Here is a 54,968-nt window from a genome sequence, read left to right on the forward strand (position 1 = left end):
AGCCGACGATGCTGCTGTCGTCGTAGCGGTAGCCGGCTGCCCAGCCATAGGCCTTTTCGCGTGGCTGGATGCGTGTGTCCGGGCTGAGCTGGACCATGCCGAACGGCACCGTGGCACCCGGGTAAGTGTGGCCTTCACCACCCGTACCAATGAACGGGTCGACCGAGGCATAGGCCTTGTCGGCGGCGGTTCTGGCAGGCGCGGCCGACGCCAGGCCGGAAGCGAACATCGCCGTGGCGGCGACAGCGATCAGGAGACGACGGTCCAGCGTGGGCATCGGCATTTGGATCGATTCAGGTGATAGCGGGATCCTAGCACCGGGCCTGTCACGCCGCATGCTGCAGTGCGACTGCCCGGTGTCCCGCACCGGGTTCGCTCTTCAACCGGGAAGTGCGCTCTGCAACGACATGAGATCCGCGCTGTCCAGCGGCCTTACCACCCGCGCGACCTCTTCTCCATCGCGCAGCAGCACCACCGTCGGCCACAGCTTCACCTTGAACGCTCGCCCCAATGGTCTTCCCTTGCCATCCTCGATCTTCCAATGCGGCAGATCGTTCGCTTCGACAAAGGCCTGCAACGCGGGCTGCGCGGCCTGGCAATGACCACACCAGGGCGCACCGAACTCCAGCACCTGCCAGCCAGGCTGCGCCGCCACCTCCGCAGAGGTGGGCTCGTTCGCAAGGTGATCACGCATGAACGGCATGAGCGCTACGCCGCCAGTGCCTTCTGGATGTCTTCCAGCGGCGCGTTGGTCAGATCCTTGGCAATATCCCCGAGCAATCGCGCCTGGACCTCTTTATGCAGCAGCGGACGAATGCGGCCCAGCGTGGTCGGGTCGGCGATCAATACCAGGTGCGCATAGCGGTTCTTCAAGGCATCTTCGTTGAGCTGTTCGGCCACCTGCTTGGCGAACGTGGCCTCATTGAGTTGCGAGACCGACATGTCCTTCGGCACGGCACCCGCAGGCCCCTGCCCGGATACACCCTGCTCGCTGATGTCCTGCAGGCGCAGTTCGCCTTCCTGCTTCAGGGTCAACTGGTGGTTGCTGCCCACGTTGGTGAACACCCGCGCCGAACCACCGTCGGCTACCACGATCAGGGTTCCTTCGGGAATCGTCCGCGCCATTGCATCCTCCATCAATCCGAAAAGTGGGTGTGCGCTCCACCTTATGCACGCCGATGTCACCAGAGCGGGTACAGGATGTGATCCCGTCATCGCAATCTGCAATCAGCGCTAAATTTGTCCGCCTGCCTGCCGCTATGGCCTCCATCATCGCGAGGAACCTCTGTGTACGCTGGCTCACTGTTCCACGTCTGCTTTGCCACCAGCCTGGCCATTGCCGGCTGTGCCGGTTGCATCCACCAGTTCCTGCAGGGCCAACCGTTCTTCGCCCTGGCCATCATGCTCTCGGTGCTCACCATGATCGGCGCCGCACTGGTCACGCGGAAACTGGCACTGCCGGGCGCCTTGGCGATGGCCTGCACGGTGTTCGGTTTGGTGGCGAAGTCGGCCTGAGCCTTCTGAACAGGCGAGGTGGAACACAGCGTGCAGATCAGCCTGCTTCGCTGCATGCTCACGCCGAAGCCGTTATGATGAACGGATGATCGACACGACCCACTACGTGACGGGCGCACCTGTTACGTGGGAAGCACTGCCGACCGGCCCTTCGCTTGCCACGAATGCTCCCGCCCTGCATTTCCATCGCCTCGCGCTGGATCCCGGCGGATGACGCCCGCAGGCGCTCTGCCTGCACCCCTACGCTGATGTGATACCTGGCCGCTGACTGCTCGGCCGCTGTGATCCCGTTTTCGCGTCTCCGCCCCTGCGGCGGTGCTTTGCCGTGCGCGTGGCGTTGCGCCTGTACACATTCCCCGGCCCCCACGCCGCCTTCCGATGCCCTGCGCCACTTGCGCCTGCATCGCCGTTTCCGATTTCCGGGACACACCACAGCACCCATTCCCCTATTCCATACCTACAAGGGAGCCCCTATGCAGGACACGCCCGATTCCCATGCCCACTTCGGCTGGTTCAAACGCCGCCGCCACCTGAAGGTCGATGAGATCACCGTCGTCGACAAGCCCATGCTCAAGCGCGCCGTGGGCGCCGCCGCACTTGGCAATGCCATGGAGTGGTTCGACTTCGGTGTCTACGGCTATCTGGCCGTCACCATCGGCCAGGTGTTCTTCCCGTCCAGCAACCCCACGGCACAGGTGATCGCCGCCTTCGCCACCTTCACCGTGGCATTCCTGGTGCGTCCACTCGGCGGCCTGGTGTTCGGCCCGCTCGGCGACCGTTATGGGCGCCAGAAAGTGCTGGCGTTCACCATGATCCTGATGGCGCTGGGCACGTTCTCGATCGGCTTGATTCCCTCCTACGAGCGCATCGGCATCTGGGCACCGGTGCTGTTGCTGCTGGCACGTGTGGTGCAGGGGTTCTCCACCGGCGGCGAGTACGGCGGTGCGGCCACCTTCATCGCCGAGTATTCCACCGACCGCAACCGCGGCCTGATGGGCAGCTGGCTGGAGTTCGGCACGCTGGGCGGCTACATCGCCGGCGCCGGAACCGTGACCGCGCTGCACATGCTGTTGAGCAGCGGACAGATGCTGGACTGGGGCTGGCGCATTCCATTCCTGGTGGCCGGCCCGCTGGGCCTGCTCGGCCTGTACATGCGCATGAAACTGGAGGAAACGCCGGCCTTCCGCGCCTTCGCCGAGGAAGCCGAGAAGCGCGAGCACGACCGGCCCGGGCTCGCCGCGCTGTTCCAGGTACATGGCCGCCAGTTGCTGGTCTGCATGGGCCTGGTGCTGGTGTTCAACGTGACCGACTACATGCTACTGACCTACATGCCCAGCTACCTCAGCGTCACCATGGGCTATGCCGAGAGCAAGGGCCTGCTGCTGATCATCATCGTGATGCTGGTGATGATGCCGCTGAACATCGTCGGCGGATTGTTCAGTGACAAGCTTGGCCGTCGCCCGATGATCATCGGTGCCTGCATCGCGCTGCTGGTGCTGGCCGTACCCTGCCTGCTGCTGATCGGTAGCGGCAACGACTGGCTGATCTTCCTCGGCCTGATGCTGCTGGGCCTGGCACTGGTGTGCTTCACCAGCTCGATGCCGTCCACGCTGCCGGCGCTGTTCTATACCCCGGTGCGCTACAGCGCACTGTCGATCGCCTTCAATGTGTCGGTGTCGCTGTTCGGTGGCACCACGCCACTGGTGACCGCATGGCTGGTGGAACGTACCGGCGATCCGCTGGTGCCGGCCTACTACCTGATGGGCGCGGCGGTGATCGGCTTGGTCACCATGCTGTTCGTGAAGGAGACCGCGGGCCTGCCGCTGCGCGGTTCACCGCCGGCGGTGGGCAGCGACAAGGAAGCCGCCGCACTGCTGAAGAGCGATGTGCCGGTGACGGTGGACCCGAGCCTGCCGCCACTACCGGAGACTGCGGAGCCTGAGCAGGTAAAGCCGGCCTGAGGCTCGGCGAAGCCGGCGTTGTTGTACGGCCAAGCCCGCGCGCGGCTGCCTTTCGAGAGATCAGCCGAGCGTGGGCTCGGCTCTACAACGTACGCGCCCTCAATCGCGCGCAGCGTTCAACTCCATCGCACGCATCACGATGGGTTTGGCCCAGTCCGGCGTGTGCAGCAGCTCGGCCACCGAGACCGGGTACTGCAGCTGGCCGTGCGCCATCGCCAGCACCGGCAGCGGCTCGACGCAGCCGTCGGCGCCGGCGGGAGCGCTGTTGTCGTAGACATGCAGCTCGGCCAGGTGTGGCAGCAGTTCCAGCAGGTTCTCGCGTGCCGAATCGAAGCGGGCGTGGATCTTCTCCACCGGAATGTCATGGCCGCCGGCGGCCACCCGCGCTGCAACACGGGCAATGTGCAGATCCACCGTGGCCAGGCCACAGAACCAGATCGCGACGTGATGGTGCTCGCAGGCCTCGCGCAGCAGGCGCGGAATGGTGTTGCCGCCCAGCGTGGTCTCGAAGGCGAAGTCCGTGCCATCGGCCATGGCCTGGCGCAGGCGGCGGGTGCCTTCCTGCCAGGCCTCGGCATTGGCGTCGGGCAGCGGCCAGCCCGCCTCTACCAGGCGGCGGGTGAACGAATCGGGGTTGAACCAGCCCAGCCCTTCGGCTTCCAGCCAGGTTCCCAGCAGCGAACTCTTGCCGGCGCCGTTGACGCCGGCCAGCACCAGGATCCGCCCCATCGGTCAGAGCGGACGGCCGAGGGTGACCTTGCGGCCGCGGCGGATCGGCTGGCCCAGCACCTTGCCCAGCCCCTCACCGCGCTGCAGGCCAGCCAGAGTCTGGTCGAATTCGCTGCGCAGGCGCAGCAGTTCTTCACTGCGCTCACCGGCATCGCTGCCGGCAGCCTTGGCCAACAGCTCCTGGTAGGTGCGGATGTCCACGATCACCGCTTCGGGGTGGTTGTGGTTGGTGATGACCAGCGCCTGCTTCTCACGCACGGTACGCATCAGGCTCGGCCAGCCCCGGGTCTTCACAGACGAGGCCGGGGCCTTCTCAAGTCCAGGCAGATCCAGTGGCAGGGTCATGGCACGGCTCCAGGCAGAAGTGGATAATGGCCACTATACCCAATTTGGCCAAATTGGATATAAATGCCGTTTCACGCGCCGGAGCCGGTCTGTGGCGCATCGGTCTGCAGCAGGCTGTCACGCTCGCGCAGTGGGAAGCGGATCCAGGCATCCAGCCCCTGCGGATCGAAGTGCAGTTCACCACTGCCGGCCAGCTCATAGGGCACGCGCTGCTCGATCAGCGCACGGCCCAGGCCGCGCTGGCGCGGCAGCTCCCAGTCTTCCACGGCGGCATGGCGTTCACACCAGTGCAGGCCCAGCCATGGCTGTCCGTCCTGCACCTGCAGGTGCCAGGACACGTCGATCCGGCCATCCTCATGGGTCAGCGCACCATGCCGCAGGGCGTTGGTCGCCAATTCGTGGATCGCCAGGGACAGCACTTCGGCCGCCTTCGGTGGCAGCAGTACATCCTCGCCCTGCAGGCGATAGGCGGCGGTGACCGGCGTCTGCGCTGCGATCTCCTCATCGAGCATGCCACGCAGGCAGACCCCGGCATTGGCGCCACGGGTAAGCAGGCTCTGCGTGCGCGCCAGCGACATCAATCGTCCGCACAACCGTTCAGCGTAATCATCCACACTGCTGACCGACTCACGGGTCCGCCAGGCAATGGCATGGATGGTCGACATGATGTTGCGCACCCGGTGCTGCAGTTCGGCCAGCAGTACCGATTGGCGCTCGGTGGCACGCTTGAGATCGTCGATGTCCACAGCGATGGCGAATACGCCCGTCACCTCGCCGTCTGCATCGCGCAGCGGCGCGGCGGCCACACGGGTCCAGCGCGCGCGCCCGTCGTCATGCTTGAACTGGAACTCCAGCCCGGGCACTACCGTCTCACCGCGCAAGGCCCTGGCTATGGCGAAATCCCTGGGTTCGATGCGCGAGCCGTCGGGGTGCCATCCCTGCCAGCGGTGGTGGTTGGGCAGATCCGTGGAGGGCACCTTGCCGGTGGGAAGGTAGGTGCGCATCTGGTCGTTGGAGAGCTGCAGGCACCCCTCGGCATCGACGATGCAGACGCCCACCGGCAGTACCTTGAAGGCCAATGCCAGGCGGCGGTCCGCCTCCCTCCGCTTCTGCTCTTCGCGTTCGCGGGCCGACTGGGCCACATGCGCCGCCGTCGTCTCGAACATGGTGACCAGCACGCCGCTGACGCGCCCCTCTTCGCCACGGATGGGGCTGTAGGTAATGGTGAACCACACATCCTCCAACCGCCCGCGGCGCGCGAGGGGATAGAGTTTGTCCTCGTAAGTGATGGTTTCGCCCTGCCAGACGCGCTGGTAGATCGGCCCGTTGATATGCCACACCTCGGGCCAGCATTCACGGGTCGGCTGGCCGAGTCCGCCGGGATGCTTGTCGGCCAGGATCTCGGCATAGCCATCGTTGTAGAGCTGCACCAGCTGCTCGCCCCACAGCACGATCATCGGGAAACCATGCGCCAGCATCAGGTCGACGGTGGCGCGCAGGTGTGGCGGCCACCGCTCATACGCTCCCAGCGGCGTGGATGACCAGTCATGGCGGGCGATGCGCGCAGCCATGCCATCGTGGCGCCCGTGCGGGTGCGCTGCAGGTGGCATGCCGCCACACAGCTCGGTGGCGCGGATGCCTTCAGGACGGCGCGACATGCCGCGCGATCAGGCGATGCCCGCAGAGACCTGCGGCGTCGCCACCAGCCCGGCCAGCTGCTGCACCAGGGCTTCAATGTGATACGGCTTGGTACAGCGCGGCGCGCTGGCGAAGCGGCTTGGCAGGTTGTCGTCGTAGCCGGAGGTCAGCAGGAACGGGGTGCCGGCCTCGGCCAGCCGGTCGGCCAACGGATAGACCTGTTCGCCGCCCAGATTGATGTCCAGCAGCGCCACATCGATGGGATGGGTATCGACCAGCTGCCCCAACGCCTGCAGGTCACCGGCAGGTCCCACCACCTGTGCGCCTTTCAGCTCCAGATAGTCGACCAGGAACATCGCGATGGCGAATTCATCCTCCGCCACCAGTACACGCAGCCCTTTCAGGCCCTCTGGTTTGTTGCCCGCTTCCAGCACGACCGGCGCTCCTCGATACACGCGGCCCACCTCTGCCGCAACGCCCGCAGGATGCGCGAACCGGGCTACAAGAGCGCGTGATGATGGATGAAGGTCGCGGCCACGGCGCGTTCACCGCGGCATTGCAACGCCGCGTTCAGAAGGCCCGTTCCCACTTCAGGCTGAGCAGGCTGCGGTCGTGGCTGTACAGCCAGCCGACGTTGCTGTCGATGCGCGCGTAGCGCAGGCTCAGGCTGGGTACCAGCCCGGCCACGGCCAAGCGCTCGCTGCGCACGATGGCGATCAGGTTCTGTTCGTCGTCCTGCCTGCGCGCCTCCAGCAACGGACTCCAGGTGTCGTAGTCGCGCTGGCGCAGCGACACGAATACGGTGGCCGTGGTGCCACTCCACTGCCGCGCCGCGCCCAGCCGCAGGCCGCGCTGGCGGTAGCCGTTGGCCGGGTCGGCTGCGCTGCTGTCGGTGACATCCAGCCCCGCGAAGACCGTCCAGCGTGGATTGAGCGCGCGGAACCAGGTGGCGTACAGCGATGCCAGCTCGCCGTCGTAGTTGCTGGCAAGGCCCTGCTGGCGATAGCGCTGGCGCTTCCAGTCAGCCTCCAGCTTGAGCAGGCTGCGTGCATCCAGGGCGTACTGCCATTCCGCGTGCACGCCGCTGCCGCCCTGCAGCGCATGGTTGCCCAGGGCCTGGTAGTCATGGCTGGGGGCGAGCATCACGGTCTGCCGTGCACTACGCCAGCTGTAACCCGCCTGCACGTTGGCATTGAGCTCGTTGTACGCACTGTGCCCGCGCCATGCCTGGCCGAAGGCGAGACCGCGCACGTACAGCCCATGATGCCCGCCGAGCACCCAGCGCCGTTCCAGGCTGGCGTCGTAGTCGAGGCCCGCCGCGCGCTGGGCGTCCGGCAGTTTCCGTTCGATGATGCAGGCGTCGCCCACGCCGAACAGGCAGGTGCGACTGGCCGAACTGCGGTTGATGTTGTCACTCCATGCCGGGCCGGCGGACAACGCGCCTTTCCAACGCTGGCGCGCCTGCAGGGCACTCAGGTAACCGTCCACGCGCGCGCGGACGCCGGCCGTGGCCGGATCATCGGCATTGATGCCTGCAGCGATGGCTGTGAACAGCGCGGCCGCATCGCGATCGCGCTGGTCTTCCGCATAGACACGTGCCAGCTCGAGGCGGGCCGGCAGGAAATCCGGCTGCGCCGCCAGCAGCGCTTCGTACTCCATCGCCGCGCGACGATGGTTGCCGGCCACCCGTGCCAGCGCTCCCTGCGCATGGTGGCGCAGCAGGGGGTCATGCCCAGGCAGTTCGATGTACTCGTCGAGAAACGCAGCGGCGGCCTGCCATTGCTGATGCTGCAGAGACAGGTAGAGAGCCTGGCCCAGATCATCGACGGTGCGCTCCACGCGCAGCGTCTGGCCGTCGATGGTGATGGTTGGCCGCTCCGACTCGGCCTGCTGCAGGCGCTGCTGGTCCTGCTGCTGGTGGCGCAGCTCAGTGCCCTGTTCAAGCACACGACGAAGATCGTCCTGCTGGGCGCGCACCTCGGTGGCAGCCAACAGCAGTACGACAAGGAAGATGGAATGGCGCATGGTCGATCCGTGGTGGTGCATGCAGCGGGCCGAAGCAGGGACTGGCGGATCGCGGCTTGTCCCTGCCCTGCCCCATCAGGGGCGTGGCGATCAGTTCTTGCTGCCGCCGAAGGCGGTGTCGTACTGGCTGTTGCCGCTGAAGGTGGCGATACCGGCCAGGGTGGCCGCGTTGGCGCCGAAGAACTGGCCCTGGGTGCTGCCGGCAACGCTGCCGTTGGCGGTGGCGGTGCCGGCGAACGAGGCGTTGGCGCTGTTGATGTTGGCGTTGACGTTGATCGACAGGCCGCCACCGCTCAGGCCACCGAGCAGGGTGCCATTGCCGAAGTTGGCGCGGAACGTACCCGACAGCAGGTTGCTGCCATTGAACTTGTTCAGGCCTGCCACGCTGTAGGTGGCCACGCCGGCCGGCAGCGTGGTGCCGGCACGGTCACCGACGAAATAGACCTGGCGGTTGTTGAAGCCACCAGCGGCGCCATCCTTGGACCACTCGCCGAACCACACATCGCCGCTGCCGACCTTGACGAAGTTGAAGTGGCCCATGCCGGAATGGCTGCCCGGGGTACCGGTGATCGGCATGGCCAGTGTGCGTACGGTGACACCATTGACGGTGGTCGGGGCCGAGTAGGCCGCCAGGCCCTGGAAATCGACCGGCTTGGCATTGGACACGGTGCCAACGCCGATACCGGCCTTGCCGGCCGAGTGCGGGCCGCCGTTGACTTCCGACGCACCCACCTTGACGTACAACTGCGCATCGGTCGCCGGGCTGGCAGCGCCGACGATGTCGGCCGCCTGCGCAGTGCCGGCCAGGGCCAGTGCAGCGGCGACGGCCAACAGGGAACGGTTGATCATTTTCATGGTATTGCTCCTTGGGTTGAGGGAACTACGGGTACAACACAAAAAGGAACGGCGGCGGATCAGTTGCGCTGACCGCCGAAGGACGTATCGAACTGGCTGTTGCCGGCAAAGGTTGCGATGCCGGTCACCGCACTGGCACCGGCGCCGAAGAACTGGCCGCTGCTGGTACCGATGATCGAACCATTGGCGATGGCCGAACCGCTGAACGCACCGGTGGCGCGATCCAGCGTGCCGCTCGCGGCGAGCCTGTATCCGGTCCCGACCAGGCCGGCGGTGACGGTGCCGGTATCGAAATTCGCCCGCAGTGCGCCTTCCAGCACGCCGCTGCCATCAAAGCGGTTGATGCCAGCCAAGGTGTAGGTCACGATGCCTGCTGGCAGCGAAGTACCGGCACGGTCACCGACGAAGAACACCTGGCGGTGATTGAAGCCCGCCTGCGCGCCGCTGGATGACCATTCACCGAACCAGACATCTGCATTGCCCACCTGCACGAAGCTGAAGTGGCCCACGCCAGCGGTGGCGAACGGCAGGCCTGCGTCCGGGCCCAGCGTGCGGACCGTGGTTGCGCCACGCACCACCGTGGTGGCGTAGGGCGCCAGGCTGGCCACGTCCACTCGCGCCGCGTTGGCATACGGCCCCAACGAAATGCCTGCGCGACCGGAACGGTGCGGACCGGCATTGAGTGTCGATTCGCCTGCGTTGATGTAATGGACGCCGTCCTGGGCCGGGCTCTGCCCGCCAGCGATGTCGGCAGCCATGACCGGCATGGAAGCCAGCAGGCCGATCGAAAGTACAAGGGTGCGGGGCTGTTTCACGGTTGATTCTCCCTGTCGAATACGGACTCAGAAGCGTGCGGTGATGCCAAGCTTGATCGTGCGGCCCGGTGCTGGAAGCGTTGAGCGTGTTGCCGGGTCGACGTAATAGCGGTTGCCGAGATTGCTGCCGACCAGCTCGACGCTGGCGTGCTGGTTGAAACGCCAGCGGGCGTAGGCATCCACCGTGGTGATGTTTCCCCAGGTGAAGGGCACGTTCTGCCAGAGCAGGCTGCTGCCCCCGGCGATCAGGCGGTCGCGGTAGGCCTGCAGGTCCGGATTGTCGTGCCGCTGGTAGTGCACGATGCGGCTGCCCAGCTCCAGGCGCTCATCGAACAGGCGGGTGCCGAGTGACCAGTTCACCGACAGCTTCGGCGTGGCCTGGGTCAGCAGATAGCCGCTGACGAAGCCATCCTGGACGCAGTTGGGCACCCGCCCCTGGTCCGCATCCAGCCGTACCGCCGAGCTTTCATCGCAGACTTCGTTTTCAAGGATGCGGCTGATGCCCAGATCGGTGAAGAAGCGCCGGTTGTCGAAGCGCGCCTGCAGCTCGATGCCGCGGATGGTCTGCTTGTCGATGTTGTCGAACATGAAGTACGCATCACGCTCGATGACATTGCGGGTCTTGTGCACGTAGTAGGCCAGCTTGACGTCGGCATCGGCGGTGTTGCCGAACAGCCCGGAAAGGTTGTGCACGTACCCCAGCTCGTAGTTGTAGGCATGCTCCGGCTTGAGTGGATACAGCGGATTGAGGCTGCTGGAGAACGCAATGGTGCTTTCGAACATGCTGGGGAAGCGCACCGCCTCGCTGTAGCGCAGATAGGCACGAGCGGCCGGCGAGAAACGCACCGTCGCCGAGAACGTCGGCAACCAGGCGTGATCGCGGTGCCGTTCGTTGCGCCCGGCCACCGACTGCATCGCCCCGCCCCCGATCCTGCAGCGGATGTCGGTGCCGAGGACCATCGGCAGCAGCCCGGGGATGGCGGCGACCTGGCCGTTGAGGCAGGGATTGGTGGCTCGGCTGTAGTTACCGTTTGCATCGGGCAACCAGGGAATGCCGTGCTGGACCTCCCTGGGTGTCTCGTACTTGCGCAGCAGGTCGGCCAGCGACTGATCGACGATCCAGCCCATGCCGATGCTGTCCCAGAATTCCCGCTCACTCTCGAGTGCGTCGATCTCGCCCTGCAGGCTGTCCGGCCGCGGCGGCAGTTCATTCACCCGGTACTGCGCTTCGCGCGGCACGATCGAGGTCGTCTGCAGTTCCGGGTGGGCCTGCAGGAAGTCGTCGAACGCCCAGTAACGGCTGTAACGCACGCCGGCATTGAGGGTCAGAAAGTCGACCGGACGCCATTCCAGAGTGAGGTAGCCCTCGCCCTCCTGGCGACGGCCGGCACGCGGGTACATGCGCCAGCCGTCGGACGGGCCGAAATACGGGTCGCGCGAGCCGAGCTTTTCGTATTGCCAGTTGCCACCCACGGTCAGGTCGAGGGTGGAATGCAGCGCGAAGCGGTTGCTCAGGGTCAGACCGGTGCGGTCGTTGCGCGCATTGGCCAACGCGGTGTTGCGCAGGATCGGGCTGGCGTCCGGGTTCCATGCCGGGTTGCCTGGCGCGAAGTTCGGGAAGCCGCCTGCAGTGTAGGTATCGCTGTCTGTCTCCGTGCGCCACAGGTTGACGTAGAGGTCCAGCCAGCGGCTGCCGGCCGGCTGGAAGCGGTACTCCAGGTTCCAGGCATCGGACGCAACCCGGCTGAGCGGCCACTGGATGCGCCCATAGTCCGGTGCCGACAGGATGCGCGACGGCATGATCTCGCCATAGTGCGACAGCGTTCGCCGCCAGGTCGCCTTCAACCGCTGGTCATCGTTGATCTGCCAGCTGCCCTTGACCAGCCAGGACTCCTGTTCGCTGGAAGTATTGGGCACTTCATCGCCGGGCTTGAAGTAGCGCGCCAGCGTGGTGATGTAGTCGATGCCCTGGTACTCGAACTGCTCGCGCCGGTCCTGGTCGTAGTAGGCGCTACCGTTGGACCCGGAGAAGTAGTTGCCGCGCTTGCGCCAGGCATAGGCGGCCATCAGGTCGACGTTGTCGCCACGCACGCCCAGCGCCAGGCGCCAGGCCTGGTCCTCGCCATCGAAGGGGTTGTTGCCACTGCGCGACTTCACCGGCACCACCAGGGTGCGGTCGTCGTAGGGCGAGTTCGGCGAGCCCTGCGGGAACCCCGGCACGGTGCGGTAATCCTCGCCGGTGTGCAGCCGCGGCAGGCGTGGCGCCACCGCATTGCTGCTGCCTTCGATCTTCAGCTCCCCGCCGAAGCGCTCACCCGTTTCCACGATGTCATCGACGTCGATGGTCTTGATCACCAGCGCGCCACCGATCCCGCTGTGCACATCGCGCACCAGCCCTGGCCCCTTGATGACCTGGATGCCACCCATCAGGTTGGGATCAATGTAATTGCGGTTGCTGACGCCGTTGTAGCCGCGCCAGACCGTGAGCGCCTGTTCGCCACCGTCGATGCTGACCGGCACCCGCCCCGGGCCCTGGATGCCGCGGATGTTGATGTCCAGTGCGCCGCTGTTGCGCGCATCGCCACTGAACACACCGACCAGATCCTTGACCACGTCGGCCGGGTTGGAGCCGCGGTAGCGCTCCACCCGGTCGCGCCCCGAATACGCCGTGGTCAGGTCCAGCGCGAACACATCATCGTAGCCGCGCCGATCACGCGCCTCGCCCCCTTCCGACTGCAGGCGACCGGCCACGTCCAGAGTCTCGGTTACCCGCACCCCTTCCCCTTCACCCGCCTCCACTGCGGCCCGCAGGCTCCAGGTGCCGTCCATGCCGCGCTGTGCGCGCACGCCACTCCCGCGCAACAGCTGCTGCAGCGCCTGCATCTGGCTGTACTCGCCTTTCACCGCACTGGAGCGGCGGCCCTCCACCAGGTCACTGCGGAACACCACCTGCACATCGGCCTGGCGGCCAAAGGCACGCACAGCGTCGGCCAGGGGCTGTTCCGGAATCGTGTACTGGCGCAACGGCGCGACGACCGCCGGTTGCGCCTGCACGGCCGGCACCCAGGCCAGCGGCAGCAATGCGGTGGAGATGGCAAGAGCCAGGACGGTGGCGCGACGATGACAGGCGGATGCCGTGGACGGCATGGACAGGAACTCCTCAAGCGTGGCGGAACCACGGGCACATCCGGTGCCGGTGGCATGTCTGGCTTGAGGAGAAACGGTGTTTCGCTCTGGCTATACCTCTATAGACAGGGCGATGTGGCGATTGCCCACGTTTTTTTCATGTTTTTTTTTATGCGACCGGTTCATCCGGGCATTGCGCGAGCCTCACCACACCACCAGCGCGCCGCCGGGCAAGCGCTGCACACGCAGCCCTGCCTGCGCGGCCACCGCATCGATGGCGGCCTCCGGTTGCTGCAGATGGAACAGACCACTGACCCGTAAGTCCGCGCCCTGCCCGCCCAGTACCCAGACCGGTGCACGACGGTAGCGCGCGAGATCAGCGATGGCCTGCGCGGCCGGCTGATCGTCGATCACTACCTCGCCACGCCGCCACGGCGCCATCGTCTCGAGATCTTCCAGCTGCACCGGCCGCAGCCAGCGACCGTCACGGAACACCCGTGCCTGCCCGGCATGAAGGCGCTGCACGCTGCCATCGCCCGGGCGCACATCGACCACGCCCTCGCTGACCTGAGTCACGACCGTGGTGTCCCGCATCGACACGCTGAAGGCGGTGCCGATGTCACGGATCTGGCCACCGCCGGCCTCGACCTGGAACGGTCGCTGTTCATGCACCACCTGGAACCAGGCCTGGCCGCGCAGCAGGCGCAGGTGCCGCCGCTGACCATCGAACTCAACCGCCAATGCGGTGCCCGCATCGAGTACGGCGGTGCTGCCGTCCTCCAGGTGCACCACGCGCGGTGCATCGCTGCTGCGCAGGTCACTGCGTGCCAGCAGCAACGCCTGCGGTGCGGCCGCGACCACCAGTACCACGGCGGCGGCACTGGCCAACAGCCACGGCAGGCGGCGGCGCGGTGCGATCGGGCGCAACCCTTCGCGATCAGCCGTCAGCCCAGGCAGCGCGGCCAGCACCTCCGGCCCGGCGGCATCCAAGCCTTGCCAGAAGGCCTGCTGCTGGCGCCAGGCCAGCGCATGGCAAGGGTCGGCCTGCAGCCAGCGCTGCAGGGTTCGTTGCTGACGTTCCGGCAGCGGGCCTGCACTGCACCGGATCACCCAGCGCAACGCCTGTCTGGCCTGACGCGGCGAGGGTTCGGACGTGGTCATGGTTGTGGCCTGCCGCACCACGAACGGGTGCGCCTTCCTGTTGTGACAACGGCGGGCGCGATCTGCCCACGGCAATCGCAGCTCATCAATGCACTCCCTGCTGATGCTGCTGGATCAACAGCGCCGCGCGCAGCACATTCTTGCCGACCAGGCTCTTGGAAATACCCAGCCTGGCGGCGATCTCGCGCTCGCTCAGGCCCAGGTAGCGGTTGAGCACGAAGCACTCACGCACCTGGGCCGGCAGCGCGAGGATGGTCTGGGTGATCTCGCGCAGCTGCGCCTGGTCCAGCGCCTGCGCCTCGCCATCGCGGCTGGCCTCGGCCATGTCGAGGGCGTACTCGGCCATCGCACGCCGCTCGCGGGCGTCGGACTGGCTGCGGTTGAGCGCGTGGTGGTAGGCCATCCGGTACAGATAGCCGCGCGGCTCGAGGATGGGCGGATCGCCGGGCACGCTGCTGGCCTTCAGGTACAGGTTCTGCAGGGTGTCCTCGGTACTGGCCGGGTCGAGATAGCGCGCGATGAAGCGAGACAACGCACGGCGCTCGCGGATCAGCAGCTCGACCAGCGCCAGGGCATTGGGAGACATAGGTGCCAAGGCCGGACCGGGGAATGATGGGCGTGATGGCGACGGTCCGGACGTGGATTGTGGGCTGCGCAGCCGCAGGCGGCAAGCCGCACCCCAAACCATCATCCACGCATGGCAGGTTCAGTAGATCCACGCCATGCGTGGATGGAAGACCTAGGGCTCGTCCAACGCATCGAAACGCTCGGCGAGGTAGTCGATCAACGCACGCACCGCTGGCAGCAGCCCCCGCCGCGACGGGAACACCGCATGCACGATGCCGTGCCTCGGCACCCACTCCTGCAGCACCGGCACCAGCGCGCCACTGGCCAACTCATCGGTGATCATCATCCGCGGCAGCATCAGCAGGCCCACCCCGGCCACCGCGGCGGTGCGCAGCGCGATCATGTCATCGCTGACCAGCCGCGGGCGATGGTGCACGCTGGCCAGCACATCGTCCGGCCCGGTGTATTCCCAGACATGCTGCTGGCTGGGCGATGCCAGATCGACGGTCGGCATCATCGCCAGATCGGCCGGCACCTGCGGCGCGCCCAGACGCTGCAACAGCGCCGGGCTGGCACTGGTGCACCAGACCCGGCGCGCCAGCACGCGTACCACCAGGTCACTGTCCTCCAGCGGCGGCGGTCGCACGCGGATCGCCACGTCCACACCCTCGCCCACCACGTCGACGCGCCGGTTGGTGGCCTCCAGCTGCACCGTGACCTGCGGGTGCAGGGCGAGGAAATCGGCCAACATCGTGCCGATGCGTGCATGCAGGATCGCGATCGGGCACGCCAGGCGGATCGTGCCGCGCGGCTCGGCGCGTGACATCGCAATGGCTTCTTCGGCCGCTTCGGCCTCGACCAGCATGGCCTTGCAATGGCGGTAATAGTCCTGGCCGACGTCAGTGACCGAGAAGCGTCGCGTCGAACGCTGGATCAGGCGCACGCCCAACCGTTCTTCCAGCAGCGCGATGCGCCGGCTCAGTTTCGACTTCGGCATGGCCAGCGCCCGGCCGGCCTGCGAGAAGCCGCCGTGCTCGACCACCCTGGCGAAGTAGAACAGATCGTTGAGGTCACAACGGCGGATATCTGCGATGAACACGGGACGATCTCCTGCGGCTCATGGCCTGCGACCATTGTTCCCCAGATAGGACTATGACGGCAAATATTGGCGTCTACTGGCCCCATTGTCGCGGCGATATCGTCTTCGCAACGAACAACAGCGGCCGGCAGCCCCGGCCAGGAGATCGCCATGAAGCGTGTCACCGGTACCTACAGCGCCCCCCGCCCGCACTGGGTGGGCGACGGATTCCCCGCCCGTTCGATGTTTTCCTACAACACCCACGGCCAGCACCTGAGCCCGTTCCTGCTGCTGGACTATGCCGGCCCCTACACCTTCGCTCCCAGCGATACCCCGCGTGGCGTTGGCCAGCATCCGCATCGCGGTTTCGAGACCGTCACCATCGTCTATGAAGGTGAGGTCGCCCACCGCGATTCAACCGGGGCCGGCGGCACCATCGGCCCGGGTGACGTGCAGTGGATGACCGCTGCCTCCGGCATCCTCCACGAGGAATTCCACACGCCGGAATTCAGCAAACGCGGCGGCACGCTGGACATGGTCCAGCTGTGGGTGAACCTGCCGGCACGCGACAAGATGGGGTTACCGGGCTACCAGACCCTGCTCGACGCACAGATTCCCTCGGTGGATCTGCCCGATGGCGCCGGCCGCGTGCGTGTCATCGCCGGCCGCTTCGACGGTCATGCCGGCCCGGCGCGTACCCACACGCCGATGGATGTCTGGGACATCCGCCTGCGGCAGGGCCACCACGCCGAACTGCCGGTGGCCGATGGCTGCACGCTGGCGCTGGTGGTGCTGAAGGGCTCGGTGCGGATCAACGGCGGCCAGCCGGTCGGCGAGGCACAGCTGGTCACCTTCGACCGCAGCGGCGAGGACGTGTTCGTCGACGCCGACAGCGACGCCACCGTGCTGCTGCTCAGCGGTGAACCGATCGACGAGCCGGTGGTGGGCTATGGCCCGTTCGTGATGAACAGCCAGGCCGAGATCGCGCAGGCGGTCAACGACTTCAACAGCGGCCGCTTCGGCCAGATCGCGCACTGATCGTTTTAATGCTGCGGTATTGGCCCGCCGCACCTTCCGGGCTATCGCCCACCTTCTCCAGGAGACTGACCATGAGTACCCCCGCCAACTTCAACGGTGCCCGCCCGGTGATCGATCCGGACAACGCCGCGATGCTGCTGATCGACCATCAGAGCGGCCTGTTCCAGACCATCGGTGACATGCCGTTCACCAGCGTGCGCGCCCACGCCACCGCACTGGCCAGGATGGCCACGCTGGCAAAGATGCCGGTGATCACCACCGCCTCTGTTCCGCAGGGCCCGAACGGCCCGCTGATCCCGGAGATCCACGACGCAGCCCCGCATGCCCAGTACGTGGCACGCAAGGGTGAGATCAACGCTTGGGACAACCCGGAATTCGTTGCCGCAGTGAAGGCCACCGGCCGCAAGCAGCTGATCATTGCCGGCACCATCACCAGCGTGTGCATGGCCTTCCCGTCAATCGCCGCCGTTGCCGATGGCTACCAGGTGTTCGCAGTCATCGACGCGTCCGGCACCTATTCGAAGATGGCCGAGGAGATCACCCTGGCCCGTGTGCTGCAGGCCGGCGTGGTACCGATGGACACCGCCGCGGTAGCCTCGGAGATCCAGCGCACCTGGAACCGCGACGATGCCCAGCAGTGGGCCGAGGTCTACACGAAGATCTTCCCGAACTACCAGTTGCTGATCGAAAGCTACCTGAAGGCGCAGGAGGTGCAGAAGAGCCACGAACCGTTGGATTCTCAACGCAGCTGAGCTGTCCCGGTGCCGGCCGACCGCCGGCACTTCCCCGAACCAGGAGACCCATCATGTCCAGTGAACCGATCCGCGACCCGGTCAGCGACCACCTGCTGACCCCGCAGAATTCCGCCTTCATCATCATCGACTACCAGCCGGTGCAGGTGAACTCCATCGCCTCGATGGACCGCCAGCTGCTGGTCAACAACATCGTCGGCACCGCCAAGGCCGCAGTGGCCTACGGCCTGCCGATCGTGCATTCGACGGTCAACGTCAAGACCGGCCTGAACAAGCCGCCGATTCCGCAGCTGCGCAAGGTGCTGGGCGACTACCCTACCTACGATCGCACCACCATCAATTCCTGGGAGGACGTCGAGTTCCGCAAGGCGGTGGAAGCCACCGGCCGCCGCAAGCTGATCATGACTGCGCTGTGGACCGAGGCCTGCCTGACTTTCCCGGCTCTGGATGCGTTGAAGGAGGGCTATGAGGTGTATGTGGTGGCCGATGCCGTCGGCGGTACCTCGCTGGCCGCGCATGATGCCGCGTTGCGCCGCATCGAACAGGCCGGTGGCCAGCTGATCAGCGTGCCGCAGCTGTTCTGCGAGCTGCAGCGCGACTGGGCACGTTCGGAAACGGTGCCGGCCTTCATGAACCTCTTCATTGAAACCGGCGGTACGGCGGGCATCCAGTTCTCGTACGATCGTACCGAGTGATTGCGTGGCGGCGCCGCCCCTGGCTGGCGCCGCCCTTGGGAACGGTCGAGCATGGCTCGACGCTATAGACAGATGGAGAACGTGATGGCCTACGCACGCATTGTTTCGACCGCCGACAACTACCTGCACCACATCAGCAACGGCACATTCGATGTGGATGCGGACGAGCCTGCCCAGCTGGGCGGCCAGGGCAAGGGCTTCGCACCGTTCGACCTGTACCTGGCCTCGCTGGCGGCCTGCACCGCCATCACCCTGCGCATGTATGCGCAGCGCAAGGGCTGGGAACTGGGCGAATTCCATGCCGAGCTGCGCTCGGAACGTGACGCGGATGGTCGCTTCCATGTGCACCGCGTGCTGCATGCCAGCGCCGCGCTGAGCGATGCGCAGTGGCAGCGGTTGCTGGAGGTGGTGGAAAAGACCCCGGTGACCCTGGTGATGCGCGAAGGTGCACGCATCACCAGTGAGCGTGGGGCTGCAGCGTAGCCCCATCCACGCATGGCGTGGATCTACAGACGACGCTCGCCGGGCATGGCCCGGCGCTACCGGAGCGGCGCGGGGCCATCGGGTAGCGCCGGGCCATGCCCGGCGGCCGCTCAGCGCCGTGAATGCAGCACGGTGCGCTGGCGCATCGCGTTGAATTCCTGCTCCACCTGCTGGATATCCTCGGCCTGGAACCCGGCCGCGTCCAACAGCTGGCCGGCGGCGGCCGCCGCCAGCGGATCGTCGTCACGCTGGCGCCAGCAGCGCGCCGGCAGGAAGTAACCCACTTCGCTGCGCCCGCGCATGATCACCACCGGCCGGCCTGCATACAGCAGGAACTCCGCCAGGTGCTGGCGCAGCCCCTCCACCGAGACATAGGCCGGGCCGATGCCCAGCGATCGGCTGGACGGTTCGGAACTCTCGAACAGCTTGCGACGGCTCATCCACTCCTCCTTATGTGCAGCGCGTGGTCTCCTTTCCTTAGACGGGCGCATCTCTGCGCCCCCGCCACGCACTACGTGATCCACATCACGCCGTCACTCAGAACCCGGTATTGAACTCCAGCTGGAACACATCGATCGACAGTGGAGCACCGGACACTTCCTTGGCCGCCATCCACTTGCCGCTGATCCAGCTGCGCGCGTCCAGCGCGTAGGCACCGCCCACGTAGTAGCCGCGGGCGTTGGTGCCACCGAGGTGGAAGTTCGGGTCGTTGTAGGCATCGGGCAGCGCATCGGCCTCGATGCGCTTGTAGCCCAGCAGCGCCTGCCACTGGCCCTTCTCCTTCAGCTCGGTGGCACCGAAGGTGGCCTGCACCATCCAGGCGGTGTCGCCACTGCGGAAGGTATCGATGCTGGCGGCGCCACCGGCACCGTAGTTGTTGACGATGCCGTTGTTGGCGCGGCTGAACATGGCCTGCTTGTCGTAGGCCAGGTTGCGGATGTAGTCGCCATCCAGGCGCAGGCCGATGCCCTGAGCCAACTGCGTATCCCAGCGCAGGTTGAGCGTGGCCAGGCGGAATGCCGAGGCCAGGCCGACATACTGCGGGGTCGGCGTGTTGGCCGGGTCCAGCGGATTGCGCGCGATGTCGCGGATCAGCATCAGGGTATTGCCCTTCTGCATGAACGCTGGGCGCGACCAGTCGGTATCGCAGCCCACCGCGCCCGCATATAGCGCGCACGGCGAGGACAGGCGGCCGCTGATGTTCTTGAAATCGTAGTAGCCCAGTGCTGCGCGCAGCGCATTGTCGTCGTTGAAGCGCCAGTTCATGCCGACCTGTGCACCGGACAGCCACTTGTTCTCGTTCGGGGTCTTGACCCGGCTCTGGCTGGGCGCGCTGTCGGAGGTGTACTCCAGCGGTACCACCGCCAGGTTGGCGAACAGGCCGAGGTCACCACCGTCAAAGTCATACTGCAGGTTGGCGGCCAGGCCGTCGAAGTTCAGGTCGTTGGAGAACAGCGTATCGCTGGTCCAGAACGGATTGCCGAAGCGGCCGCCGCGCACCGTCACCCAGTCGGCCGGACTGTAGGCCAGCCAGGCCTGGTCCAGCCACACGTCCTTCTTGCTCAGGCCACCGCCCAGCTGCTCGGTGGTCGACACCGGGCCATTGCTGCTGCCGCTGGCCAGGCGCACACCGGCCGTGGTGTGCTGGCCGATGGTCGCCTCGATGCCCAGGCGGGCGCGGATGCGCCAGAGGTTGCGGCGGTCCTGGCGGGTGTTCAGCAGCGGCGGCAGCTGCAGGTTGGTGTTGGTGTTGGTGTCGAAGCCGTTGCCGGAATTGATCGACGACCAGTTGCTCACGATGTCGCTGTTGCGTTCGGAGAAGAAGCGCGACTCGCTGCGCACGCGCATGTCACCGGTGACCTTGATGCGCTTGGTCCACTCAGCCACTTCGTTCGGTGCCGCCCAGCCCTCGGACCTGGCCTGCGCCATCACGTCCTGGCGTACTTCGTCACGGATGCCGTCGCGCACGCTCTGCGGCACGTAGGGCACGCGCACATCGCCGGCCTCCAGGGCCACGCCACCGCTGGCGGCCGAAGGTGCGGTGGTCGTAGTGCGCGATGCGGCCGCTGCTTCAGCCTCGGCCTGCACCAGCAATGCCTGGCCGTCTTCTGGCTTCAGCGCGCCGCTGGCGATCAGGCCCTTGATCAGCTTGACCATGGTGGTTTCTGCGGCCATCGCACCGGCCGGGGCGGCCAGGCTGAGCAGCACGGCGCAGCACAGCAGCGCCCGTCGGGCCGGCCGCGGGCGGCGGGAGTCGGTTCGTGCGCGGACGTGGTCGTTCATCACGGTTCTCATCGAAAGAAGGGAAATCACGGAAGTCGGGAATCAGGCCCCGGGCCGGCGGCCCTGGATCAGCACGCGGGCGGGGAAATCGAGCGACGGCGGCGGTGCCTGGTCGACCTTGCCGATGCGTCGCAGCGCATCGAGCACGGCCGCGTCGGCCTCCTCATTGCCACTGCCACGCACCAGCTCGACCTTTTCCAGGCGGCCATCGTTGGACAGCCACACATTCACCTGCAGCTGGAACGCCAGGCGCTTGACCTTGTCGTCGCGCGAGATCGCCTGCTGCATCAGGTAGCCGAGATAGCGCCCATAGGTGGCATTGCCGGCGCCGCCACGGCCCACGCCGGATGAGCCGCCGCCACTGCCGGACTGGATGCCGAAGTTGTCACCGCCGGCCTGCGCATCAGCATTCATCGTCACCGGGTCGGCGTTGTCCGGCGTTGGCGTTGGCTCTTCAGCCGGCGTTGGTGGATCCAGAGGTTCCGGCTCTGGCATCGCTTCTTCCGGCGGCGTCTCCGGTTCCGGTGGCTTTTCCGGCGGCGGTGGCGGCGGCGGCGGGGGTGGTGGCAGCGCCAGCATCGGCGGCTGCACCACCGGCCGGCGGGTGCTGGCGGTGTCCTTGAACAGCATCCACCACACGGCGATGCCGAGCACCAGCAAAGCGGCCAGCACCAACGCGAAGGTCACCAGCAACTGGCGACCGCGCATGCCGGGCTCCGGCCGAGGGGGTTGATGGGCCGTCATGCCTCAGCCCTGCGCTTTGCCGGTGACCAGGCCGACCTGGGCCAGCTCCAGCCGCCGCAGCAGGTCCAGCACCTCGACCACGCGGGCGTACTGCACCTGCGCGTCACCGCGCACGATCACCGGGAAATCCGGCGTGGTCGCGCGCTCGGTGCGCAGGCGGTCTTCCAGCTCGGCCATCGTCACCGGATAGGCATCCAGGAACACCTGACCACTGGGGTCGATGGTGATCGCCTTGGTCTTCGGCTTCTCCAGCGCGACGCTGTTGCTGGCCTTCGGCAGGTTGACCTCGAGGCCGGGAATGGAGGCGTTGCTGGTCAGGATGAAGATCACCAGCACCACCAGCAGCACGTCGACGAAGGGCGTCACGTTGATGCCCTTCTCGCGCTTCTTGATGCCGAACTTCGCCTTCTGGCCCATGGCGCGCCCCTCAGCCCTGGACCGCGGCCGGGCCGCGCCCGTCCTGCTCTTCGGCCAGGCGCGCGGCGAACTCGTCGATGAACACCGCCATGTCGGCGCCGATCGCCTCGGCACGTGCTCCCAGGTAGTTGTAGCCGAACAGCGCCGGAATCGCGACGCCGAGGCCGGCTGCGGTACACAGCAGCGCCGCGGCCATGCCCGGTGCCACCGAATTGATGTCCACCGCGCCGGCCATCGCCGCCACCACGAACACCAGCATGATGCCGATCACGGTACCGAACAGGCCCACGTACGGCGCGCCTTCGATGGTGGTCGACAGCCAGTTCATGCGCCGTGCCATCGCTTCCTGCTCGCGCACCATCACCGCATCCATCGAGGCGCGGATCGCGGCGATGGTGGCGCCACTGAGGTAACCGCTGTTGCCATCGCGCTGGTGGCGCTGCTGCATTTCATCGATGGCCACCTGGTAGATGCGCCACAGCGAACCGTCGTGCATCGCGGTGGGTGCCTTGCCCTGGCGGTCCATGTCGGACAGGGTGCGCAGCGGCACACCGGACAGCTTGCCGAAGCTCTCGGTGAACACTGCATTGGCCTTGCTGGTACGGCCGAAGTGCCGCCCCTTGGCAATCATGATCGCCCACGACAGCAGCATCATCAGGCCGAGGATAGCGACCACCACCCAGGCGTCGAACGGCATCGCCTTGAGGATGAAGGCGAAGTGGCTCTGCCCGGCGGACTGCTCGTCGGCACCGTAACTGATCAGGCGCGAGTCGGCGCCCTGTGCGGTGGCATCGGCCAGCAGCAGTGCCGCCGGTCGTGCCACGCGCGAGATACGCAGCTCATCCAGTGCGCCCTCGAAATTGGCAAGCGGCTGCACCGCGCCCGGCGCATCAGCGCCCACCACCGGCGCGGTGGTCAGCGCCGGCAGCTCGCCGCTCAGCTGGGCGACCACGCGGCCATTGAGGTACAACTGCAGTGCGCCCTTCTCCGCAGTCAGCGCCACATGCGCCCACTGCCCCTCCGGAATCGGCTGCGCCGGCGTGCTGCGCTGGCCATTGAGCTGCACGAACGGCACCCGGTTTTCGATGCCCAGCACCAGTTCGGACGCACCGTCGCGACGGGCGTAGATCGCCTGTGCAGCGTTGTTGCTGCCTGGCTTGATCCAGGCCGAAACAGTGAGCGGCGCGCCCGCCTCCTGCGCAAGCGATGCGCTGGCCGGCAGCGGCAGCGGGGCTGCACCCAACTGAACGCCGCGGCCGATCACCGAGCCTTCCGATGGCGGCACCACGGCACCGGCATTGTTGCCATAAGCGGTGGTGTCGCGTGCCGGCGCATTGGCCTCGGCGAAGTGGTAGACCAGCGTATAGTCCGGATCGAACACCTGCTGGCCGTTGCCGCTGGCGGGGGACTTTTCATTGCCGTAGTACATCCAGATCGTCTGCGGTGCCGCAGCGCTGACCGCCGGCACGTCCACCCAGACCAGCGCCAGGCCCAGCTTGGCATCGAACTGTTCGATCTGGTGGGCCAGCACGGTGCGGCCATCGCCCGAGACAAAGCGCAGGTCGTTGCCCGCATCCTGGGTGCCGTCGAAGCCGAAGTTGCCGGTATGCAGGCGCAGCAGCAGCGGCGTGCGACCCGGGTCACCGGCCAGGCCCGCGCCCTGCGGGCCGGCGTCGACAGTGATCGGCTTGCGGTACTTCCATTCGGCCTGCCACCAATTGGCATCGGCCGCAGCGGCCGGCAGCGCAACCAGCGCGGCCAGCAGCAACAACACTCGGGAAAGCAAACGGTCCATGCGAAGGGTCTCCGGAGAACGCATGTTCAAGGGAAGGGTCAGTAGCTGGTGCTGATGTTGAAATGCAGGCGCGGGTCGTCCTTGCGCGTGACCGGGCCATCGGCATAAGGCCAGGCGTAGTCCAGGCGCAGTTGCAGGTGTTCACCCAGGCGCAGCTGCGCGCCCAGGCCGACCGAGGCCAGGTTGTACTTGTCGCGCTGCTCGGGCAGCGGCTGGCGCAGGCGCAGGTAGGCCGCGTCGGCAAAGCTGTAGACACGCAGGTCGGTGCCGCTCCACAGCGACCACGCCGGGGTGCGCCATTCCAGGCTGGCCAGGCCGCCGTAGTCGCCGATCGCCTCGGCCGACAGGTAGCCACGCACGGTGTACATGCCGCCAGCAGCGAACTGCTCGGCCGACACCAGTGGCGCATCGGTTACCTGCAGCGAGCCACGCGCATACCACTGCCAGTCACTGCTGAAGGTGTGGGTGTTGGCCACGTCGGCCTTGAAGGCAACGAAACTCGGATCGGCCCAGTAGCGCTTCTGGCCGAAGGCGGTGGCGTCACTGCCATAGCCGAACAGGCGGCGGGTACCGGCCACCAGCTGGGTGTTGATGCTCAACTGATCCTGCGCGCCCTGGCGCACACCGACAAACCCCAGGGTGATCGGCGCGTACTTCAGCGGCGTCTTCAGGCTCTCCTTGCCCATCTGCGTGTCTTCCTCGGTGTCCTTGAAGTCCACGCCGAGGCTGAGCTGGCGCCACCACTGGCTGCTGCCGGCCAGTCGATAGTTGAGCTTGAGACCGATCGAATGGCCGTTGCCGACCACATTGGTTCCGGTGCCGGTACCGACCTGCCCGCCCGCGTTCAGCACGCGGCTGTCGGACTTGTAGCCGGAGGCTTCCAGGCTCCACGGCGTGCCTTCGAACGGCATCGTGTACGAGACCGAGAACACCTTGGCCTGCTTTGTATCTTCCGGCGCCAGGTACACGCCGATGTTGGCGCTGTGCCCCCGCTTCCACAGGTTGTCGTAGGCCAGCGACGCACTCAGGCGCAGCTTCTCGGTGTCGGCGCTGTGGTCGTTGTTGATTGACGCGCTGGCACGCCACGGCGACTTCTCTTCGACCTGCAGGTCCACATCCATCGTGCCCGGCACCTGGCCCTCCCGTACCAGCGGCATCACCTGGCGGCGGCCACCTTCGTTCAGCGCGGTCAGTTCCTTCTGCGCCTGGTCGAAGTCCGGCACCTTGCCTTCCGCCAGCGCCGGCACGCGCTCGCGGATGCGCTCGGGCGATTCGTGCTTCGTTCCCACGACCCGCAGCTGGCCGATCGGTGTCTGCTGTACCTTCAGCAGTACCACGCCACCGCTGACCTGCTGCTCGGGCAACTCCACGTAGACCGACTGGTAGCCCGCCTGCTGGTACAGCGCATTGACTGCATCGCGTGCCTTCTCGACATCGGCCAGAGTCTTTCCCGGGCCGAGGAACGGCTCCACCGCGCGCTCGATCTGGCGCGGATCGAGCACGGTGTTGCCGCGCACGATGTATTCATTGATGTTCACGCTGGGCGCAGGCCCCGCCTCCTGCGCGAACAGCGGCAGCGGCAGCGCCGCCAGGGCCAGCACCAGTGGATGCAGGCGCAGCGGAAGGCGGACGGCTCGGCACGGAACAGGAGTCATCGAAGGCATCGCGTCGTATCGAAGGAAATGGCCATGGAGCGGCGCGTGGGTCTACCAACAGGACGTGTACGTCGCGTCAAAACCGCCAACAGTTTTGTGACAGCACTGTCATCTTTTGACGGCAGCGCAATGCACGCAGGCGGACCCTGCCTTCTCCACACGTCTTCATTGCAGAACGTCGATTGCCGCGGGAGATTCGAGATGCGTGAATCATTGATGGCGGAACTGCGCGCTGCCCTCACCCTTGCGTTGCTGCTGGCGTTGGCCCCGGTGCGCGCCGACGAGGCGAAGAAGCAGGAAGACGCCGCGCCCTGCATCGAAGTACAGGTCAATGGCGAGCGCATTCCGGCCTGGGACTGCCTGCAGCGCAAACTTGCGCCGGCATCGAAAACGGCGAAATCACCGGCGCTACCGGAGGCCGAACGCCTGATGCGGCAGCCGGGCAACCAACTGATGCAGTACAACCTGGAAGGCACACGACAGCGCATGGGCGATGCGTTCGGGCGCTCGGTGGTGCCGCAGCGACCTGCGCGCTGAGCCAGCGCCTTTGTAAAGCCGAGCCCATGCTCGGCTGTCTTTGCGTTCATCGGCGATGCTGCGCAGGCGCAGCCGAGCGTAGGCTCGGCTCTACGGTACCGCGGGCACGATGCCATCGCTCGGCACCGGCGGCAGCTCGGGCACCGGGAGGCTACGCGATTGCCCGGCCTGGTTCAGTTCCACCGCGCTGGCACTGATGCTGGCCAGCACCGTGCAGGGTCCGAGCCGTTGGCCGGGCGCATACGCTTCCGCCGGGCGTCCATCCACCGAGAGCAGGGCCAATGGCGCATGGTCACCGGCCATCACGCCCAGCACCACCACCTCGGTCTGCACTGCACCGGGGGACAGCAGCCGTACCAGCGGCAGGCTCGCCACTGCATCGAACATCGGTCGTACCGGCGCCACGGCCTTCGCCTCGCTGGCCGCGGCCGCTGGCGCCACGGCAGACAGGGTGACACTCCAATAGGCCACCACGGCCAGCAGCAGGGTTGCCGCCAGCAGCGTCAGTATGCGATTGCGATCCCAGCGCCTGCCATCCATGTTCCGCACCACCGCCACGTTCGTGTCCGCCTACGCTAGCAGCTGTGGCTGACGCTTTTGTTTCATCATGCCGGCCTACGCTGGCAGGTGTCGACACGGACAGGAGGCAACGTCGATGCAGCGCGTGCAGCGTGGTTTCACCCTGCTGGAACTGATGGTGGTGCTGGTGATCATCGGCATCTGCACGGCCGGAATCGGGCTGGGCCTGGGCAGCCTGCTCGACCCGGGCCGGCAGCTGCGACAGGAAGCCGAGCGGTTGGCGCAGCGCCTGCAGGTGGCGCGCGATGAGGCGCGCATCGATGGCCGCCCCCTGCGTTGGCAGGCCGACGCCAACGGCTATCGTTTCAGCCGCCGCGAAGGCAGCGGTTGGGTGACCGTTGAACACGATGATCTGCTGCGTCCGCAGAAGTGGCAGGCAACCGGCATTGCGGTGCAGCCCGCCAACCCCATTGAGCTGAGCCCGGAGTGGATCGGTATCGCCTGGGAGCTTGGCTTGTCGCTGGATGGTCGCAAACTGCGTCTTCGTGATGATGGCAGCGGACAGTTGCAGGTCGTGCAATGAAGCAGGCGGCACGCGGATTCACCCTGATCGAAGTGCTGATCGCATTGGCGATCGTATCGATTGCACTGGCGGCGGTGATGCGCTCGGTGGCAGTGGCGACCGACGATCAGTCACGGCTGCGTGACCGTCGCCTGGCACTGTTGTGTGCGCAGGATCGCTGGCAGGAACTGCGCCTGAGCGGACAGGCACCGCAGGATGACCGGCAGCGCTGCGTGCAGGGGCGCAGCAGCTTCCTGGTGCTTCAGCATCTGGGCACGGGCAGCGACGGCCAGCCGCAGCTGGAGCTGAGTGTGGTTGCCGAAGATGCACCCCGGCAGTCGCTGGCGCGGATGCAGTTGCCATGGACGGCGGCGCAATGACGCGCGCCGTGCGCGGTTTCACCCTGATCGAGGTGATGATTGCGATCACCATCATGGGCGTACTGGCGCTGATCTGCTGGCGGGCGCTCGACAGCGTGGCCAACAGCAATCAGCGCCTGCGCCAGGCCGATGCCGAGACCACGACGGCGCTGCGCGTGCTGCAGCAGTTCCAGCGTGATATCGAAATGCGCGCAGACGATGCGTTGATGAATGGCGCAGTGCGGCCGGCCGATCAACCGCAGCGGTTGCTACCGCCGTCGCTGGTGAGCGAGCGGCACCCGGATGGGAGCTTCGCGCTGGAGATCACCCGCAGTGTCGGCAGCGATGGGCTGCACTGGCAACGGGTACGCTGGTGGCGGCAGGGAAGTACGCTTTGGCGGGCCAGCGGCGCAGCGACGGATCGGTATCCCCTGCCGGCGCCGGATCTGTCGAAGGGCATTGCCGTGGCGCGCGAGGTACAGCGGTTCGAGGTGTGGGCATGGCAGCCCGGTGCCGGCTGGGCGCCGTTGCCGAGCGAAGGCGAAGTGCTGCCGGCCACCGGGCTGGAACTGCGGCTGGGCCTGCGTGATGGGCGTGGGCCGTTGAGTTACCGGCGCGTGCTGGAGCTGTAGGATTCTTCCCAGGCAAAGCATCCACGCACGGCGTGGATCTACGGTGGGTGCCGACCGTGCCTTGGTGGGTGCCGACCGTTGGTCGGCATTGTTGTTGGCTCCGGAATCCGCGCATTGCATGGATCCCCCCGCCTGCCGCCGGGCACTCTCCTGCACCCGGCGGCGTTGTGTCGGTGGTCCTCACCGCTGATGGCCGTTCCCTGCCCTCCGTGCCGTCCTGGCTGGGGCCGCCACCGCTCCTTGGCGGCTGGCCCGATGCTGTCCGTTCTTCCGGCCCGATCGCATCCACGCATGGCATGGATCTACCTTGGTGCCGACTGTTGATCGGCACCGTTGCAAGAGGCCTACCGGCGCTGCGTGCCCTCGTCGCGACTTGCCTGCGGGAACTGGAAGGCACTGTTGGCGTCATAGCCAGCGTTGGCAGTATTGCCACGCGCCGGCGGGTTGATGCTGCTGGTGCCGCTGCCGAAACCGAGGATCTGCACGCTGATCACCGATGGCTGGTTGCGCCGCGCATCATCCTGGCTCTTGCGCATCACATCCTGTGCCGCCTGGCTGGCGCTGTTGGCTGCTGCACTGGCCGAGGCCAGCGCGTTGACGTTCACCGTGGCCAGCACGGGCAGGCCCTTGCTTTCACCCTGTACCTGGATGTTGGCGGCGTTGAGCACCTGCAGCGCGGCCAGGTTGATGTTGCCCGAGACGCGGATGCCAGCTTCGCCCGCATCGATGGTGCCCAGCGGCGCGATCAGGTCGACATCGCCCGGCCGCACTTCGGCAATGGGGTTCAACGTTGCGATGCCTGCACCACTGGCCGGGGCCTGCGGCGACAGGAGCACATTGCCCCAGCCGTCATAGACGCGGCGCGGTGGCGTGTACAACAAGGTGGTCTGCGAACCACGGCCGGCATTGATGTCACCCTGCTCCGACCAGGCCAGGATGTCACCGCCGAACGTTGTCATCACCCGCGACAGGCCCAGCAGCACGCTGTCCTGGCTGAACAGCCGGATGTCACCCTGCCCCTGGGTCACCAGCCCGGCACTGGCCGGCGGCACCACGCCCTGCACACCCACCACGATCTGTCCGCCCGGCGCCATCAGCTCGATGTTGCCGCCGGCTTCGGTACGCACGCCGGAGCTTCCGTACAACAGGATATCGCCGGTACGGTCGATGGCCGTTCCGGCAGCGTCCTTGTCCGGCATCAGCGTGGCGATGGCCTCGCGGCCGCGCAGGTAAGAACCAACGCGTGGCCCATTCCGATCATTGTACTCGCGCCCACCTTCACGCAGTTCGGCGTAGTAGACCTGGCGCAGGAAGATGCGCTGCTGTTCCTTCGGCAGCCGGTCGAATGCCGCCAGGGCCTCGGCGCCACCAACCGCCAGACCGAAGCGCTGCTGCAGCCACTCCCTCAACTCCTTGTCGTAGATCTTCACCGCCTTGCCCGGTTGCGCAGCCAACGACTGCGAGGGATCGGCGAGGTTGGCCGGATCCAGGTAGCGCGTGCGCAGTGCATCGAAATCAATGGCCTGATTGCCCGCCGTCAAGGCAATGCTTGCGCCCGGGCGCGTATCGCCCTGCACGATGCCGCCCAGGCTGACGATGCTTCCTGCCTCTTCCTGGCGCAGCTGGCGACCGGCGCTGACCTCGACATTGCCCGGGCCGGCCACCGTCAGATTGCTGCGGATGATGTCCCGGCCCGCCTCGATCCCGCTGATATCGGTTCCGCGGGTGTTGAGCGCGGTGACATCGGCGCTGATGACATCGCGGCCGGCGCGCAGCCGTACCGCCGAGCCCGCCTCAAACCAGTCAAATACGGTACGTCCGCCATTCTGGCCATTGCGCGAGAGCTGCCGCCTGCTGCCGCTGCCCAGCCCGATGATATCGCCGGCCACGGCATAGAACCGGCTGACCGCCGTCGGCGTAGCCGGCAACGACGCACCAAGCGCGGTATTGGGACCGAACGCGAAATACGGCAGCACGGTGTCAGGGCTGGCGGCGTTCCCATCGACGGATACATTGCTGCGCACCGTTCCCGCGTTTCCGGGCCCCTGCGCGATGAAGCCGGGATCGAACGGACCAGGGATGCGGGCATCACTGCTGGAGCGCGCGATCTGTGTCGCTCGGTTGGCGGCCAGGATCGATCCTCCCGCCAGCACCTCCAGCCGTCCCGACGCCGAGGGCGCCAGCAGGATGACGTCCTGGGCATCAGGCACACTGCCGCTGCGCAGATTGGCGAGATTGATGTTGCCCGAGGCTGCAATGGCGGTGAACCGGGAGGGATACAACCAGTAGTTGAGATAGATGTCGCCATTGCTGGCGTTGATTTCGACCACCTCCCTGGCCTGATTGCTGCCGCTCGCATGCTGCGTGCCCACCAGGCCCGGCGACAGATTCCCGCCGGCGGAGAACAGGTCCAGCGCGGTGCGCGGCGTCCATAGCGAGAACCAGCTCGTGCCAGACGCGCGGCTGCCATCATCCAGCACGATCGTGTTGAAATTGGCCACGGGAACCCGGCCTGGATCGGCGGCACTACCCAGCACCACGTCGCCGCGCGCCTGCAACTGCGCGGTTGAGTCGCCCAGCACCAGCACCGGTCCGGCCATCGCAACCGGGCTGTCGGCCACCAGCGGATCCTTCAGGCCCAGTTGCCCATAGCTGGCCTGGACTGTACTGAGGCCACCAATGCGCGCAGCGTCGATGCGGGTATTGCCACGAACATTGGTCACCACGCCATTGACGTCCAGGTCCTGCTGATCCGATGTGCTGCCACGACTGCTGGCACGCAGGCCCGGATTCAGTGCACCCCCGCTGCGCAGGGCCATGTCACCACCGCCGGTGACATGCAACTGGCCATCGACCACGCGCCCGGTTGATCCGACCGCGACCGAAAGCGCACTCGAATGCGGCGAGATCTCGTATCCCAGCGCGTTGCCCATGCTGTCCAGCATGCCCATATGGCGGCCTGCGTCCAGGCTCAGATTGCCGCCCCCCAACGTCCCGAACCCGGTAAAGCCCACCAGGCGGGGGGTTGCATCCAGTTCGGGCCTCACCGTGCTGTAGGTTCCGAAATTGATCCACCAACTGGTCGGCGTCTGCACGACACCGCCGGTGGTGCCCGTTCCCTGCCGCCACAACCAGTTGCCCACCGCTGCGCTTGAGTGGCCAGCCTGGTCGCGCTGGACCGTGCCCGATTCCGCGCGGAAGCTCCATGTATCGCCGATGATGTCGCGCCCCGCCTCGATGCGCAGATTGCCGCCCTGGTCCGGATACCACGCCTGATAGCTGGCGAGGGCCGCGTCGTAGGCCCCGGAGGCCTGGGTCGAACCAAGCAGCAAGGTGTTCTCCGGCTTCGGCGCACGCGCCGCGTTGAAGCGCGGATCGCTGCCATCACCCAGATGGGTGGGCGTACCTGCGGTGTAGACACCGAAGCCGGATTTCATGCGCACGTCCTGCGCCGCCAGCAGCGCCAGGTCTCCCTTGCCGGTACGCAACACGCTCCAGGCCGGCGAGCCCAGGCGCTTGCCGTAGGTAGTGACTTCGGTAAGCGTGCCGCCGCCGTAGCAGTAACCGGTGACTGCACAGATATCTTCCTCGGACATGCCCATCTCGGCGCCAAGTTCCGACGCAGGCCTGCCGACCCAGGACTCGTCCCCCCACCACATCAGCGAACCCTCCTTGTCCACCAGGCGCGGCGCCGCGCCGCAGAACGGTCCCAGTTCACAGATGTCACCTTCGGCGACACCCAGCATTTCAGCCGCCTCCCGGGGCGACTTGCCGACCAGACTGTCGTCCCCCCACCAGAACAGCGAACCTTCCAGGTTGACGACACGATCGCCTTTCCATTCCGTCGTGGTGGTCACTGTACCGATGGTGCTGTAGTGGCTGTCGGCGAGCACGATGCTGCCGTCACTGCCCCAGCGACGCGTGCGCGGATCGGCAGACGCTGTATCTGCACCAGCCACCGCAGTCAGGTCCCATGACGTGGTCCCCTCGGGCAACATCGAGGCCAACGCCCAATTGCGCCCCTGTCGGCCGCTGGCGTCGGCCACCCGCAGCTTCACCGGAGCGTCGCCGGCCAGTTCCACCTTGGTCATCGAGGGGATGATGGCACCGGCGTGCAGATCCAGCGCGCCGGAGAGCCGCATCACCATCGGCAACGCCACTCCGGCAGGCCAGACCTGGGCCGCCACCGGTGCCGGACTGCGCAGGCGGAAGCCGGCGCCCAGCCGTGCGCCTGCCTGAAGGGTGAGCGCCTGGGCCAGCACGGTGCCTGCTGCCAGCACCTGGCCGCCATCGGTGGTCACCGCCGCCCCCAGCACACTGCCGGCGGGCAGCGTGAGCTCTGCGGAAAGTGTCATGGCCACCGGCAGCACCGTACCCGACGGCAAGGTCAGCGCCTGGAACGGCAGGTCGTAATTCAGTGTCGCACCGGCGCGGAACTCAGTGCCGATCTGGAGCTTGACGCCCTCGCCGGGCACGATCAGATCGCCACCAAATGCGGTGTTCGGCGAGCCCGCGCTCCGCCCTTCCAGCAGCACCCAGCCGTCCTCATCCGGGTTGGCAGGCGGCGGTGCGAAACCGTCGTTGATGCTGCCGTAGACGTTGATATCGCCCTCGGCGCGCAGCACGAGCGCGGCCGATTCACCGAAGCCACGGCGCGCTGGATCAGTCCGGTTCGACTGCGGTCCGTAGCGGTAACCGGACAGATCGATATCACCGGCCACCACCAGGTCGCCACGCGGATTGTCACTGCTGCTCCGCGCCACCAGCTGCACGCCGGGACGCAGGCGGTAGCTGCCCAGGGCGGCGGTGCGCTGCTGCAATCCCGTATTGGCCAGCGCGGCGTTCATCCACAGGCTGTTGTCCGGGTCCACCACCGTATCCAGCCATTGCTGGTTGATCACCTGCGGACGATGGCCGTGCACGTCTGGAGCGCTGGCCAGCGGCGCCGAATCGTAGCTGCGGAAGGCGTTGACCTGGAGGTCGCCGGCGCCGGCAATACGGATGCCGCTGGCCACTTCGATTGCTGCATCGTTGCTGCCCACGCGGGGCACGTTGAGCTTGACGCTGCCGCGTGGGCGGCCGTCGTTCTGGCCCGGGCCGCTACCGGTCGCCACCGACGTACCGGCGCGCAGGTCCATCGAGGAAGCCGCACCCAGCTGCAGGCTGCCGTTGGCCGAGGTCAGTTCAATCATGGCCCGGTTCGGGCTGTCGATGATCTTGCCGTAGCTGTCCACGCGCAGGCCGCTGCCATGCGCGTCCAATGTGCCATCGATACGCAGCACGTCGCGGGCGGACAGGCGGATGCTGCCGACCTGTTCGCCACTGGCATCAACGCGGCCATTGACCTGCAGGCTGCCGCCATCGACGCTGATATCAACGTTTCGGGCCTTCACCTCATCGCCGATCACCAGGTCGCCTTCACTCACCTGGAAGGTCCGGCCACCGGTGATGCCACCGGCGGTAAGCCGAGCGTTCAGGCCGGAGAAGTCCTGCAACCGGCGTGCACGCACCACCAGCTCGCCACCGTCATAGGGCACTTCGGTCCCACCGGCATCGTAGCGACCGCTGGCGCCGCCCAGCAGGGTCCCGGCCAGATCGATACGGCCGCCCTGCGGGCCCAGTGCAGCAACGGTCAGGCGGCCGCCGCGGTTGTTGCGGGCGGAAAGATCGATACGCGACCCGGTGTCGGCAACGATGTCACCTTCGCGGCTCGTCAGCGCCACGTCGCCGCCCCAGCTGTACTTGTCCACGTCGAACAGGCTGACCTTGCGGCCGGCCATGTCAAGCACCGCGTTGCTGCCAAGCGTCATGCCCTGGCGGGCATTGGCTTCGAACCGGCCGGACGCCAGCGCCACGCGGCTGTCGATGCCGATCCGTTCGGCCGTGATCGACAACTCTGCACCCAACGCATCGCTGCCCGTGGTCGCCGCAGCACCGCGCAGCTGCACCGTTCCTCCATTGCGGATGGCCAGCTGCGCACCCGCGTTGCCGGTCAGCAGCGGGGTGACGATATCCAGCGCGCCGCCATTCAACTGCCAGCCGCTGCCTGCCACGTAGTCGCCCTGGCGCTGGAAGACGTCCAGGCTGCCCTTGCCGGAGAACAGCATGCGATCCGACGCCGCCAGCGTTACGCCGGCGAAGCCGAGCACCTGGCGATCTGCGGCCACCGTCGAGCTGGACCGGGTGAAGGGCGCACGCCCCAGCTCCAGCACCCGCGTATTGATCTCCAGCTGCCCTTGGCCGAGCCGGCCCACCATCGCCTCGCCGGCTGGTTGGGTCTGCTCACCGCCGGCCAATGCGGTGCCGGCCAGCGTACCGTCCCAGACCAGCGTATCGGCGAAGATGCGCGCGCGGTCGGTAGCGCTGCCGTAGCCGTGAATGGCAGGGGCACCCAGCACCAGACTGCGTAGACTGCTGCGGCCGGTCGCACTGTCACGCGTATCCAGGTCCACGCTGCCGAACACATTGATGGCATCGCGCGCGGTCAGGCTGAGCGCCTCCAGCGCCGGCGCGCCGGTGGCGGTGTTTCCGCGCAGTAATCGCTGCAGTACCTCCTGGTTCATGGTCATGCCGGCCGGCAGGCCACCAGCTGCCGCTGCCGTCGCAATGGCTTCGGCACTACCGAGGTTGAGGGCCGACATGCCCAGGCCGAGCTGGCGCGTGCCATAGCTCACTGCGTCGCCAATGTTCAAGGCGCCGTCGGTGGCCACATTGATGCTGCCTGCCGACAGCAACCGGGTCTGGCCACTGCAGTCCACCTCGCATCCGCCGATGTCGATCGCCACCGGACCGGCGGCACTGCCGCCCTGCGCACTGAGCGCCGTCAAGCGCTGGTTGGACACGGCAAGCAGGCCGCCCGACACCAGATAGGGCGCCGTGGGCTGCGCCACGCGCGAGGGATCGGCTGCGGCCGAGGTATCGATCGAAGCGCCCTGCTCGACCAGGATCCCCTTGCCCCCGAACGCAGCCGACAGCAGCACTTCCTGCGCCGTCAGGGTGACGCCGTTGCGCACCACGATGTGCTGCGCGCTGCCCTCCAGCGAATACGTCGTCGCGTCACGTCGCAGCACGCCGCCGATCAGCATCGTTTCCGGGCGGAACGCATTGAGCGCCGAATCGAAGAGGGTGGCACCGCTTCCACTGCCGGCACTAACGCCCTGGGTGGCAATCTCCAGCATCGCCTCATTGGAAGCGAGCAGATTGACCGAAAGCGTGCCGGCCCGTCCGTCATTGCTGCCGGCGTTGAAGCGTGACACGCCCTGGAAGATCGCGGCTGGCACGCTCGAACGTCCGGCGCCATCACCCAGCACCAGGTTGAGTTTGCCGGCATCCGTTGGCCGCCAGCGCAGCGCTTCACCACGCCGCTCGGCCACGCCCTGTACGAACGCGCTGTAGGAGGTCTCGTTGTAGCTGGCATGGCGGCGCACCACATCCGCCGGCGTCAGCACCAGATCAGTGAGCAGCGATGAGACTCCACCCCCCAGGCTCTGCGCCTGGTGTCCACTGACGCGCCAGGAACCGGTGCCGGTCGCCACTGGCTGTCGGCTGCCGACGGCGCTTTCAGCCCCGACTTCGACGCGGAATGCGCCCTTCTGCAGTGCGTAGCTGGCCGGCAGCAGCGTGTAGGTTCCCGCCGGTAGGCCTGGAACCCCGGCAGGGATGACAATCTGCTGGCCAACGCGCGGATCGGCGCTGCCGTCAGCGAGCGCCTGCGGCGCCTGCGTGCCCGAGCGTCCCGGCATGATCGCGTAGACCGCATTGTCACTGCCGCTGAAGCGGTAGCGCGGGTTCGCATCCGCCAGCGCATGCCGCAGGACGTCCACCGAGCCACCCCGTCCGGCCACGAATGCAGCGCCGGACAGCTCGCCGCCGCCGGACATGTCCAGCACGCTGCCCGCCACGCCATTGAAGGCGTTGGCCACGATGTCGATACCGATCGGGATGTTGTTCGAGCCGGGGCCCAGCACATCGAAGTCGGCACCGTTGCGGCGCCAGCCAACACCATCCACGGTGCCGCCAAACGGCAGCTGCAGGCCCGCTCCGCTCACCGACGTCACACTGCCTGCAAGCAGGTCGACGCGGCCGGCGACATCGGCGTTGAACTTCCGGCCGCCGAGCTGCACATGGCCCCACGGCACCTGCACATTGCCGCCCTGCACCACCGTCGCCGCCACCAGCTCCAGGCTTCCGAACGCAGAATCCGGTGCCGGTTGCGCGCCGCCTGCAATGCCATGAATGCGCAGCACGGCGTCGGGGTTCTGCCAGAACGGCTCGCCTGAAGGTCCGATGTCGGGGACGCCGGCCACGATGCGTCCCTTGGCCCGGGCTGCCGGGTACAGGCGTGCGGCGCTGATGTCGATAGACCCCGGGCTTGCCAGCGTGGAGACCAGCGAACTGCTGGCGACCGGGGCCAGCAAGCGGATGTCACCGCGGCTGCGCAGCGCGACCTGATCAAAGCCCGCCAGCCAGGTCACATCGCGCAGGTCGATCAGATCGGCGCCCACCTCCAGGCGATGCTGCCGGCCGGCGTCGAGGGGCGCCTCCAGCGGGCGCAACGTGCCTTCGCCGGCCGGTTGCCACCAGCGGCCCTGCGCAAGGCGGACATACGGCGCGGCCAGTTGCAGGTGCCCGCCCTCGCTGCCACCCGGGACGAAGCCGAGGTAACGCTCGTTCGAGCCCTGGATGCGCAGGCTCTGGTCCATGCGCAGATTGACATCCCCCTGCGCACGGATGTCACCGAACAGGGCCAGATGATCGAAACCACCGGCCTCGATCTGCTCCACCGACAGTGCCGCATGGCCGTACTCAAGGCGTGCAGGCAGGTCCGCCGTCTGCGCGGCGTGCTGGGTCAGTGAGATCATCCGCGGTGCCAGCACGTCCTTGCCGTCTGCCGTCCTGCCGTAGGTGCCACCACCGAAGGCAACCCCCAGGGTGCCGCCGCGCGCGCCGTCGCCGCCGGCCGCTGCGTTCAGTTCACCCTGCAGGTACAGGGAATTGCCGCTGCGCAGCACGATGCTGCCGCCATCGCTGTCCACGCGGGTGCGCCCGCTGCCATCGATATCGAGCAGCGCCGACGCACCGGAGGCATCCAGGCGCGCCCCACGCTCCACCACCACGAAGGTATCGGGTGGCAGGTGGCGTACGTTGTCCTGGTCTTCCCAGTCCAGCGCGCCCCCGATCTCGATCGTTCCGCCCTTGCGCACCTGCCCGCGCAACGTCCCGCGCGCGTCGCGCAGCGAAACGGTATCGCCACTCACGTCCAGCAGCGCGCCATCGGCGATCGTCCACTGGCGCTCGCGGCGTGCATCACCACGTACACCGGATGGATCGAACGCCTCATCCAGGCGGATGCGGCCGCCGGCTGCCCTCAGATGACCGGCCACGCTCAGGTTGCCGGCGCTGGACAGTTCGATCGACTGGCCCGGGTCGACCTCGATCCTGGCCCCCTTGCCAACGCGCAGGTCGGCCGTGGACAGCAGATGCCCCGCGCGCAGTGTCAGGCTCGCGCCGCCACGCTGCGCCACGCGACCACTGCTCGGATCGGCCTCGTACAACGATGGCATCCAGGCCTGCACGCCCTGCTCGCGGACCAGAGCCTGTGCTGCGCCGTCGGCCAAGCGCAGCGCAGGTCGTTGCACCTGCAGCGGGGTGCCCTCTTCAACCGTCAAACCGTTGTGACCGGCGATGTCATAGCCGGCGAAGCCGCTGTTGAACAGCGCTGCCTGCAATCGCAGCGAGGCTGCCGATGCTTCCGTGCCAGGCACGCCGATAGACACCGCAGCGCCGGTTGCCAATATGAAGTTGCCGCTGCCATTGCCGAGCGCGCTGAAGCGCGCGCCCTCGCCGAAGCCCAGCCGGCCGCTGCCGTCGGTGGCGACCTCGGTGCTGGCCGCGAGCAGACTGACGCTGCCGCCCTTGCCGACGCGCCCCTTGCCGTTGGCATCGATCGCACCGCCGGCATCAACCAGAATCGCTGCTGCCTGGCCCACGTCGATATCGTGGCTGCTGTTGAAGCGCACCTGCCCGCCGTCGATCCACGCCTGTGCGGGACCGCCCTCCGGCGCTGCAAGCGCGTTGCTCCAGCCACCGCCAAGATCGATCCGCGCGCCGGCCGCGACATCCACCGCACCACGTCCGGACGTCAGCAATGCCGTGGGCCCGCCAAGCGCCGCAAGCAGATTTCCGGCTTCCACCTGCCCGCCGGCAATCTGCACCGTTCCACCGAAGCTGACGCGGCTTGCGGTGAGCCCAAGCCGGCCGCCCTCCTGCAACCTGAGCGTGCCATCGAGGTCGATACGGCCGGCCGAAGCGAGGTCCACCTGCCCCCATCGCTGGGCGCTCAGCACCTCACTGTCCAACCACACGGTATTGCGCTGTGCTTCCCCGACCGGCGCCTGCAGCGTCCACGGCCGGGGATCGGCCTTGAGCGCTCCAATGCGGACATTCGAGTCGAACACCGCGCTGCGCCCGCTGTTGTCAAAACGCCCGAGCCACAGCTGGGCGTTGCGGGCCACCGCCGTCTGTGCCTGCGCATAGCCCTCCTGCCCCTGATCGGGCCGGCGCCTCTGCTGTGCGCCCTGGAAGGCCACCGTATCCACCTGGCCCTCCAGGACGGCCGTGGGCGCCGAGATCAACAGGCGGCCAGCATCGCGTCCCACGGTGTAGCCATTGTCGAAGCGCTGGCCCGGGGCAACCAGCGGATTGCGGAACGATTCGGTCACCCCCCAACGTTCCTGCTTCACTTCATAGCCCTGGTACAGGCCGTCGTACAGCATCTCCGCCGGCGCGTCGTCAAGACGGTACAACTGGCCATCGCGGCCCCGCAGCCAGCTCTGCTGCACCACGCCGGACTGCACATCCAGGCTGCCACCAGCCAGATTGATGTGCGAACCGGCGTGGCTGACGACTTCCTTGCCTGCCAACTGGACGGTGCCGCCCTGCGCTGCCCATTCGCTGATCGAATGCCCCTGATTGTCCAGATAGCCACCCACTTCCAGCAGGCCGCCGCCGGCATACCAGCGCGTGCCTTCATAGCCACCGGTACCGGCGGCAACTTCGGTCAACTGGCGGCGGTCGATCCACACCTCGCTGCTGATCAGCTTGCCGCTGTCACGATTGTCCGGCGAGTCGCGCAGCTCGTTGCCCTGCACCTTAACCTTGACGTTGTTGCTTTCCATCGCCACCTGCACACCCACCGCACCGGAGACGTCCACGCGCGCGCCATCATCCAGATAGCTGCGCCGGCTGGCGTCGGCGATCACCTGGCCGCCGGTGGCCACTGCCAGCGAGCCGGCCTGGAAGTTCACATCGCCGCCGGACACGACTTCGATGCGCGATTGCTCTCGGCGGTCCTGCAGGCGCGAGAGATTATCGAAGGTGCCACTGTTGCTGGAACCACGCAGCTTGTCCTGCTCGGCCGATTCCTTGATGAGCGCGTTGCGCTGGCTGTCCAGCGCCGTGCTCTTGCCATCGTCCTCCAGCAGTACTGCCGTGGTCGAGCCGGCGGCCAGAGTCACGCTGCCGGCCGCATCGGACGCCGAGTTCAACAGGTGCACCGTACCGCGCTGGTTCAACGTGGTAGTAGCAACGGCCACTCCAGCCTGCTCGACGGTGCGGCCGGCCAGCGTGACATCGCCTTCGCGCGCCTGGATCAGACCACTGTTGCGAACACTGCCCGCCGTGCTGTCAGCGACGAAGCGCGGGGCAATCTCATTGCCGCGGGTGGTGGACGCGGTGTTCTGGGCGGTTCCCACGCCGCGACGGATCACGAAACTGTCACCGGCGGCCAGCTGGGCCTGTCCCTTGCGGGTTTCAATCTGGCCCGCGTTTTCCACGCTGTGGCCAGCCAGCAGCACATAACCGCCGCCCCGTGTAGCCGTGGTCGGTTCGTGCGTGGTGATGCGTGCACCGCGTTCGACCATGACCTTGCCCACGGCGTCGGTCAGCGCCGAGGTGTTCGCGTCGGCACTGTACAGGCCCTGCTTGCGGAACTGCGCATCGCTGATGCGCGCCGCCGCCGCGACCAGATTGCGGACATTGACCTGGCTGTTGTTGCCGAATACCACACCGTTGCGGTTGGCCACGAACACCGTGCCATCGGCCTTCAGCTGGCCGAGAATCTGGCTGGGTCTTGCAGCGGGATCATTGACCCGGTTCAACACGGCCCAGTCGGGGTTCTGCAGGAAGTTCAGCGTGGTGTTGCCACCAATGTTGAAGGTCTCCCAGTTCAGGATCGCCTGGTCGGCGGTCTGCTCGATGTTGACCAGCACCCGCCCCTCGGCGGTCTGCGACTGGATGGCCTCACGGGCGTTGATCCAGCCACGGGTCAGCGGATTCTCGTCGACCTTCAGGCCATCCTTGCCCAGGCCATCAGCCACTACGAAACCCGCCTCGCGGCGCGCCTGCCGTGCCTGCTCCTGCAGGCGCTGCTGCAGGGCGATGGCCTGCGCGGCCGTGCCGAGGTTGTCGATCGACTGCTGCAGCTTCTGCCGTGCCGCATCCTGCTGCTGCGCGGGCAGCTGGAACTGGATCGGCACGCCATTGGGCATGCGCCCGCTCTGTGCCGCCGCGCCCTGCGCCGCACCGCGCTCGGCGAACCAGCCGGGGCTGAACGCCTGTTGGGCCTGAGTGGCCGGAGCCACCACGCTGCCCAGGGCCACTGCGACGGCCCAGGCCATCGGGTGGCTGCGCCACAGGGCAGCAGGGAAACGGGCGGTGGGCGAATGCGGGTGCGACATCGGGGACCTCGTCAACCTGATGGGCCGCGTCGGCCGCGGCGTGTGTACGGATGGGCCTGCGCCAGGCACGCCCTGCACCTCATAGACGGTGGCGACGGCGTGAAGGCGACAGGCGCATCACTGTCATGCAGCGGACATACGCAGAAGGCGCCGGCATTACTGCCGGCGCCCTTGTGCGTTTCCTGCAACGACCAAAGCAATCGCAGTTACAGCGGACGGCCGATGCCCGAGCAGGTGCTGGGGTTATTCACGGCACCGGCGTTGGTGGCGGTCGCAAAGCGGGTGCGGACCGCATCACGCCAGGTCTTGGTCAGCGGAATGAACTTGTGCGCGCGGATCGCGTCGTCGTTCGGCCCCTTCTCGACGCCGTTGCCATCGACGACACTGCCGTAGTGACGTGCCAGGAAGGCACGCACGTTGGCGCCCACAGTGCCATTTTTGTAGCACTGGCCGAACACGAAGTTGGTGTAACCGGCAATCGGATAGCCCGCGTTCGGGTTGCCGAACACCGGCACCCAGTTCGCCGGGTTCTCGGCGGCGGCACCGGTCGGCGGCGCAGCGGTTTCCAGCGTGGCCTGCACACTCACTTCATCCGGCGAGAAGCCCTTGACCTTGGCGATCTTGGTGGCATCGGTCAGGCTCGGGATCACGTCCGGACCGACATAGCCGACGCGGCCGTCAACGGCATAGACGGCGTTGTACAGCGCGGTACCACCAGTGGCCGGGGCAGCGATGAAGTTCGACGGCACGCTGGTGAACAGGTTGGCGAAGGTCGACTGCACCGAGAATGCCGGCACGCCGTTGGTCAGCTTCAGGTTGGTACCCGACACGTCAGCCGGCTGGCAGGCGCTGGTCAGGAAGCGGGTCAGCAGTTCGCTGGTGCCGCTGCTTTCGCCGCGGTAGACGACCTGGATGGCGCCGGTACGGCCCAGGCCCGCCAGCTGGCTCCAGTTGTTGATCTTGCCGGAGAAAATGCCGCAGATCTGGGTGACCGACAGGTCAACCGCCGAACCAGCCTTGTTGAACGGAATGGTGACCGAGGTGGCCACCGACGGGATCTGCACCAGAGCACCATAGCGGTTGGCGTCGCCGGACACGTTGTAGGTGCTGTTGTAGGTGCTCAGCTCGGTGCTGTTCAGCACCGAATCGCTACCGGCGAAGTGCACGGTACCGGTGGTGGAGAACAGCGCCGAATTGTTTTCCAGGAAGGCCTTCTTGCCGGTGCCCGAACCGGTCACGGCATAGCTGAAGTTGGCCGGCAGGATGCTGTCGGCTTGGCCCTTGTACAGGTCGGCCGGCAGCGAAGCGCCGCCGCCGGTGACGGCGGTCTGGGCCGAAGCGGCACCAGCAGCGGCCAGCAGCGCGGTAGCAACCAGCGCGGCCAGGGTCTTGTACTTGTTCATGATCTTCTCCTGAAGGGTTTACTGCGAAGGGAAACGCCAAGGGAGGAACGGTCACTACACGCCTGCTGCCGCCGAGGGCCTCCCAGCCCACTCTGCGGCGACGTGTCCATGCTGGTCCGCACCGATGACAGGCCGCTTAAGAAACCTGTGGAAGATCGAAAAAAGGTGTGGAGGATTGTGTGGAGAATCGGCCCATGCCACATTCCAACGACGCCGTCCGATCGACTGGATGGGATCGATTCGATGGAATCGACTGGATCGAATCGATTTGATGGGATCGGCTGGATCGAATCGACTGGGTAGAGTCGACTGTTAGTCGACTGCTCTTCACACGCAGCAGCAGTACGAAGCACGCGCGCTGCGCACTAGTCGACTAACAGTCGACTCTACCTGTGATGCGCTTTGCGCATCACTGCACCAGCTGGTTCATTTCCATGATCGGCATCAGCACCGCCAGCACGATCGTCAGCACCACGCCGCCCATCACCAGGATCATGGTCGGTTCCAGCAGGGCGGTCAGCGCCATCGCGCGACGCTCGATCTCGCGTGAGATGGTCTGCGCGGCGCGATCCAGCAGCGGCGCCAGCGAACCGGTCTTCTCGCCACTGGCCACCAGATGCACCAGGATCGGCGGATATACCTTCTGTACCTTCAACGCAGCACCCAGCGCAGCGCCTTCGCGTACGCGCGCGGACACGTCATCGGCACAACGCGCCAGCAACGCATTGCCCAGTGTCTGCCGGGCAGCTTCCAACGCGCGCAGCAGCGGCACGCCGGCATCCAGCAGGATCGCCAGTGTCGAGGCGAAGCGCGCACTGTTCACGCCCAGCACGAAACGCCCGACCATCGGCAGCCGCAGCAGCATCGCGTCCCAGCGCAGGCGCAGCTCGGGCCGGCGCAGCGCCAGTCGCCATGCCACCACCAGCGCAGCGATGCCCAGCCCCGCCCACACGCCCCAACTGCGCACGAAAGCACTGGCCGCCAGCATCACCTGGGTCAGCATCGGCAGCGTCTGCCGCGCCTGCACGAACGCGGTCACCACCTGCGGCACCACGTAGCTGAGCAGGAAGATCACGATCGCCACCGACACCAGGCTGATCGCCGCCGGGTAGATGAAGGCGGTCAGCACCTTGGCCTGCAGCGCGTTGCGCTCTTCGATGTAGTCGGCCAGGCGCTCCATCACTCGCGCCAGGTCGCCGGAGTCTTCACCCGCCCCCACCAGGGCCCGATAGATCGGCGGGAAATCGCGAGGCCGCGCGGCGAGTGCCACGGTCAGGCGCTGGCCAGCACGTACATCCGCACGCACGGCAGTAAGCGCCTGCGCCACGTGCGGGCGCTCGGCCTGCTCGATCACCGCACTCAATGCAGCTTCCAACGGCAGGCTGGCGGCCAGCAGGCTGGCCAGCTGGCGCGTGGCCCAGGCCAGCTCACTGGCTGACAACCGGCGAGCACCCCAGCCACTGCCGGCACTGCGCGCCGCACTGACCTGCACAGGCGTCAGCCCACGCCCGCGCAGCAGCTGACGCGCACCGCGCGGGCTGTCGGCGTCCAGCTGGCCTTTCTCGATGCGGCCCTGCGCGTTGGCGGCCTGATAATCGAACAGTGCCATCGTCGTCTCAGTCGTCGCCGGTGACGCGCAGGATTTCTTCCAGCGTGGTCACCCCGCTGTCGACCCAGCGATGGCCGTCCTGCCGCAACGTGCGCATGCCGGCGCGCCGCGCGGCCTCGCGCAGCGCGGGCTCGCCCTGCCCTTCATGGATCAATGCGCGCACGCGGTCATCGACCACGAACAGTTCGTGGATGCCGGTACGCCCCCGATAGCCGCTGTTGGCGCAGGCCGCACAGCCCACCGCGCGCCACACGGTTCGGCCTTCGCCATCCACCTCGGCACGCCGGCACTGCGTGCACAGCCGGCGCACCAGCCGCTGCGCCAGTACGCCGCGCAGCGACGAAGCCAGCAGAAAGGGCTCCACACCCATGTCGGCCAGGCGGGTCACCGCCGAGACCGCATCGTTGGTGTGCAGCGAAGCCAGCACACCGTGCCCGGTCAGCGACGACTGCACCGCGATCTGTGCGGTCTCCAGGTCACGGATCTCGCCGATCATGATCGTGTCCGGATCCTGGCGCAGGATCGCGCGCAGCGCGGTGCCGAAGCTCATGCCGATGCGCGCATTGACCTGGATCTGGCCGATGCCGGCGAAGTCGTACTCCACCGGGTCTTCCACGGTGAGGATGTTGCTGGTGCTGCTGTCGAGCTGGCCCAGCGCGGCGTACAGCGACGTGGTCTTGCCGCTGCCGGTCGGCCCGGTCACCAGCACGATCCCGTGCGGCTGCCGGATCAGCCCGGTGAATGTGGCCAAGGTGTCATCGGCCATGCCCAGGCGCTGCAGCTGCAGGCGGCCGGCATCCTTTTCCAGCAATCGCAGCACGGCGCGCTCGCCATGCCCGGTCGGTACAGTGGAAACACGGATGTCCAGCGGCCGCCCGCCCACGCGGATCGCAATGCGCCCATCCTGTGGCAACCGCTTCTCGGCGATGTCCAGGTGGGCCATGATCTTGATGCGCGACACCAGCGCTGCGTGCAGTGCGCGCTGTGGCTGCACCATGTCGCGCAGCGTGCCGTCCACCCGGTAGCGCACCACCGAATGGGTCTCGAACGGCTCGATATGCAGATCGCTGGCACCGTCGCGTGCAGCCTGTGCCAGCAATGCATTGATCATGCGGATCACCGGCGCATCGTCCTGCGCATCCAGCAGGTCGGTGACCTCCGGCATGTCCTGCATCAACCGGTCCAGATCGACTTCACTCTCGGCGGCCCCCACCACCGCAGCGGCATCGCCGCCGTCACGGTACTGCTCGCCCAAGCGCTGCTGCCAGGCTGCCGCATCCAGCATCTGGAACGGAAGCGGGCCATGCCGCCGGCGCAGCTCGGCCACGGCCCACGCTGCGGTGTCGGCGGTGCCCAGCAACACGGGCTCGCCGCCAACTTCGGACAGCATCACGCCATGGCTGCGCACCCAGGCGTACGCCAGCGGCGCGGAAGCGCTCACGGCCCGATCACCAGTTCCGGCGTGTAGCCCAGCCCGCGCAGCTGCTGCAGCGCAGGGTCCAGCGTCGCCGGATCGCGCGGCAATCGCACGCGCAGGCGTTGCCCGCTCTCGCCGGGCGTCGCTTCAGCATAGGCCTGCAGGCCCAGTGCCCGCACCTGCGCCACGCCCTGGCTGGCACGCGCCGGGTCCAGCCCCTGCGCGAACTGCACCAGCTGCGCATCGCCGTCACCGGACGGATACAACGCGGCCAGGCTGGTGTTCTGCAACGGCTGGCCCCGGCCATCGCGCGCATTGCCCTGGCCGAGTACAGACAGGTCCTGCGGTGGCAGCTGCGGTGCCGACAGCGCCGGCAAGGCCCAGCTCTGTACTGGCTGCGCGCCCGCCTGCGCGTTGCGCATGTAGTCGTAGCGGTCGCGGGTCAGGCGCTGGCCGGCGGCCGGGTCACGCACCACGTGCGGGCGCAGGAACACCATCAGGTTGGTCTTGGCGCGCTTGCGCGTGTCGCTGCGGAACAAGGCGCCCAGCACCGGGATCTTTCCCAGCCCCGGCACCGCATCACGGCCATGGCTGACGCTGTCTTCCAGCAGGCCACCCAGCACCATGATCTGGCCATCGTCCAGCAGCACGCTGGTATCCAGTGCGCGCTTGTTGGTGATGATGCCGGCCGTGCTGTTCGCGCTCTGCGCGTCGATGCTGCTGACTTCCTGGTAGATGTCCAGCTTCACCGTGCCGCCTTCGGAAATCTGCGGGCGCACGCGCAGCTTCAGGCCCACGTCCTCGCGCACGATGGTCTGGAACGGGTTGTTGCTGCCGCCGCCACCGTCGGTCACGTAGCGCCCGCTGACAAACGGCACGGTCTGGCCGACCATGATGCTGGCCGCTTCGTTGTCCAGCGTCATCAGGTTCGGCGTGGACAGGATGTTGGCGCCGCCCTTGCTCTGCAGTGCGTTGGCCAGCGCTTTCATGTTGAGGATCTGGCCGACACCTGGAAGGTTGATGGTGCCGTCGATCACGCCGATCTTCAGGCCATCCCGGGGAAGCACGTCCAGCGTGGTGCGGGCACCGGTATTGAGTCCACTGCCGCCGGTGGCGCCACCGAAGTGGGTGCCACCAAAGGTGCGTCCATTGCCCAGCATCCACTGCACGCCCAGCTCGGCCGCATCGGTCTGGTTGACCTCCACGATCAGGCTCTCGACCAGCACCTGTGCACGGCGCTGGTCGAGCTGGTCGATCACCCGTCGCAGGTTGCGGTACACCGGCTCCGGCGCCGAGATCAGCAGCGTGTTGGTGGCCACGTCCGCCTGCACCGAGATGCCGTTCTCGCTGAAGCCGGTGCTTCCCGCATCGATCGGGTCACGCCGGCTCGGGTCCAGCCGCTGCGATTCCAGCGCATTGCTTCCGGTCTTGGCCTGCTGCGGTTGCGACGGCTGCGCCGGTGCGGAACGGCTTGCATCGCCAGGCAGTGGCGTGATGCCTTCATTGCTGCCCACTGCCGGCGCATCGCTCTGCCCCGCAACCACGCCCCGCAGCACGCCGGCGAGCTGATTGGCCTGGGCATTGCGCAGGTAGACCACATGCAGGTTGCCGGACTCGTCCTGGGCGCGGTCCAGCTTCTCCACCAGCTGCCGCGCCAGACGGGTGCGGCCGGGGCTGCTGGAACGCAGCAGCACGCTGTTGCTGCGCGGGTCGGCCATCACCACCACCTTCTGGCTGGGCTCGGCGCCCTGCGCATCCAGCAGCGGCGCGACCATCGCCGCGACGTCCACAGCGATGCCCTGCTGCAGCTTCACTACATCGGTGTCCATGCCGGCCGGAGTATCGACGCTGGCGATAACCCGTGCGATGCGCTCCAGGTTGTCGGCATAGTCGGTGATCACCAGGGTGTTGTTGCCGGGGTTGGCAGTGATCGGATTGTCCGGACTGATCATCGGCCGCAGCACTGCCACCAGCGCGGCAGCATTCTCGTAGCGCAGAGGGAAGGTGCGCGTGGCGATCTCGCCCCCTGCACCACCGGCGCCCACCCGGCCGCCAAGCAGCTTGGCGTCGGCCTGCGGCACCACCCGGCTGACGCCGCCGTTCTCGACCACCGCAAAGCCGCGCATGCGCAACGCCCCGAGCAGCAGCTGATAGGCCTGGGTACGGCTGACCGGGCCATCGGAAACCACTGTCATCTTGCCGGTCACCCGTGGATCGACCAGGAACTGGCGCCCGGTGAAGCGCGCTGCCATGCGCAGTACGCCACCGATATCGGTATCCACCAGGTTCAGCTGCACCGGCTCATCGCCTGTGTCCTGCGCCGCCACCGGCGCCGGCATGTGGGCCACGCCCACGATCAGGGCCAATGCGGCACTGCAGGCAAGGCTGCGCATCGCCCTCATGGATGGGCACCCGCAGGGGCCACCATCACGATGTGTCCTGAAATCCGTGCCGCCGGCATGTTCGCATCCCCTGTGCGTGTCAATTGCAGCTGCTGCAGCTCGATGGCAGGGTCGGCCAGCAGCGGCAGCAGCCAGTTCCATAGCGCATCGGCAGGTACGGCCCGTACCTGCAGGTGCCAGCGCCCGTCGCGCGCTTCGATATGCAGGCCGCCAGCCAGACCGGCAGCCTTGATCTGGTCACGCAGTCCGGCCAGGGTCGGATGCTGGCCCTGCGCCAGCTGCTGGCGCTCACGGGCGTGCAGCAGCGGTGCCAGTGCGCGCTGCTGCGCCTGCAGCCGTGGGAGTTCGGCCTGCCAGTGCGTGCGCTGCTTCAGCAAGGGCTCCAGCCATAACGACCACAGGCCCGCCACCAGCAGCGCCACCGCCATCACCCACAGCATCAGCCGGTCGCGCGGTGGCAGGCGTTGCCAGCGCTGCTGCACGCCCGCCAGCCCCTCGCTCAGCCGCAAGGTTCGCGTCGTCACTGTCCCGCTCCGCTCACCCGCAGGCGTCCACCGGCATCGCGCACCAGCTGCAGCCCCTGCGCCTGCACCGCTTGCTGCCAGCGCTCAAGCCGCTGTGGATCGTCGGCCAATGCCCGAGCATCAGCGTCCAGCTCCAGGTACACCTGCCCGGGTTGGTAGTGCAGGCTGTGCACCTGCCCCGCCAGCTCCGGAACCGCGTGCAGCGTGCTGGCGACCTGACGCTGCAGCGCCGGCAACGGCGGCGCTGGCGGCGGAACCGCAAGCGCTCGCCTTGCCTGCAACACCGGGTCCACCACATCGGTGATCTCCGGGAAGCGTGCGCTGAACTGCCGTGCCATGTCCTGCTGCAGCGCCTCACCCTCGATCCGCCAACGCGAGACCTGCCACTGCAGCCCAAGTGCGGCCAACAGCACCGCCGCCAGTGCCAGGCCGATCGCCAGTCGCGGCGCTTGACGGCCTGCGCCGGGCAGCGGCAATGACCAACCCGGCAAGGGGCCACAGGCCTGCAGTTCATGCGCGACGGCGGTGGCCGGCAGGCTGCCCGGCCACGCCGGCGGTACGCTGTCGATCCATTGCACGGCCTGCACGCCGGCCTGTTGCAGGCGGGTGGCCAACGCCTGCATCACCGCAGACGCATCACGTCCGCCATACCATTGGACAAGTCCCCGATCGCGCCCGCTGCGCACCAGCAGATGCTCGCCGCTGACCTGCAGCGTGGCGTGGCGGTCCTGCCAAGGCAGCAGCAGTGGCGTCGGATGCAACGCCTGCAGCTGCAGCGCGCACGAGGCCAGCAGCTGCTGCGCCTGCGTAATGGCCTGCTGGCCGAGCCAGGCCACCGGAACCGTACCGTCTGCCGCCTGCGCACCGTGGGCCAGCGCCACCTCCTGCAGATCATCCAGCAGCATGGCCTCCACCTCGCCCTGCAACGCCGCGTGCAGGCGGCGCCCGGACAGCGGCGGCAGCTGCAGTTCCAGCAGGATCAGGTCGTTCGGATCAAGGCAGGCGTGCACCGTGGCCCGCGGATGCCGCAGGCCCAGCGCCGCCAGCGTGTCGCGGCCGTGGGCGAGCACCTCGCCCATGTGCAGCTGCGCCCAGTCCACCTCGCTGTCAGCGCGCAGGTGCGCCAGCGCCGGCAGGCGCACCCGAAGCTGCACGGTCATGCGCCGATCCTCGTCCACACCCGTTGTACACGCACCCCGTCGTCGCGGTACTCGCGCCAGAGCAGCGCGCGGAAATCAACCGCGCTGCCGTCGGCCTGCACCCGGCCGACGGCCAGGAACCACTCGCTATGGATACCCAGCGGAAGCACGGCCATCTGTTCGTTGCTCAGTTGGAGTCGGTTGGCGATGTCACCGCGGTTGAGCAGCCAGTGGCCGGCGTCGCGCTCAGCGAGCAGCGCCTGCAGCCTTGCCGGTTCCACCGCAGGCGTCACTGCCTGCAGGACGCTCAGGTCGCAGGTATTGGCGTTGACCAGGGTCTGCGCGGGCAACACCACTGTGCGCCGCGCCAGCGCCTGCAACGCCACCGGGTCGGCGCCGGCCAGCGCCTGTTCGATCAGTGATTCGCGCGGCAGCGGCGCCTGCGCCGGCATATCACCGTCGCGCAGGCGCGCCTGGATGCGGTCCACCGCGGATGCGCAGGTGCCCTGGCCCAGCCCCTGCCCGGCACACAACGCGACGAACGCGCCCCGCGCCTCGGGGTCCGGCCTGCCATGGGCCAGCAGGTTGCGCAGGTTGAACATCGACTGGGCATCGACCAGCTGCACCTGCACCGGCAACGGTGCCTGCAGCTGCAAAGGACGCGCCCAGCGCCCGCCGCGCACCGTGGTCAGCTGTTCCTTGACATCCTCACGCAGCTGCTGCGCCGCACGCTCCAGCGTGGCGTCCACCGCCATGCGCACCTGCGCGCGCAACTGGTCGCCGCGCAGCGCACGCAGCTGCGCCGACTGCCGGGTCAGCAGCGCAGTGGCAATCACAGCCACCAATGCCACCACCAGCACGGCGACGATCACCGCCACGCCACGCTGGCGGATGCACGAGACCGAACGCGTCCGGGCTGCCATCAGCACGCCTCACAGCTGCCAGGAGCCGATGTCTGCATTCCCGACGTCGCCACCGGGCTTGCCGTCCGCACCCAGCGAGAACACATCGATGTCGCCATGAGTGCCTGGAACCTGGTACTGGTACGGATGGCCCCACGGATCATTCGGCAGGCGATCCAGATACGGCGTCACCGGCAACCCACCGCTGCCCTGCGGCGGCTTCACCAGCGCCTGCAGGCCCTGCTCGGCACTGGGATAGCGACCGTTGTCCAGCTTGAACAGCTTCAAGGCCTGCATCAATGCGGCAATGTCCTGGCGCGCTGCCACCACGCGCGCCTGGTCCGGACGGTCCATCAACCGCGGCACGATCAGCGCGGCAAGAATGCCGATGATCACCACCACCACCATGATCTCGATCAGGCTGAAGCCCTGCTGCCGAGCCCTGCAACCACCTGCCTGCCTTGCCATTGTTCCGCCCTCGTCATCCTGGAAGAGACCGCTGCACCATGGTCAGCGGTGCATGTGTCAGTACGATAAACATCCGCCTGCGATTCGCTGCGCGGTTGCCTGTGCGGGCGCACGTGCAGCCGGCACGCGTGCTGCCTCGAGCAGGTGTGGCGGCACGCTGGCCAGTGTCTGGTCGATGCACTCGCGCAACAACGGATGCACGCACGCCTGCAGCAGGCGCACGCACTGCGTCGGCGACCACGCGGTGCCGTGGTCGAGGCCGATGAACATGCGGTAGGCCTGGTGGTAGCGCAGGTCGTCGTACACGCGCTGCGCAGTGTTGAGATCACGCACGATCACCAGCAGGGCCGCACGTTGCAGCAGTCGCGCATCGGCTGCGCCAAGCGGCAGCGCGCTCATGGCCGCGTCGGGCCAGGGCCACAGCCGCAGGTCGAGGGCCTTTCGAAGTGCCGCCAGTGGATGCGCACTGTTGTCCAGTGCCGCCCAGCGCGCCGCATCCGCCCAGGCGTCACTGGACAGCACCCAGACCCACGAGCGCCCATAGCGCTGTACGTTCAGGGGCGTGTGCCGTGCCTGCTCCAGCGACTGGCTCAGGTGGCGATCCAGCTCCAGCATGCTGATCCTGCGACTGTCTTCCATCTGCGCCGCCCGTGCTCCACGACGCGTGGTGCGTCGTACTCTGGAGAAGACGTCAGCAAGGCAGGTGAAGCGACACCGCGAATGCAACTCTGTGCACGGGGTGGCGCTTCACCGGCAACGTCATCGCAGCGTCATCCGCCTGCAGGCTTCGCGCTGCAGCCGCGGTGCGTCACCCCCACAACGGCGGGCCAGTACCGCCACGTCGCTGCGGGCAGCGAATGCGACCAGTGCATCGGTCATGTCCACGTCATCGCACCATGACGCCAGCGCAACGCGCAGTGCGGGCAGCTGCCAGCCCTCCATCACCCCATGGGCGCCCGCCACGAACCAGTGCCAGAGCCGATGATGCAGTACCTGCTCATGCAGCTGCGTGAGATCGTCGATGCCATGCATGCCCGCCAACAGCAGTGCGCGTGCGAGCACCGCAGGCGGCAGCGCCCCGGATTCGACCAAAGGCATCTCCTGCTGCTGCAGCCGCAGCAGCATCGCCAATGGGTGTGACTGCGGATTGAAGTCCAGCAGCACCGCCTGCTGCTGCCACTGCGCGTCAGACACCACGCACACCCAGGGCGAACCATAGCGATGCACCATCAGGGGCCTTCGCTGGGTGGTTTCCAGCAATGCAGACAGATTGCGGCGCAGATCGAGCACACCGATGGTCTCGTTGCGCATCCTTGGATTCTCCTTGCTTGCAACAGCCCGGCGCGGCGCGCACGGCCAGCGCCTTCATCTATCCAAGGACGGCGATGCCACCCGGAAAGCGACGCAGATCCAGCGACATCGTCCGTCGCAGCTGCTCCAGCGCCGCGTCCGGATCATCGATGCGGAAGCGGCCGCTGACCGGGGCGCGCGCCAATGCCGATTCGCCCAGCAGTACCTTGCCGCGGCGGTAACGGTTGATCTCCTCCACCACCTCACGCAGCGGTGCGCGGCGGAACACCAGCATGCCCTCCGTCCAGGCACTCACTTCCGACGCCACGGCCTCGGCCACCACACCACTGAGGCGCTCGTCGTACCGGGTCTGCTGGCCCGCCTGCAGCCGCAGCCGACCCTGCGGATGCTCGATGCGGGCACTGCCCTGCAGGCAGGTCACCCGCACCTGGCCCTGGGTGTTGCGTACGTCCAGGCGCACCGCGCCCTCATCGGCAATCACGCAGCCCGGGCCCGCGAACAACGCCAGGCGCAGACCGGCCTGGGTCTCGATCGCGGCCTGGCCCTGCACCAGCTCGAAGCCTTCGCCCTGCGTGTGCGCGCGGCGGCGCAGGCTGCTCTGCGTATCCAGTTCGATCTTCAGTTGCGGCGAGGGCGCGATCTGCAGTCGCTCACCGGTGCCGGTATGGAAATCGGCTGCCATGGCTGTCACCGAGGGCCACAGGCCCATCGGCGGGCGGATGGCCGCCACCACTACCAGGCTGGCCGGGGCGGCAATCGCGGCGCCCAGGAAGGCGCGTCGGCTCCAGCGCTGGGCCGGCGTCGGCGCGACCGGTTGACGCGCGGCCGCTGGCAGCTGCTCGCCGGCCAGCCGCACCTGCTCCCACTGCCGGCGCGCACGGCCAAACGCTTCGCGATGGCGCGGGTCGGACTCGCACCACGCGCGGAACCGGCGCCCGTCGGCGGCGGTCGCCTCGCCCGAGGTCAGCCGCACCACCCACGCGTGCGCCTGACGCTCGACGGCATCCAGCGGGCGTTGCGGGCGATCGTCAGGATCCATGGGGGCTCATGCCGGACCCGCACGCTGCGGGGTTCTGCTCGGCGTCAAAGTGTAGACGGATGCCGCCGTTCAGAACCGCACCTGGCGCCCCGTTCCACTGCGCTCGGCCAGATAGTCCTGGGCGGCCTTCAGCTCACGCTGCACCAGCCGCAGCGACACACCGAGGTGATCGGCGACATCGCGCTGCTGCAGGCCGTCGACACGGATCGCCAGCAGGATGCGGCGACGGCGCTCGGGCATGCGCTGCAGCAGGCCGACCATGTCTTCCAGCGCGAAGTCCAGTTCAGCCGCCTGCGCCGGGCCGGGTGCAGGGTCGGCCATGTCCATCAGCGTATCCACCTCCTCCAGGCTCAGCAGGCGGTGGTCAGCACGTTGGCGGTCGATCACGGTATTCATTGCCATGCGCAGCAGGTAGGCCGCGGGGTTCTGCACGGCATCCAGGCGGTCACGCCGCGCGCTCAGGCGCATCCACGTGTCCTGCAGCGCGTCGCCGGCCAGCTCCTCCGAGCCCAGCTTGCGCACCAGCCGGCGCTTCAGTTCATCGTAGGCACCCAGAAGGTGGTCCATCAGGTCAACTGCCCCAGCCGTACCGTTGCTCATGTTCGAATCCTTGAAGTCATGGAAGGGGCGCGCGCCCGCCACAGTCGTGGTCGGTGCCGGAAGGTCGGATCTGCAGCGTCACCGGCTGCGGTAGCGCAGCGGCATCGGGCGACAGCACCAAGTGCTGCAGCGCCTGCAGCAGGCGCGCATCGCGGCGCTCGCTGCCACTGCCTGACAGCAGCTCGGGCGCATGCACCTGGCCCTCGCTGTCGACACGGAAACGCAGCGTCGCGGCATAGCGGCCGGGAGCGATCTCCGGGTCGTCACAGAACACCCCACGCAGCCGCTGCTGCAGCCCACCATAGCGACGTCGACGTTCCGCATCGGCGAGCTCCGCGCCGACACCGGGTTCGGCAGCCAAGGGCGCGCCCCGGCGCAGCACCACACGCTGTTTGCCGATCACCTCGGCCTCGACGCCGGAGTCCTGCAGCAGCGCCTGCAGGGCGGGCAGCGGCGGCAGGCTGGCGCGCAGCGCACGGCTGCTGCGGCCTGCGGCAAGATCGCCCGGGTACATCACGGACCACCCACTGATGACGCTGAAGCGCTCGACCGCCTGTTCCAGTGGCTGCGCAGGGATGTCGTAGGCATGAACACCGTCCTGCCCGGCAGCGGCAAAGGACAGCAGCAGCCATGCCGCGATGGCCACCTTCCAAGTTCTGACCGCATGGTGTCCATTCAGCCCCCTGACGTAGAACACATGACCCTCGGCAGCGACAGCAGCTGCAGTGGACGCGCGCCAAGACCGGAACCCCGGCCCGCGCGCGACCCGCAAGCGGGCTCAAACCGTACCGGCGTCACATGTCATTGCGATGACCGCCGCCTACAGCCGACCTGAAGCCAGTCACCCATCAGGAATCAATAAATCGAACAGACCACCTCATCCACGCCTGGGGTCAGAGCCCGTTGCGCAGCAACGGGATCCGACCCCGTGCCGACCCAGACGTGTCGACCAAGGTCGACACCCACCAAGAGCAGCTCATGCCGTTCCGGCAGATCGTGGAAATCTGTCGAAGGCGGGGTGGGTCCGGTTGCGGGGGCGTGAGCCGCATGGGCCCGAGGCATGCCTCGGGCGGGTTGGGCAGGACGCCCAACCCCGGTCTTGCCGTGTGCGCAGGACAGCGCACACGAGCA

45 protein-coding genes (1 of these 45 only partly in view) are annotated in these 54,968 nt (G+C 67.3%); 10 read left to right on the forward strand and 35 right to left on the reverse strand.

Annotated features, from left to right (window positions below):
• The 3 genes from AC5P9W_RS09600 to AC5P9W_RS09610 all read right to left on the reverse strand — a co-directional run.
• On the reverse strand, positions 1 to 283 hold the 5' portion of the coding sequence (locus tag AC5P9W_RS09600; protein WP_329841924.1) for a GH92 family glycosyl hydrolase. 2,069 nt of this gene lie to the left of the window's left edge; only the first 283 of its 2,352 coding nucleotides appear in the window; its start codon is at positions 281 to 283; its stop codon lies off the left edge, out of view.
• Between the two features lie 96 nt (positions 284 to 379).
• The gene (locus AC5P9W_RS09605) at positions 380 to 703 is read right to left on the reverse strand and encodes a thioredoxin family protein (protein WP_308305977.1); all 324 of its coding nucleotides are present in this window, start codon (positions 701 to 703) and stop codon (positions 380 to 382) included.
• Between the two features lie 5 nt (positions 704 to 708).
• A complete protein-coding gene (locus tag AC5P9W_RS09610; protein WP_019337746.1) occupies positions 709 to 1,125 on the reverse strand; it encodes a baeRF12 domain-containing protein in 417 nt (138 codons plus the stop codon).
• A gap of 162 nt (positions 1,126 to 1,287) precedes the next feature.
• Between AC5P9W_RS09610 and AC5P9W_RS09615 the strand changes: the two genes are divergently transcribed.
• Positions 1,288 to 1,515 carry a hypothetical protein gene (locus tag AC5P9W_RS09615; protein WP_019337747.1) on the forward strand — a complete coding sequence of 76 codons (228 nt, stop codon included), beginning with the start codon at positions 1,288 to 1,290 and terminating at the stop codon, positions 1,513 to 1,515.
• A 473-nt stretch (positions 1,516 to 1,988) separates the two neighbouring features.
• Positions 1,989 to 3,476, forward strand: a complete 1,488-nt coding sequence (gene proP / locus AC5P9W_RS09620; RefSeq protein ID WP_043396178.1) for a glycine betaine/L-proline transporter ProP — start codon at positions 1,989 to 1,991, stop codon at positions 3,474 to 3,476.
• A 99-nt stretch (positions 3,477 to 3,575) separates the two neighbouring features.
• Here the strand turns inward: proP and AC5P9W_RS09625 are convergent, their stop codons facing one another.
• The 11 genes from AC5P9W_RS09625 to AC5P9W_RS09675 form a co-directional block, all read right to left on the reverse strand.
• A complete protein-coding gene (locus AC5P9W_RS09625; protein WP_134735446.1) occupies positions 3,576 to 4,205 on the reverse strand; it encodes an ATPase in 630 nt (209 codons plus the stop codon).
• A gap of 3 nt (positions 4,206 to 4,208) precedes the next feature.
• The gene (locus AC5P9W_RS09630; protein ID WP_049448040.1) at positions 4,209 to 4,550 is read right to left on the reverse strand and encodes a type II toxin-antitoxin system prevent-host-death family antitoxin; all 342 of its coding nucleotides are present in this window, start codon (positions 4,548 to 4,550) and stop codon (positions 4,209 to 4,211) included.
• Between the two features lie 71 nt (positions 4,551 to 4,621).
• Positions 4,622 to 6,208, reverse strand: coding sequence for a sensor histidine kinase (locus AC5P9W_RS09635; RefSeq protein WP_019659843.1), 1,587 nt, complete (start codon positions 6,206 to 6,208; stop codon positions 4,622 to 4,624).
• Positions 6,209 to 6,217: 9 nt separating this feature from the next.
• A complete protein-coding gene (locus AC5P9W_RS09640) occupies positions 6,218 to 6,622 on the reverse strand; it encodes a response regulator (protein ID WP_019659844.1) in 405 nt (134 codons plus the stop codon).
• A 136-nt stretch (positions 6,623 to 6,758) separates the two neighbouring features.
• Positions 6,759 to 8,213: a surface lipoprotein assembly modifier gene (locus AC5P9W_RS09645; RefSeq protein WP_329841928.1), complete on the reverse strand. Its 1,455-nt coding sequence runs from the start codon at positions 8,211 to 8,213 to the stop codon at positions 6,759 to 6,761.
• A 90-nt stretch (positions 8,214 to 8,303) separates the two neighbouring features.
• A complete protein-coding gene (locus AC5P9W_RS09650) occupies positions 8,304 to 9,068 on the reverse strand; it encodes a Slam-dependent surface lipoprotein (RefSeq protein ID WP_164143834.1) in 765 nt (254 codons plus the stop codon).
• A 59-nt stretch (positions 9,069 to 9,127) separates the two neighbouring features.
• Positions 9,128 to 9,883: a Slam-dependent surface lipoprotein gene (locus tag AC5P9W_RS09655; RefSeq protein WP_134958196.1), complete on the reverse strand. Its 756-nt coding sequence runs from the start codon at positions 9,881 to 9,883 to the stop codon at positions 9,128 to 9,130.
• 27 nt (positions 9,884 to 9,910) lie between these two features.
• Positions 9,911 to 13,030: a TonB-dependent receptor gene (locus tag AC5P9W_RS09660; protein ID WP_329841929.1), complete on the reverse strand. Its 3,120-nt coding sequence runs from the start codon at positions 13,028 to 13,030 to the stop codon at positions 9,911 to 9,913.
• 183 nt (positions 13,031 to 13,213) lie between these two features.
• Positions 13,214 to 14,170, reverse strand: coding sequence for a FecR family protein (locus AC5P9W_RS09665; RefSeq protein ID WP_329841930.1), 957 nt, complete (start codon positions 14,168 to 14,170; stop codon positions 13,214 to 13,216).
• A gap of 85 nt (positions 14,171 to 14,255) precedes the next feature.
• Positions 14,256 to 14,756, reverse strand: a complete 501-nt coding sequence (locus AC5P9W_RS09670; RefSeq protein ID WP_134735440.1) for an RNA polymerase sigma factor — start codon at positions 14,754 to 14,756, stop codon at positions 14,256 to 14,258.
• 153 nt (positions 14,757 to 14,909) lie between these two features.
• The gene (locus tag AC5P9W_RS09675; RefSeq protein WP_329841932.1) at positions 14,910 to 15,836 is read right to left on the reverse strand and encodes a LysR family transcriptional regulator; all 927 of its coding nucleotides are present in this window, start codon (positions 15,834 to 15,836) and stop codon (positions 14,910 to 14,912) included.
• 150 nt (positions 15,837 to 15,986) lie between these two features.
• Here AC5P9W_RS09675 and AC5P9W_RS09680 point away from each other — a divergent pair, with 150 nt between their 5' ends.
• The 4 genes from AC5P9W_RS09680 to AC5P9W_RS09695 all read left to right on the forward strand — a co-directional run bounded on the left by AC5P9W_RS09680 (position 15,987) and on the right by AC5P9W_RS09695 (position 18,783).
• Positions 15,987 to 16,853, forward strand: a complete 867-nt coding sequence (locus AC5P9W_RS09680; RefSeq protein WP_329841934.1) for a pirin family protein — start codon at positions 15,987 to 15,989, stop codon at positions 16,851 to 16,853.
• Between the two features lie 71 nt (positions 16,854 to 16,924).
• A complete protein-coding gene (locus AC5P9W_RS09685; protein WP_329841935.1) occupies positions 16,925 to 17,605 on the forward strand; it encodes a hydrolase in 681 nt (226 codons plus the stop codon).
• 53 nt (positions 17,606 to 17,658) lie between these two features.
• The gene (locus tag AC5P9W_RS09690) at positions 17,659 to 18,300 is read left to right on the forward strand and encodes a hydrolase (protein ID WP_164143839.1); all 642 of its coding nucleotides are present in this window, start codon (positions 17,659 to 17,661) and stop codon (positions 18,298 to 18,300) included.
• Between the two features lie 84 nt (positions 18,301 to 18,384).
• Entirely contained in the window at positions 18,385 to 18,783 is a 399-nt protein-coding gene (locus AC5P9W_RS09695; RefSeq protein WP_171953008.1) for an OsmC family protein, read from the forward strand.
• A 110-nt stretch (positions 18,784 to 18,893) separates the two neighbouring features.
• Here the strand turns inward: AC5P9W_RS09695 and AC5P9W_RS09700 are convergent, their stop codons facing one another.
• The 6 genes from AC5P9W_RS09700 to AC5P9W_RS09725 all read right to left on the reverse strand — a co-directional run bounded on the left by AC5P9W_RS09700 (position 18,894) and on the right by AC5P9W_RS09725 (position 25,677).
• Positions 18,894 to 19,223 carry a hypothetical protein gene (locus tag AC5P9W_RS09700; RefSeq protein WP_134735435.1) on the reverse strand — a complete coding sequence of 110 codons (330 nt, stop codon included), beginning with the start codon at positions 19,221 to 19,223 and terminating at the stop codon, positions 18,894 to 18,896.
• Positions 19,224 to 19,320: 97 nt separating this feature from the next.
• The gene (locus AC5P9W_RS09705; RefSeq protein WP_495219130.1) at positions 19,321 to 21,066 is read right to left on the reverse strand and encodes a putative porin; all 1,746 of its coding nucleotides are present in this window, start codon (positions 21,064 to 21,066) and stop codon (positions 19,321 to 19,323) included.
• Between the two features lie 42 nt (positions 21,067 to 21,108).
• Entirely contained in the window at positions 21,109 to 21,774 is a 666-nt protein-coding gene (tolA, locus tag AC5P9W_RS09710; RefSeq protein ID WP_134735433.1) for a cell envelope integrity protein TolA, read from the reverse strand.
• A gap of 39 nt (positions 21,775 to 21,813) precedes the next feature.
• On the reverse strand, positions 21,814 to 22,227 hold the full coding sequence (locus AC5P9W_RS09715; RefSeq protein ID WP_329841939.1) for an ExbD/TolR family protein: 414 nt from the start codon (positions 22,225 to 22,227) through the stop codon (positions 21,814 to 21,816).
• A gap of 10 nt (positions 22,228 to 22,237) precedes the next feature.
• Positions 22,238 to 24,022: a DUF2341 domain-containing protein gene (locus tag AC5P9W_RS09720; RefSeq protein ID WP_164143841.1), complete on the reverse strand. Its 1,785-nt coding sequence runs from the start codon at positions 24,020 to 24,022 to the stop codon at positions 22,238 to 22,240.
• Between the two features lie 38 nt (positions 24,023 to 24,060).
• Complete coding sequence (locus AC5P9W_RS09725; protein WP_329841940.1) at positions 24,061 to 25,677, reverse strand: ShlB/FhaC/HecB family hemolysin secretion/activation protein; 1,617 nt, start codon at positions 25,675 to 25,677, stop codon at positions 24,061 to 24,063.
• Positions 25,678 to 25,878: 201 nt separating this feature from the next.
• On the opposite strand from AC5P9W_RS09725, the gene AC5P9W_RS09730 reads away from it, so the two are divergent.
• On the forward strand, positions 25,879 to 26,214 hold the full coding sequence (locus AC5P9W_RS09730; RefSeq protein WP_134735471.1) for a hypothetical protein: 336 nt from the start codon (positions 25,879 to 25,881) through the stop codon (positions 26,212 to 26,214).
• A gap of 90 nt (positions 26,215 to 26,304) precedes the next feature.
• On the opposite strand, the gene AC5P9W_RS09735 is transcribed toward AC5P9W_RS09730, so the two are convergent.
• Positions 26,305 to 26,754: a general secretion pathway protein gene (locus AC5P9W_RS09735; protein ID WP_134735430.1), complete on the reverse strand. Its 450-nt coding sequence runs from the start codon at positions 26,752 to 26,754 to the stop codon at positions 26,305 to 26,307.
• 115 nt (positions 26,755 to 26,869) lie between these two features.
• Here AC5P9W_RS09735 and gspH point away from each other — a divergent pair, with 115 nt between their 5' ends.
• From gspH to AC5P9W_RS09750, 3 genes are read left to right on the forward strand one after another with little or no spacing between them, the layout of a single operon-like run.
• Complete coding sequence (gspH, locus tag AC5P9W_RS09740; RefSeq protein ID WP_021202279.1) at positions 26,870 to 27,316, forward strand: type II secretion system minor pseudopilin GspH; 447 nt, start codon at positions 26,870 to 26,872, stop codon at positions 27,314 to 27,316.
• On the forward strand, positions 27,313 to 27,675 hold the full coding sequence (gene gspI / locus AC5P9W_RS09745) for a type II secretion system minor pseudopilin GspI (RefSeq protein WP_111098538.1): 363 nt from the start codon (positions 27,313 to 27,315) through the stop codon (positions 27,673 to 27,675). Before gspH ends, gspI begins: the two co-directional genes overlap by 4 nt.
• Positions 27,672 to 28,286 (forward strand): prepilin-type N-terminal cleavage/methylation domain-containing protein, encoded by a 615-nt coding sequence (locus AC5P9W_RS09750; protein ID WP_197575917.1) that lies wholly within the window; start codon positions 27,672 to 27,674, stop codon positions 28,284 to 28,286. The genes gspI and AC5P9W_RS09750 overlap by 4 nt, the downstream gene beginning before the upstream one ends.
• A 344-nt stretch (positions 28,287 to 28,630) precedes the next feature.
• Here AC5P9W_RS09750 and AC5P9W_RS09755 read toward each other — a convergent pair whose 3' ends face one another.
• From AC5P9W_RS09755 to AC5P9W_RS09820, 14 genes are all read right to left on the reverse strand, one after another.
• Positions 28,631 to 41,023 (reverse strand): filamentous hemagglutinin family protein, encoded by a 12,393-nt coding sequence (locus tag AC5P9W_RS09755; protein ID WP_495219133.1) that lies wholly within the window; start codon positions 41,021 to 41,023, stop codon positions 28,631 to 28,633.
• Positions 41,024 to 41,229: 206 nt separating this feature from the next.
• Positions 41,230 to 42,426, reverse strand: a complete 1,197-nt coding sequence (locus AC5P9W_RS09760) for a substrate-binding domain-containing protein (RefSeq protein WP_197575915.1) — start codon at positions 42,424 to 42,426, stop codon at positions 41,230 to 41,232.
• Positions 42,427 to 42,835: 409 nt separating this feature from the next.
• A complete protein-coding gene (gene gspF, locus AC5P9W_RS09765; protein WP_134735426.1) occupies positions 42,836 to 44,035 on the reverse strand; it encodes a type II secretion system inner membrane protein GspF in 1,200 nt (399 codons plus the stop codon).
• Positions 44,036 to 44,042: 7 nt separating this feature from the next.
• Positions 44,043 to 45,476 (reverse strand): type II secretion system ATPase GspE, encoded by a 1,434-nt coding sequence (gspE, locus tag AC5P9W_RS09770; protein ID WP_197575914.1) that lies wholly within the window; start codon positions 45,474 to 45,476, stop codon positions 44,043 to 44,045.
• Positions 45,473 to 47,854 (reverse strand): type II secretion system secretin GspD, encoded by a 2,382-nt coding sequence (gene gspD / locus AC5P9W_RS09775; RefSeq protein ID WP_197575913.1) that lies wholly within the window; start codon positions 47,852 to 47,854, stop codon positions 45,473 to 45,475. Before gspD ends, gspE begins: the two co-directional genes overlap by 4 nt.
• Positions 47,851 to 48,378 (reverse strand): type II secretion system protein M, encoded by a 528-nt coding sequence (locus tag AC5P9W_RS09780; RefSeq protein ID WP_058980542.1) that lies wholly within the window; start codon positions 48,376 to 48,378, stop codon positions 47,851 to 47,853. Before AC5P9W_RS09780 ends, gspD begins: the two co-directional genes overlap by 4 nt.
• Positions 48,375 to 49,538 carry a type II secretion system protein GspL gene (gene gspL / locus AC5P9W_RS09785; RefSeq protein WP_111103355.1) on the reverse strand — a complete coding sequence of 388 codons (1,164 nt, stop codon included), beginning with the start codon at positions 49,536 to 49,538 and terminating at the stop codon, positions 48,375 to 48,377. The genes AC5P9W_RS09780 and gspL overlap by 4 nt, the downstream gene beginning before the upstream one ends.
• Positions 49,535 to 50,440, reverse strand: a complete 906-nt coding sequence (gene gspK, locus AC5P9W_RS09790; RefSeq protein WP_206621559.1) for a type II secretion system minor pseudopilin GspK — start codon at positions 50,438 to 50,440, stop codon at positions 49,535 to 49,537. The genes gspL and gspK overlap by 4 nt, the downstream gene beginning before the upstream one ends.
• A gap of 9 nt (positions 50,441 to 50,449) precedes the next feature.
• Positions 50,450 to 50,887, reverse strand: coding sequence for a type II secretion system major pseudopilin GspG (gene gspG, locus AC5P9W_RS09795; RefSeq protein WP_180876715.1), 438 nt, complete (start codon positions 50,885 to 50,887; stop codon positions 50,450 to 50,452).
• A gap of 57 nt (positions 50,888 to 50,944) precedes the next feature.
• Complete coding sequence (locus AC5P9W_RS09800; protein WP_180832547.1) at positions 50,945 to 51,526, reverse strand: hypothetical protein; 582 nt, start codon at positions 51,524 to 51,526, stop codon at positions 50,945 to 50,947.
• A 120-nt stretch (positions 51,527 to 51,646) separates the two neighbouring features.
• Positions 51,647 to 52,198, reverse strand: coding sequence for a hypothetical protein (locus AC5P9W_RS09805; protein WP_111098548.1), 552 nt, complete (start codon positions 52,196 to 52,198; stop codon positions 51,647 to 51,649).
• A gap of 58 nt (positions 52,199 to 52,256) precedes the next feature.
• On the reverse strand, positions 52,257 to 53,237 hold the full coding sequence (locus AC5P9W_RS09810) for a FecR family protein (protein WP_111098549.1): 981 nt from the start codon (positions 53,235 to 53,237) through the stop codon (positions 52,257 to 52,259).
• A gap of 69 nt (positions 53,238 to 53,306) precedes the next feature.
• A complete protein-coding gene (locus AC5P9W_RS09815) occupies positions 53,307 to 53,837 on the reverse strand; it encodes an RNA polymerase sigma factor (RefSeq protein ID WP_026347004.1) in 531 nt (176 codons plus the stop codon).
• A 16-nt stretch (positions 53,838 to 53,853) separates the two neighbouring features.
• The gene (locus AC5P9W_RS09820; protein ID WP_111098550.1) at positions 53,854 to 54,534 is read right to left on the reverse strand and encodes an STN domain-containing protein; all 681 of its coding nucleotides are present in this window, start codon (positions 54,532 to 54,534) and stop codon (positions 53,854 to 53,856) included.
• Positions 54,535 to 54,968 lie beyond the last annotated feature (434 nt).

This window comes from Stenotrophomonas sp. YJH_SMC_33, from assembly GCF_059372295.1.

Coding starts and splice junctions, on each gene's coding strand:
- AC5P9W_RS09810 (WP_111098549.1), bottom strand. CDS start 53,237: ATGGATCCTGACGATCGCCCGCAACGCCCGCTGGATGCCGTCGAGCGT.
- gspD (WP_197575913.1), bottom strand. CDS start 47,854: ATGAGGGCGATGCGCAGCCTTGCCTGCAGTGCCGCATTGGCCCTGATC.
- AC5P9W_RS09690 (WP_164143839.1), top strand. CDS start 17,659: ATGTCCAGTGAACCGATCCGCGACCCGGTCAGCGACCACCTGCTGACC.
- AC5P9W_RS09725 (WP_329841940.1), bottom strand. CDS start 25,677: ATGACTCCTGTTCCGTGCCGAGCCGTCCGCCTTCCGCTGCGCCTGCAT.
- AC5P9W_RS09605 (WP_308305977.1), bottom strand. CDS start 703: ATGCCGTTCATGCGTGATCACCTTGCGAACGAGCCCACCTCTGCGGAG.
- gspH (WP_021202279.1), top strand. CDS start 26,870: ATGCAGCGCGTGCAGCGTGGTTTCACCCTGCTGGAACTGATGGTGGTG.
- AC5P9W_RS09735 (WP_134735430.1), bottom strand. CDS start 26,754: ATGGATGGCAGGCGCTGGGATCGCAATCGCATACTGACGCTGCTGGCG.
- AC5P9W_RS09695 (WP_171953008.1), top strand. CDS start 18,385: ATGGCCTACGCACGCATTGTTTCGACCGCCGACAACTACCTGCACCAC.
- AC5P9W_RS09635 (WP_019659843.1), bottom strand. CDS start 6,208: ATGTCGCGCCGTCCTGAAGGCATCCGCGCCACCGAGCTGTGTGGCGGC.
- AC5P9W_RS09750 (WP_197575917.1), top strand. CDS start 27,672: ATGACGCGCGCCGTGCGCGGTTTCACCCTGATCGAGGTGATGATTGCG.
- AC5P9W_RS09760 (WP_197575915.1), bottom strand. CDS start 42,426: ATGAACAAGTACAAGACCCTGGCCGCGCTGGTTGCTACCGCGCTGCTG.
- AC5P9W_RS09800 (WP_180832547.1), bottom strand. CDS start 51,526: ATGGAAGACAGTCGCAGGATCAGCATGCTGGAGCTGGATCGCCACCTG.
- AC5P9W_RS09625 (WP_134735446.1), bottom strand. CDS start 4,205: ATGGGGCGGATCCTGGTGCTGGCCGGCGTCAACGGCGCCGGCAAGAGT.
- gspF (WP_134735426.1), bottom strand. CDS start 44,035: ATGGCACTGTTCGATTATCAGGCCGCCAACGCGCAGGGCCGCATCGAG.
- AC5P9W_RS09730 (WP_134735471.1), top strand. CDS start 25,879: ATGCGTGAATCATTGATGGCGGAACTGCGCGCTGCCCTCACCCTTGCG.
- tolA (WP_134735433.1), bottom strand. CDS start 21,774: ATGCGCGGTCGCCAGTTGCTGGTGACCTTCGCGTTGGTGCTGGCCGCT.
- AC5P9W_RS09650 (WP_164143834.1), bottom strand. CDS start 9,068: ATGAAAATGATCAACCGTTCCCTGTTGGCCGTCGCCGCTGCACTGGCC.
- AC5P9W_RS09805 (WP_111098548.1), bottom strand. CDS start 52,198: ATGCGCAACGAGACCATCGGTGTGCTCGATCTGCGCCGCAATCTGTCT.
- AC5P9W_RS09670 (WP_134735440.1), bottom strand. CDS start 14,756: ATGTCTCCCAATGCCCTGGCGCTGGTCGAGCTGCTGATCCGCGAGCGC.
- AC5P9W_RS09610 (WP_019337746.1), bottom strand. CDS start 1,125: ATGGCGCGGACGATTCCCGAAGGAACCCTGATCGTGGTAGCCGACGGT.
- AC5P9W_RS09815 (WP_026347004.1), bottom strand. CDS start 53,837: ATGAGCAACGGTACGGCTGGGGCAGTTGACCTGATGGACCACCTTCTG.
- AC5P9W_RS09700 (WP_134735435.1), bottom strand. CDS start 19,223: ATGAGCCGTCGCAAGCTGTTCGAGAGTTCCGAACCGTCCAGCCGATCG.
- AC5P9W_RS09755 (WP_495219133.1), bottom strand. CDS start 41,023: ATGTCGCACCCGCATTCGCCCACCGCCCGTTTCCCTGCTGCCCTGTGG.
- gspL (WP_111103355.1), bottom strand. CDS start 49,538: ATGACCGTGCAGCTTCGGGTGCGCCTGCCGGCGCTGGCGCACCTGCGC.
- proP (WP_043396178.1), top strand. CDS start 1,989: ATGCAGGACACGCCCGATTCCCATGCCCACTTCGGCTGGTTCAAACGC.
- gspG (WP_180876715.1), bottom strand. CDS start 50,887: ATGGCAAGGCAGGCAGGTGGTTGCAGGGCTCGGCAGCAGGGCTTCAGC.
- AC5P9W_RS09685 (WP_329841935.1), top strand. CDS start 16,925: ATGAGTACCCCCGCCAACTTCAACGGTGCCCGCCCGGTGATCGATCCG.
- gspK (WP_206621559.1), bottom strand. CDS start 50,440: ATGGCAGCCCGGACGCGTTCGGTCTCGTGCATCCGCCAGCGTGGCGTG.
- AC5P9W_RS09645 (WP_329841928.1), bottom strand. CDS start 8,213: ATGCGCCATTCCATCTTCCTTGTCGTACTGCTGTTGGCTGCCACCGAG.
- AC5P9W_RS09680 (WP_329841934.1), top strand. CDS start 15,987: ATGAAGCGTGTCACCGGTACCTACAGCGCCCCCCGCCCGCACTGGGTG.
- AC5P9W_RS09715 (WP_329841939.1), bottom strand. CDS start 22,227: ATGGGCCAGAAGGCGAAGTTCGGCATCAAGAAGCGCGAGAAGGGCATC.
- AC5P9W_RS09705 (WP_495219130.1), bottom strand. CDS start 21,066: ATGAACGACCACGTCCGCGCACGAACCGACTCCCGCCGCCCGCGGCCG.
- AC5P9W_RS09720 (WP_164143841.1), bottom strand. CDS start 24,022: ATGGACCGTTTGCTTTCCCGAGTGTTGTTGCTGCTGGCCGCGCTGGTT.
- gspI (WP_111098538.1), top strand. CDS start 27,313: ATGAAGCAGGCGGCACGCGGATTCACCCTGATCGAAGTGCTGATCGCA.
- AC5P9W_RS09630 (WP_049448040.1), bottom strand. CDS start 4,550: ATGACCCTGCCACTGGATCTGCCTGGACTTGAGAAGGCCCCGGCCTCG.
- AC5P9W_RS09660 (WP_329841929.1), bottom strand. CDS start 13,030: ATGCCGTCCACGGCATCCGCCTGTCATCGTCGCGCCACCGTCCTGGCT.
- AC5P9W_RS09665 (WP_329841930.1), bottom strand. CDS start 14,170: ATGACCACGTCCGAACCCTCGCCGCGTCAGGCCAGACAGGCGTTGCGC.